The 55,216-nt window shown below is 67.2% G+C and carries 57 protein-coding genes and 1 tRNA gene (2 of these 58 running past the window's edge); 35 read left to right on the plus strand and 23 right to left on the minus strand.

The window, feature by feature from the left end:
* Positions 1-690, plus strand: partial view of a pyruvate kinase gene (gene pyk, locus FHS96_RS22260; RefSeq protein WP_429597072.1) — the 3' portion only. It extends 768 nt beyond the left edge of the window; only the last 690 of its 1,458 coding nucleotides appear in the window; its start codon lies beyond the left edge, outside the window; the stop codon is at positions 688-690.
* A 92-nt stretch (positions 691-782) separates the two neighbouring features.
* Positions 783-1,706 carry a bifunctional helix-turn-helix transcriptional regulator/GNAT family N-acetyltransferase gene (locus FHS96_RS22265; RefSeq protein ID WP_429597075.1) on the plus strand — a complete coding sequence of 308 codons (924 nt, stop codon included), beginning with the start codon at positions 783-785 and terminating at the stop codon, positions 1,704-1,706.
* A 222-nt stretch (positions 1,707-1,928) separates the two neighbouring features.
* Here the strand turns inward: FHS96_RS22265 and FHS96_RS22270 are convergent, their stop codons facing one another.
* Complete coding sequence (locus FHS96_RS22270; RefSeq protein ID WP_429597078.1) at positions 1,929-4,088, minus strand: TonB-dependent siderophore receptor; 2,160 nt, start codon at positions 4,086-4,088, stop codon at positions 1,929-1,931.
* 162 nt (positions 4,089-4,250) lie between these two features.
* On the opposite strand from FHS96_RS22270, the gene tgt reads away from it, so the two are divergent.
* The 3 genes from tgt (at position 4,251) to FHS96_RS22285 (ending at position 6,620) form a co-directional block, all read left to right on the plus strand.
* Positions 4,251-5,372, plus strand: coding sequence for a tRNA guanosine(34) transglycosylase Tgt (gene tgt / locus FHS96_RS22275; RefSeq protein ID WP_429597081.1), 1,122 nt, complete (start codon positions 4,251-4,253; stop codon positions 5,370-5,372).
* Between the two features lie 73 nt (positions 5,373-5,445).
* A complete protein-coding gene (locus FHS96_RS22280; protein WP_429597084.1) occupies positions 5,446-5,874 on the plus strand; it encodes a hypothetical protein in 429 nt (142 codons plus the stop codon).
* Between the two features lie 41 nt (positions 5,875-5,915).
* Positions 5,916-6,620 carry an esterase/lipase family protein gene (locus FHS96_RS22285; protein WP_429597086.1) on the plus strand — a complete coding sequence of 235 codons (705 nt, stop codon included), beginning with the start codon at positions 5,916-5,918 and terminating at the stop codon, positions 6,618-6,620.
* A 61-nt stretch (positions 6,621-6,681) separates the two neighbouring features.
* Here the strand turns inward: FHS96_RS22285 and FHS96_RS22290 are convergent, their stop codons facing one another.
* Both FHS96_RS22290 and FHS96_RS22295 read right to left on the minus strand, forming a co-directional pair.
* Positions 6,682-8,094 carry a DEAD/DEAH box helicase gene (locus FHS96_RS22290; protein WP_429597089.1) on the minus strand — a complete coding sequence of 471 codons (1,413 nt, stop codon included), beginning with the start codon at positions 8,092-8,094 and terminating at the stop codon, positions 6,682-6,684.
* A 92-nt stretch (positions 8,095-8,186) separates the two neighbouring features.
* Positions 8,187-8,621, minus strand: coding sequence for a hypothetical protein (locus FHS96_RS22295; RefSeq protein ID WP_429597092.1), 435 nt, complete (start codon positions 8,619-8,621; stop codon positions 8,187-8,189).
* A gap of 79 nt (positions 8,622-8,700) precedes the next feature.
* On the opposite strand from FHS96_RS22295, the gene FHS96_RS22300 reads away from it, so the two are divergent.
* From FHS96_RS22300 to FHS96_RS22310, 3 genes are all read left to right on the plus strand, one after another.
* Positions 8,701-10,122: an FAD-binding oxidoreductase gene (locus FHS96_RS22300; protein WP_429597095.1), complete on the plus strand. Its 1,422-nt coding sequence runs from the start codon at positions 8,701-8,703 to the stop codon at positions 10,120-10,122.
* An 87-nt stretch (positions 10,123-10,209) separates the two neighbouring features.
* Positions 10,210-10,998 (plus strand): SapC family protein, encoded by a 789-nt coding sequence (locus FHS96_RS22305; RefSeq protein ID WP_429597097.1) that lies wholly within the window; start codon positions 10,210-10,212, stop codon positions 10,996-10,998.
* A gap of 4 nt (positions 10,999-11,002) precedes the next feature.
* Positions 11,003-11,539, plus strand: a complete 537-nt coding sequence (locus FHS96_RS22310; protein WP_429597100.1) for a cytochrome b — start codon at positions 11,003-11,005, stop codon at positions 11,537-11,539.
* A 240-nt stretch (positions 11,540-11,779) separates the two neighbouring features.
* Here the strand turns inward: FHS96_RS22310 and FHS96_RS22315 are convergent, their stop codons facing one another.
* Positions 11,780-12,646 (minus strand): N-formylglutamate amidohydrolase, encoded by an 867-nt coding sequence (locus FHS96_RS22315; RefSeq protein ID WP_429597103.1) that lies wholly within the window; start codon positions 12,644-12,646, stop codon positions 11,780-11,782.
* 151 nt (positions 12,647-12,797) lie between these two features.
* Here FHS96_RS22315 and cpdR point away from each other — a divergent pair, with 151 nt between their 5' ends.
* From cpdR to FHS96_RS22330, 3 genes are all read left to right on the plus strand, one after another.
* Positions 12,798-13,175, plus strand: coding sequence for a cell cycle two-component system response regulator CpdR (cpdR, locus tag FHS96_RS22320; protein WP_429597105.1), 378 nt, complete (start codon positions 12,798-12,800; stop codon positions 13,173-13,175).
* 53 nt (positions 13,176-13,228) lie between these two features.
* Positions 13,229-13,303, plus strand: a tRNA-Val gene (locus FHS96_RS22325).
* A 350-nt stretch (positions 13,304-13,653) separates the two neighbouring features.
* Positions 13,654-14,877: a serine hydrolase domain-containing protein gene (locus FHS96_RS22330; RefSeq protein WP_429597108.1), complete on the plus strand. Its 1,224-nt coding sequence runs from the start codon at positions 13,654-13,656 to the stop codon at positions 14,875-14,877.
* A 217-nt stretch (positions 14,878-15,094) separates the two neighbouring features.
* On the opposite strand, the gene bfr is transcribed toward FHS96_RS22330, so the two are convergent.
* The 4 genes from bfr to FHS96_RS22350 form a co-directional block, all read right to left on the minus strand.
* Positions 15,095-15,574, minus strand: a complete 480-nt coding sequence (bfr, locus tag FHS96_RS22335; protein WP_429597111.1) for a bacterioferritin — start codon at positions 15,572-15,574, stop codon at positions 15,095-15,097.
* 104 nt (positions 15,575-15,678) lie between these two features.
* Positions 15,679-15,849 (minus strand): (2Fe-2S)-binding protein, encoded by a 171-nt coding sequence (locus FHS96_RS22340; protein WP_429597114.1) that lies wholly within the window; start codon positions 15,847-15,849, stop codon positions 15,679-15,681.
* Positions 15,850-15,892: 43 nt separating this feature from the next.
* The gene (locus FHS96_RS22345) at positions 15,893-17,197 is read right to left on the minus strand and encodes a DUF418 domain-containing protein (RefSeq protein WP_429597117.1); all 1,305 of its coding nucleotides are present in this window, start codon (positions 17,195-17,197) and stop codon (positions 15,893-15,895) included.
* Entirely contained in the window at positions 17,194-17,610 is a 417-nt protein-coding gene (locus FHS96_RS22350) for a hypothetical protein (RefSeq protein WP_429597119.1), read from the minus strand. The genes FHS96_RS22345 and FHS96_RS22350 overlap by 4 nt, the downstream gene beginning before the upstream one ends.
* An 89-nt stretch (positions 17,611-17,699) precedes the next feature.
* Between FHS96_RS22350 and FHS96_RS22355 the strand changes: the two genes are divergently transcribed.
* Positions 17,700-18,026: an Mpo1-like protein gene (locus FHS96_RS22355; RefSeq protein ID WP_429597122.1), complete on the plus strand. Its 327-nt coding sequence runs from the start codon at positions 17,700-17,702 to the stop codon at positions 18,024-18,026.
* A gap of 48 nt (positions 18,027-18,074) precedes the next feature.
* On the opposite strand, the gene FHS96_RS22360 is transcribed toward FHS96_RS22355, so the two are convergent.
* A complete protein-coding gene (locus FHS96_RS22360) occupies positions 18,075-19,637 on the minus strand; it encodes a hypothetical protein (RefSeq protein WP_429597124.1) in 1,563 nt (520 codons plus the stop codon).
* Positions 19,638-19,844: 207 nt separating this feature from the next.
* Between FHS96_RS22360 and FHS96_RS22365 the strand changes: the two genes are divergently transcribed.
* The 7 genes from FHS96_RS22365 (at position 19,845) to FHS96_RS22395 (ending at position 25,075) form a co-directional block, all read left to right on the plus strand.
* Positions 19,845-20,501, plus strand: a complete 657-nt coding sequence (locus FHS96_RS22365) for a uracil-DNA glycosylase (RefSeq protein ID WP_429597127.1) — start codon at positions 19,845-19,847, stop codon at positions 20,499-20,501.
* 81 nt (positions 20,502-20,582) lie between these two features.
* Positions 20,583-21,782, plus strand: coding sequence for a GGDEF domain-containing protein (locus FHS96_RS22370; RefSeq protein WP_429597130.1), 1,200 nt, complete (start codon positions 20,583-20,585; stop codon positions 21,780-21,782).
* A 70-nt stretch (positions 21,783-21,852) separates the two neighbouring features.
* Entirely contained in the window at positions 21,853-23,058 is a 1,206-nt protein-coding gene (locus FHS96_RS22375; protein ID WP_429597133.1) for a helix-turn-helix domain-containing protein, read from the plus strand.
* Positions 23,059-23,136: 78 nt separating this feature from the next.
* A complete protein-coding gene (locus FHS96_RS22380; protein WP_429597135.1) occupies positions 23,137-23,763 on the plus strand; it encodes a Vgb family protein in 627 nt (208 codons plus the stop codon).
* 320 nt (positions 23,764-24,083) lie between these two features.
* Entirely contained in the window at positions 24,084-24,767 is a 684-nt protein-coding gene (locus tag FHS96_RS22385; RefSeq protein WP_429597138.1) for a pentapeptide repeat-containing protein, read from the plus strand.
* A 52-nt stretch (positions 24,768-24,819) separates the two neighbouring features.
* Entirely contained in the window at positions 24,820-24,945 is a 126-nt protein-coding gene (locus FHS96_RS22390; protein ID WP_429597141.1) for a hypothetical protein, read from the plus strand.
* A complete protein-coding gene (locus FHS96_RS22395; protein WP_429597144.1) occupies positions 24,905-25,075 on the plus strand; it encodes a hypothetical protein in 171 nt (56 codons plus the stop codon). The genes FHS96_RS22390 and FHS96_RS22395 overlap by 41 nt, the downstream gene beginning before the upstream one ends.
* A gap of 4 nt (positions 25,076-25,079) precedes the next feature.
* Here FHS96_RS22395 and FHS96_RS22400 read toward each other — a convergent pair whose 3' ends face one another.
* Complete coding sequence (locus tag FHS96_RS22400) at positions 25,080-25,787, minus strand: SDR family NAD(P)-dependent oxidoreductase (protein WP_429597147.1); 708 nt, start codon at positions 25,785-25,787, stop codon at positions 25,080-25,082.
* A 154-nt stretch (positions 25,788-25,941) separates the two neighbouring features.
* Between FHS96_RS22400 and FHS96_RS22405 the strand changes: the two genes are divergently transcribed.
* The 3 genes from FHS96_RS22405 to FHS96_RS22415 all read left to right on the plus strand — a co-directional run bounded on the left by FHS96_RS22405 (position 25,942) and on the right by FHS96_RS22415 (position 27,508).
* Positions 25,942-26,262 (plus strand): EAL domain-containing protein, encoded by a 321-nt coding sequence (locus tag FHS96_RS22405; protein WP_429597150.1) that lies wholly within the window; start codon positions 25,942-25,944, stop codon positions 26,260-26,262.
* A 175-nt stretch (positions 26,263-26,437) separates the two neighbouring features.
* Positions 26,438-26,809 carry a hypothetical protein gene (locus FHS96_RS22410; RefSeq protein ID WP_429597152.1) on the plus strand — a complete coding sequence of 124 codons (372 nt, stop codon included), beginning with the start codon at positions 26,438-26,440 and terminating at the stop codon, positions 26,807-26,809.
* Positions 26,810-26,863: 54 nt separating this feature from the next.
* Positions 26,864-27,508 carry a glutathione S-transferase family protein gene (locus FHS96_RS22415; RefSeq protein ID WP_429597155.1) on the plus strand — a complete coding sequence of 215 codons (645 nt, stop codon included), beginning with the start codon at positions 26,864-26,866 and terminating at the stop codon, positions 27,506-27,508.
* Between the two features lie 7 nt (positions 27,509-27,515).
* Here FHS96_RS22415 and FHS96_RS22420 read toward each other — a convergent pair whose 3' ends face one another.
* Both FHS96_RS22420 and FHS96_RS22425 read right to left on the minus strand, forming a co-directional pair.
* Complete coding sequence (locus FHS96_RS22420) at positions 27,516-27,971, minus strand: hypothetical protein (protein WP_429597158.1); 456 nt, start codon at positions 27,969-27,971, stop codon at positions 27,516-27,518.
* Between the two features lie 274 nt (positions 27,972-28,245).
* Positions 28,246-28,944 carry a hypothetical protein gene (locus FHS96_RS22425; RefSeq protein ID WP_429597160.1) on the minus strand — a complete coding sequence of 233 codons (699 nt, stop codon included), beginning with the start codon at positions 28,942-28,944 and terminating at the stop codon, positions 28,246-28,248.
* Between the two features lie 188 nt (positions 28,945-29,132).
* Between FHS96_RS22425 and FHS96_RS22430 the strand changes: the two genes are divergently transcribed.
* A complete protein-coding gene (locus FHS96_RS22430; RefSeq protein WP_429597163.1) occupies positions 29,133-29,960 on the plus strand; it encodes a winged helix-turn-helix domain-containing protein in 828 nt (275 codons plus the stop codon).
* A 50-nt stretch (positions 29,961-30,010) separates the two neighbouring features.
* Here the strand turns inward: FHS96_RS22430 and FHS96_RS22435 are convergent, their stop codons facing one another.
* Both FHS96_RS22435 and FHS96_RS22440 read right to left on the minus strand, forming a co-directional pair.
* The gene (locus FHS96_RS22435) at positions 30,011-31,345 is read right to left on the minus strand and encodes a sensor histidine kinase (RefSeq protein ID WP_429597166.1); all 1,335 of its coding nucleotides are present in this window, start codon (positions 31,343-31,345) and stop codon (positions 30,011-30,013) included.
* On the minus strand, positions 31,342-31,995 hold the full coding sequence (locus FHS96_RS22440; protein WP_429597168.1) for a response regulator transcription factor: 654 nt from the start codon (positions 31,993-31,995) through the stop codon (positions 31,342-31,344). The genes FHS96_RS22435 and FHS96_RS22440 overlap by 4 nt, the downstream gene beginning before the upstream one ends.
* 80 nt (positions 31,996-32,075) lie before the next feature.
* Between FHS96_RS22440 and FHS96_RS22445 the strand changes: the two genes are divergently transcribed.
* From FHS96_RS22445 to FHS96_RS22470, 6 genes are all read left to right on the plus strand, one after another.
* Entirely contained in the window at positions 32,076-33,185 is a 1,110-nt protein-coding gene (locus FHS96_RS22445; RefSeq protein ID WP_429597171.1) for an efflux RND transporter periplasmic adaptor subunit, read from the plus strand.
* Complete coding sequence (locus tag FHS96_RS22450; RefSeq protein ID WP_429597174.1) at positions 33,185-36,256, plus strand: efflux RND transporter permease subunit; 3,072 nt, start codon at positions 33,185-33,187, stop codon at positions 36,254-36,256. Before FHS96_RS22445 ends, FHS96_RS22450 begins: the two co-directional genes overlap by 1 nt.
* Positions 36,253-36,549 carry a DUF3240 family protein gene (locus FHS96_RS22455; protein ID WP_429597177.1) on the plus strand — a complete coding sequence of 99 codons (297 nt, stop codon included), beginning with the start codon at positions 36,253-36,255 and terminating at the stop codon, positions 36,547-36,549. Before FHS96_RS22450 ends, FHS96_RS22455 begins: the two co-directional genes overlap by 4 nt.
* Complete coding sequence (locus tag FHS96_RS22460) at positions 36,546-37,772, plus strand: TolC family protein (protein WP_429597180.1); 1,227 nt, start codon at positions 36,546-36,548, stop codon at positions 37,770-37,772. Before FHS96_RS22455 ends, FHS96_RS22460 begins: the two co-directional genes overlap by 4 nt.
* Positions 37,773-38,020: 248 nt before the next feature.
* Complete coding sequence (locus tag FHS96_RS22465; RefSeq protein WP_429597183.1) at positions 38,021-38,446, plus strand: hypothetical protein; 426 nt, start codon at positions 38,021-38,023, stop codon at positions 38,444-38,446.
* 63 nt (positions 38,447-38,509) lie between these two features.
* Positions 38,510-38,989: a hypothetical protein gene (locus FHS96_RS22470; protein WP_429597186.1), complete on the plus strand. Its 480-nt coding sequence runs from the start codon at positions 38,510-38,512 to the stop codon at positions 38,987-38,989.
* On the opposite strand, the gene FHS96_RS22475 is transcribed toward FHS96_RS22470, so the two are convergent.
* The 4 genes from FHS96_RS22475 to FHS96_RS22490 form a co-directional block, all read right to left on the minus strand.
* Positions 38,986-42,147, minus strand: a complete 3,162-nt coding sequence (locus FHS96_RS22475; protein ID WP_429597189.1) for an autotransporter outer membrane beta-barrel domain-containing protein — start codon at positions 42,145-42,147, stop codon at positions 38,986-38,988. The genes FHS96_RS22470 and FHS96_RS22475 overlap by 4 nt on opposite strands.
* A gap of 159 nt (positions 42,148-42,306) precedes the next feature.
* Entirely contained in the window at positions 42,307-43,155 is an 849-nt protein-coding gene (gene aguB / locus FHS96_RS22480; RefSeq protein WP_429597192.1) for an N-carbamoylputrescine amidase, read from the minus strand.
* 62 nt (positions 43,156-43,217) lie between these two features.
* Positions 43,218-44,204 (minus strand): agmatine deiminase family protein, encoded by a 987-nt coding sequence (locus tag FHS96_RS22485; protein ID WP_429597195.1) that lies wholly within the window; start codon positions 44,202-44,204, stop codon positions 43,218-43,220.
* Between the two features lie 36 nt (positions 44,205-44,240).
* Positions 44,241-45,890, minus strand: coding sequence for a M28 family peptidase (locus FHS96_RS22490; protein ID WP_429597198.1), 1,650 nt, complete (start codon positions 45,888-45,890; stop codon positions 44,241-44,243).
* A 140-nt stretch (positions 45,891-46,030) separates the two neighbouring features.
* Here FHS96_RS22490 and FHS96_RS22495 point away from each other — a divergent pair, with 140 nt between their 5' ends.
* Positions 46,031-48,019, plus strand: coding sequence for an alpha/beta hydrolase family protein (locus tag FHS96_RS22495; protein WP_429597201.1), 1,989 nt, complete (start codon positions 46,031-46,033; stop codon positions 48,017-48,019).
* Between the two features lie 81 nt (positions 48,020-48,100).
* Here FHS96_RS22495 and rpsD read toward each other — a convergent pair whose 3' ends face one another.
* Complete coding sequence (rpsD, locus tag FHS96_RS22500; RefSeq protein WP_429597204.1) at positions 48,101-48,715, minus strand: 30S ribosomal protein S4; 615 nt, start codon at positions 48,713-48,715, stop codon at positions 48,101-48,103.
* On the opposite strand from rpsD, the gene FHS96_RS22505 reads away from it, so the two are divergent.
* The gene (locus tag FHS96_RS22505; RefSeq protein WP_429597207.1) at positions 48,693-49,349 is read left to right on the plus strand and encodes a chorismate mutase; all 657 of its coding nucleotides are present in this window, start codon (positions 48,693-48,695) and stop codon (positions 49,347-49,349) included. The two genes, rpsD and FHS96_RS22505, sit on opposite strands and share 23 nt — an antisense overlap.
* A 10-nt stretch (positions 49,350-49,359) precedes the next feature.
* Here FHS96_RS22505 and FHS96_RS22510 read toward each other — a convergent pair whose 3' ends face one another.
* Genes FHS96_RS22510 through rpiB form a run of 4 tightly spaced genes read right to left on the minus strand, consistent with a single transcriptional unit; the run spans position 49,360 to position 52,327 of the window.
* Complete coding sequence (locus FHS96_RS22510) at positions 49,360-50,082, minus strand: RNA methyltransferase (RefSeq protein ID WP_429597210.1); 723 nt, start codon at positions 50,080-50,082, stop codon at positions 49,360-49,362.
* 5 nt (positions 50,083-50,087) lie between these two features.
* Complete coding sequence (gene nrdR, locus FHS96_RS22515) at positions 50,088-50,549, minus strand: transcriptional regulator NrdR (RefSeq protein WP_429597213.1); 462 nt, start codon at positions 50,547-50,549, stop codon at positions 50,088-50,090.
* A 3-nt stretch (positions 50,550-50,552) separates the two neighbouring features.
* Positions 50,553-51,866, minus strand: a complete 1,314-nt coding sequence (gene glyA, locus FHS96_RS22520) for a serine hydroxymethyltransferase (protein WP_429597216.1) — start codon at positions 51,864-51,866, stop codon at positions 50,553-50,555.
* Positions 51,863-52,327, minus strand: coding sequence for a ribose 5-phosphate isomerase B (rpiB, locus tag FHS96_RS22525; protein ID WP_429597219.1), 465 nt, complete (start codon positions 52,325-52,327; stop codon positions 51,863-51,865). The genes glyA and rpiB overlap by 4 nt, the downstream gene beginning before the upstream one ends.
* Before the next feature lie 162 nt (positions 52,328-52,489).
* Here rpiB and FHS96_RS22530 point away from each other — a divergent pair, with 162 nt between their 5' ends.
* The 4 genes from FHS96_RS22530 to FHS96_RS22545 all read left to right on the plus strand — a co-directional run.
* Entirely contained in the window at positions 52,490-53,068 is a 579-nt protein-coding gene (locus tag FHS96_RS22530) for a sigma-70 family RNA polymerase sigma factor (RefSeq protein ID WP_429597222.1), read from the plus strand.
* Positions 53,061-53,870: an anti-sigma factor gene (locus tag FHS96_RS22535; RefSeq protein WP_429597225.1), complete on the plus strand. Its 810-nt coding sequence runs from the start codon at positions 53,061-53,063 to the stop codon at positions 53,868-53,870. The genes FHS96_RS22530 and FHS96_RS22535 overlap by 8 nt, the downstream gene beginning before the upstream one ends.
* Before the next feature lie 118 nt (positions 53,871-53,988).
* Positions 53,989-54,465, plus strand: coding sequence for a hypothetical protein (locus tag FHS96_RS22540; protein ID WP_429597228.1), 477 nt, complete (start codon positions 53,989-53,991; stop codon positions 54,463-54,465).
* A gap of 128 nt (positions 54,466-54,593) precedes the next feature.
* Positions 54,594-55,216 carry the 5' portion of a BtaA family protein gene (locus FHS96_RS22545; protein WP_429597231.1) on the plus strand. It continues 592 nt past the right edge of the window, so only the first 623 of its 1,215 coding nucleotides appear in the window; it begins with the start codon at positions 54,594-54,596; its stop codon lies off the right edge, out of view.

Raw genomic sequence — 55,216 nt, forward strand, 5'->3', positions numbered from 1 at the left:
ACCGTGCCGCCGCTGCAGAAGCGCATCGTCGAAACCGCGCGCCGGCTGGGGAAGCCGGTGGTGGTTGCGACGCAGATGCTCGAATCGATGATCAAATCGCCCAGTCCGACGCGCGCGGAGGTGAGCGACGTGGCGACCGCGGTTTACGACGGCGCCGACGCGATCATGCTCTCGGCGGAAAGCGCCGCAGGTGATTGGCCCGAACAGTCGGTGTCGATGATGAACGCCATCGCCGACGCGGTGGAGCGCGATCCGGGCTATCACGCCCGCGTCCACTTTACCGAGACGCGACCCGATTCGACCACCGCCGATGCGCTTTCCGAAGCCGCGGCGGGGATCGCGCAGACCGTGTCGGCCGCGGCTATCGTGTGCTTCACGATCTCAGGATCGACCGCACGGCGCGTGGCGCGGGAACGCCCTACGGTGCCGCTGATGGTGCTGACGCCGAGCCGCGAGACGGCGCGGCGCCTGGGCCTGCTGTGGGGCGTCCACGCAGTGCGCACCCGCGATGTCGGCTCGTTCGAAGAGATGGTCGCCAAGGCAAAGCGGATGGCGCTGCGCCACGGCATCGCCAAGGCGGGCGACGCGATCATCGTGATGGCGGGCGTGCCGTTCGGGGTCGCCGGCTCCACCAACGTGCTGCACGTCGTGAAGCTCGTCGGAGACGAACTGACCGGCTTCAACGACTGAGTTCGATCACCCCGCCGGTCGCGTGCCGGCGGGGTGATTTTTGGGCATATAGTTGACATCGTCAAGTAAAGTGCCGCATCCCTCAGCGCATGATGACCGAGACCGACGACACGATCCGCGCAGTGCGCGCATTCAATCGCTTCCACACCCGTTTCGCCGGCGCGCTCGCGCCGCGCTACATGGGCAGCGACATGAGCCTAATCGAGGCGCGGCTCTTCTACGAGATCATCCATCGCGAAGGCTTGCTGGCCGCCGAACTGCAGGCCCGGCTCGATCTTGACGCCGGCTATGCCAGCCGCCTGCTGCGCCGGTTCGAGGCGGAGGGCTGGATCGAACGGCGGCGAGGGGCGGAGGATGCCCGGCAGCGGCCGATCCATGTGACGGCGGCCGGGCGCGCGGCCTATGAGGCGCTTGATGCGGTGACGCGGGCGGACGTGGCGGCCCGGTTGGCGCCGATCGGCGTCGCGGGCCGCAAGGCGCTGGTGGAGGCGCTGGGCACCGCGCGGATGCTGCTTGCCGACAGTGACCTGCCACCGTGGACGATGCGCAGCTTCGAAACCGGCGATATGGGCCGCATCGCGACGCGCCAGGCCGAACTTTACGCTGCGTTGCATGGCTGGGGGCGGCCGATGGAGGCGCTGCTGCTCGACATCACCGGCCGCTTCCTGCGCGATTTCCAGCCGGGGCGTGAGCAATGCTGGGTCGCCGAGCGCGGCGGCCGGATGGTCGGTTCGGTGTTCGTCTGCGATTCGGGGGAGCGGGGTGCGCAGTTGCGGCTGCTCTATGTCGAGCCCGAGGCGCGCGGCCTCGGCATTGGCGAGGCGCTGGTCAACACCGCGATCGGGTTCGCGCGCGAGGCCGGCTATGACCAGATCTGGCTATGGACGCACAGCGTGCTCGAAAGCGCACGGCGTATCTATGCCGGTTGCGGCTTCGTGCGGACCGCGATGACGGTCCACCACGCGTTTGGCGCGCCCCAGGAGGGCGAGGACTGGGAGTTGCGCTTTCGGGATTGAGGGCGCATCGGAAGCCGCTCGCCTTCAGGGCAGGGAACGGGGGTGGGGAGCGGCGACGGGGGCTCGATGCTCCCGTTGACGCTGTTGCTTCCGCTTGCGCGAAAGCTCGCTGCGCTCGCCTCACCCCAACCCGGCATCGGGTTGGACTGCCCCCGGCAGTCCAAGTCCAGTCCGGGGGACTGGACGACCCGATGCCTCTAAAGAGGAGGGGCTCAGTCCATCTCAGAACCGATAGCCGGCGCTGATCGTGTAGTTACGCGGCGCGCCGTAGCGATACTGCTCGAAGAAGCCCATCTGGCTGTAATATTTCTTGTCGAACAGATTCTCGAGATTGGCCTGCAGCTGCAAATTCTCGGTCACCGCATAGCGCGCCATCAGGCTGACCAACGTAAAGCCATCCTGCTGGAAGCGGAACGGCACCGGGTCGGACGGCGTCGAGAGGATCGGGTGGAGCCCGCCGACATAGGCCTTGCTGCGATAATTGACGCCGCCGCCCACCGTCAGCCCTTCGAGCGGGCCTGGCATGTCATAGGTGGTGAACAGCTTCAGCAGCTTGCGCGGCTGATCGGTGTTCGCCGCGACATCGTCGCCATCCTCGGCCTTGAACTGGCTGTAGCTGGCATTGACGTTCCAGCCCGGTTGCGGCTGGCCGGTGACTTCCAGTTCGAAGCCCTGGCTGGTGACGCCCTGGGCGGCGATGTAGGTCTGCTGCGGCAGTCCGCCTTCGGGGGGAATGATCATCTCGCCGAGCTGGCCGACATTGTCCTGCTCGATGCGAAACAGCGCGACCGAGGTCTGCAGCTTGTCGTCGAAGAAGCTGCTCTTCAGGCCGATTTCATATGCCTTGCCGTTGAGCGGATCGAGCAGGTCGAGATTGCGGTCGCGCAGGTTCTGCGGCTGGAAGATCTTGGTGAAGCTCGCATAAATGCGGTGGTTGGGCGTCACGTCGAACAGCGCGCCGACATAGGGGATGAACACGTCGTCATCGCCATAATCGCTGGGGCCGCTCCAGGCGAAGCCCTTCTGCTTCCAGCTCGCGAGCCGGCCGCCGACGATCAGCTTGAGCGGATCGGCGACGTCGAAGCGCACCGCGCCATAATAGCCGGTCTGTTCGATGCGCTCTTCCTCGTTGCGGATCGGGGTGGTGCCCCAGGTCGGCTCGGGAAAATCGGCGCCGCCCGGGCCGATCACGGGAACGTTCGGCGCCCAGGGCAGGGGTGCCTCATAATTGTCGGTGTGGCGCTTGAGCACGCTGTGCAGCGCGCCCAGCACGACCTCATGGTCGCGGCCGAACAGGCTGACGGCGCCCTTGATCTGCCCGTCGAAGCTGTTCTGTATGCTGATGCCGTCAGCCTTGTAAGGGTTGCTGTACTGGATCGCGCCCGTTGCCTTGTCGACCGCGCCATAGAGATAGAGCAGCTGGCTCTTTCCGGTGTTGCGCAGGCGGTTGTAGTTGAGCGTGACGCTCCACTTCTCGCCGATCTCCTGGCGGAGCGTGGTGAAAATGTTCTGGTTGGTGGTGTTCCAATAGGTCCAGTCGGCAGCGGTGGTCTGCGACCGCGCGAGATCGGTGGTGGTGCCGTCGGTATAAAAGGTCGGTAGCGCGCCCCATGACGCGCCCTTGGGCTTGCTGTCCTGATGGCTGATGCCGGCGCGGACCATGGTGGTGTCGGTCACGTCCGCATCGATCACGCCGTAGAGCACGAACTTCTTGTTGTCGTAGAGGTCGATATAGCTTTCGCCCTCTTCATAGCGGCCGACCGCGCGGACGCGCACGCGGCCATCCGAGGTGAGCGCGCCGCCGACATCGCCCGAAACGCGCCAGGTGTTCCAGCTTCCGAAGCTGGCGTTGACATAGCCGGTCAGCTCGGTGGCATCGGCATGCTTGCGCACGAGGTTGACCGAGGCGGACGGATCGCCCGCACCCGAGAGCAGGCCAGTCGCGCCACGCACGATCTCGACGCGCTCGTAGATCGAGACGTCGATATTGGTCTCGCCGTTGGAACCGGCCAGGGTCCACGCCGCCGGCACGCCGTCAATCTGCGTATTGCGGATTTCGAAGCCGCGCGCGTAAAAATTGTTGCGGACGTCGTCGACCTCGTTGACCGACACGCCAACGCTGTTCACCAGAACGTCGGCGACGCTGATCAGGTTCTGATCGAGGATGCGTTGCGCGGTCATGATGCTGACCGATTGCGGGGTTTCCCGAATGGTGAGGCCTAGACCGGTCGCCGTGTCGATCTTGTCCGGGATCGTATAGGTGCCGGTGACGACGATGTCCTCGGAAGCGGGTGCCGCCGCCTCGTCCGCGGTCTGTGCCGCGGTGGGACAGGCCATTGCGCACAGCGCTGCGCCCACGAACCAATTGAATTTCGACCCCATGTAACGACCCTGCCTGCGGTTTTTCGTGAAGTGGGGGCGCCACTAGGGCAAGCGCGAGGCATTCGCAATATTAATGCGATTCGCTCTCAACAAGTTTGCTGCGATGCAACCGCGTCGATGGGCCTGACTCCGTGGCCGTGTCCCGCTATAGGCCCGCGCTTCATGACCGAACGCTTTTCCTTCTCGATCACCGCCACGGACGGCGCGGCGCGCACGGGCAGCATCCGGATGCTGCGCGGCGAGATCCGCACGCCCGCCTTCATGCCAGTGGGCACCGCCGCCACCGTCAAGGCGATGAAGCCCGATGCGGTTCGCGCGATCGGCGCGGACATCATCCTCGGCAACACCTATCATCTGATGCTGCGTCCCGGCGCGGAGCGGATGGATCGCCTCGGCGGGCTGCACGATTTCATGCAGTGGGACCGGCCGATCCTGACGGACAGCGGCGGCTATCAGGTGATGAGCCTGTCCGCGCTCACCAAGAAAAGCGAGGAGGGCGTCGCCTTCCGCAGCCATCTCGATGGTTCGCGCCACATGCTCACGCCCGAGCGCTCAATGGAGATCCAGCGATTGCTGGGGTCGGACATCGTCATGGCGTTCGATGAATGCACCAGCTTTCCGGCGACCTGGGAGCAGGCCAAGGCCTCGATGGAGCGCTCGATGCGCTGGGCGCAGCGCTCGCGCGACGGGTTCGACAGCGGCGAGGCGCATGCCGCGCGCTCGGCCTTGTTCGGCATCCAGCAGGGATCGATGTTCCGCGATCTGCGGCAGGTTTCGTCCGACGCGCTGATGGAGGTCGGGTTCGATGGCTATGCCGTCGGCGGCCTTGCGGTGGGCGAGGGTCAGGAGACCATGTTCGGCGTGCTCGACTATGCGCCGGCGATGCTGCCTGCGGATCGGCCGCGCTACCTGATGGGCGTCGGCAAGCCGGACGACATCGTCGGCGCAGTGGAACGCGGCATCGACATGTTCGATTGCGTGCTGCCCACGCGCAGCGGCCGCAACGGCCAGGCCTTCACCTGGGATGGGCCGGTCAACATCCGCAACGCCAGATATGCCGAGGATCTGACGCCTATCGATCCGGATTCGCCGATCGCGGGATGGTCGCGCGCCTATCTGCACCACCTCGTGAAGTCGGGCGAGATGCTCGGCGCGATGCTGATGACCGAACATAATCTGTGGTTCTACCAGCAGGTAATGGCCGGGCTGCGCGGGGCGATCGCCGAAGGGCGGCTGACGGCATGGGCAGATGCGTTTCGCCTGCGCTATCGCGGGGGGAAATAGGTTTTACAAAGCGCGTGCCGGCCTGTGCTTTCCCGCACTGCGCGGCGGGCGCCGACTCGGTATTCTGCGCGGCATGACGAAAACCAGCACCTGTTTCTCGCTGACCTGCGGCCATGTCGTCCCGGGCAGCGTCGCGACCTGCCCGAAGTGCGGATCGAAGATGCGCACCTCGAAGACCATCCGCATCCTCGGCGGCCTGATGCTGGCCTGCGGGCTCTTCCTGATCGGGCTGATGGGCACGATCACGCTGAACATCGCGCCGCAAATGCTGCATCCGGGGCAGGAGATCGGCGGCAGCATCTGGAACGGCACCGCCGAACAGGGGCGCATGGCGCTAACCCTGTTCAGCATGGTGATCGCGTTCGGATTGGTCGCCACGCTCACCGGGCTGTGGCAGATCGCCACCGGACGACGCAGCCGCGTCGTACTGGTCGTGGTGATCCTGCTTGCCTTGGCGCTGTTCGCCTACGCTCGGTATCTGACAGGCGCGCTCGACGCCTGACGGGCTTGCCGCCACCCGCGTCCGATGCGACAGGTGCGTGCATGACGGCAACGCCTCCGCGCGGCAGCGTGATCCTGCTCCATGGTATCTGGGCGTTGCCGGTGATGATGGCGCCGATGGAATGGGCGCTGCGGCGGCGTGGCTATCGCACGTTCAACCCGATGTACCGTTCACGCGCGCACAGCGTCGATCGTATCGTCGCGGCGCTTCACCCGCGCTTCGAGCGGTTCGCCGCCGCCAATCCCGGACCGATCCATTTCGTTACCCATTCGATGGGGTCGCTCGTGCTGCGCGCCTATGTCACCCGCCATCGTCCGGCGTGGATCGGCCGGGCGGTGATGCTGGGGCCGCCGCATGCCGGCAGCCCGTGGGTCGATCTTGCGCGCGGGCTGCGCGTCTCCGGCCTTTGCCTCGGCCCTTCTGCCGACCTGCTCGATCGCCGCCGCAACGCGCTGCTGGAAAGCGCGTTGGGGGCGATCGACTTTCCGGTTGGTATCATCGCTGGCACGCGATCGATCCTGCCTTTCGTCACCAGCCGGCTGATGGGCGAGCCCAATGATGGCAAGGTCGCGGTGAGCGCAACGCACTTGCCCGGCCAGAGCGATCATATCGTCCTGCCCGTCGGCCACAGCGCGATGCCGCATGACCGCGAGACGATTCGTCAGACGCTCGCATTTCTGGAACGGGAACGGTTTGACCGCGCCGATGCGGACGATGAACAGCACGCGATCGCGAGGCGGGCCTAGGCCACATCGATCGGCAAAAGCATGTCGGCCGCGGCGATGGATGATCGCCGCCGCCGCGGCTTCAGCTGCAGAGCTTGACGTCGAGGAAGCTCGGGATCGGGCCGTTCCAGCCGCCATCGTCCGGGCCGTCGTCACGCGACGTACCGCGGCCACGGCGCTGGTCGCGCGGTGCTGGGCGTGCGCCTTCCGGCTGCGGTGCGCGGGGCTGCGGCGTCTCGGGCTGCCGAGCCTCGACCGGCGCAGGGGCGGCCTCGCGGGGCTCCTTGCTCTTGCGCGCGCGGGTTCGGGGCTTTTCCGACCGCGCCTTTTCAGGCTTGGCAGGAGCATCGGCCGCGCCCGTTTCCACTTCGGCCTCGACCGCTTCGGCGGCGAGGCGCGGAATCTTCTGCCCGGTCAGCTTCTCGATATTGGCGACCGACTCGGCGTCGTCGGGCGTCGCCAGCGTATAGGCGGTGCCGGTCGCACCCGCGCGGCCGGTGCGGCCGATGCGGTGGACATAGTCGTCGGGATGCCAGGGCACGTCATAATTGACGACGTGGCTTACGCCCTTGATGTCGAGCCCGCGCGCCGCGACGTCGGAGGCGACGAGGATGTTGATCTCGCCAGTCTTGAAGCGCTCAAGCTCGCGCAGCCGCTCGGGCTGTTCCATGTCGCCATGGATCTCCCCAGCGCGGAAACCGTCGCGCTTAAGGTTGCGCGCCAGCTCGCGAACCGTCGTCTTGCGGTTGGAGAAGATGATTGCGGTGTTGACGCCTTCGCCACGCAGCAGCGTATCGAGCGCACGCCGCTTGCCGCGCGACGACACCTCGACCAGCTTCTGGTCGATATTGGTGTTGGTGCTGGCGGGCCGCGCGACCTCGATCTGCTTCGGGTTCGAGAGGAACTTGTCGGCCAGCTTCTTGATCGGCGGCGGCATCGTCGCGCTGAACAGCAATGTCTGGCGGGTCTTGGGCAGCTTGGTACAGATCTGCTCGATATCGGGGATGAACCCCATGTCGAGCATACGATCCGCCTCGTCGATCACCAGCATCGAGCAGCCGGTGAGCAGGATCTTGCCGCGCTCGAATAGGTCCATCAGCCGGCCGGGCGTGGCGATCAGCACGTCAACACCCTTTTCCAGCGCCTTCACCTGATCGCCCATCTGCACGCCACCGATAAGCAGCGCCATCGAGAGCTTGTGATACTTGCCGTATTTCTCGAAATTCTCGGCGACCTGCGCGGCGAGTTCGCGCGTCGGCTCAAGGATCAGCGAGCGCGGCATGCGCGCGCGCGCGCGGCCATGCGCTAAAATGTCGATCATCGGCAGCACGAAGCTGGCCGTCTTGCCGGTGCCGGTCTGCGCGATCCCGATCAGGTCGCGCATCATCAGCACGGGCGGGATCGCCGCCGCCTGAATGGGCGTCGGTGAGCTGTAGCCCGAATCATCGAGCGAGCGGAGCAATTCGTCAGAAAGGCCGAGGTCGGCGAACGTCATTGGCGATCCGGTTAAGAGTGCGAACTCATGCCGCGTCGCACGATTGCTCGCGCTTGGTCGCTGTGGACGACAATGTCAAGCGAATCGGGTGTTTATCGCTTTACGCTCAGCTTGCGGAAGCGCTCGATCTCGCATGATCCGCCCGATCGGGCGTGGATCGCATCGCGATCCGCGCAGATCATGCGGTCCTCGTCGAGATGGACGTAGATGCCCGAACGGAAATCCGGCCCGCCGCAGTCGCCGTCGAAGCGCGCGCGCAACCTGTTGCCATCCATCAGCACCATGTCGAGGCTGCGTTCCGCCGAAATCGCGAAACCGCGGATCGCGCGGGACGGCACGCAGCGCGGCCCCTTGCTTTCCTTCCACTGTACCGGCGGGGCAGGGCGCGCGGTGCGCGGCAAGGGCGCGATCGCCGGCACCCGGATCACCACGCGCGAACGAAACTGGATAACGGGCGCACCGCGGCCGGGCGGCGGCGGCGGATCGCCGCCCTGCATGAAGAACAGCAGGAACGTCGTGAAAATCACAGGCGGTTATCCATGTCGGGCGCAGGCGATGCCCTTAAGCGGTTGAACGGCGGATTAATCCCGTACTAGTTGCCCGGCCATGGCAAATCCGCAACCCGCCCGTCTCATCGACCAGCTGCGTGAACGGCTGGGGCCCAAGGGCGTCATCACCGATGCCGATGCGCTTGCACCCTGGCTCAGCGACTGGCGCGGGCGTTACCACGGCGCCAGCCCGGCGATCGTCGCACCAGCGGATACCGAGGAAACCGCGGCCGCAATGGCGATGGCCGCCGCTGCCAGCGTGCCGCTGGTGCCGCAGGGTGGCAACACCTCAATGGTCGGCGGCGCAACCCCGCCCGCGGACGGATCTGCGCTGATCCTCTCGACCCGCCGGATGAACCGGCTGCGTGGACTGGACGCTGCCGCGGGCACGGCGATTGCCGAGGCCGGGGTAATCCTGTCAGACCTGCACGATGCCGCCGCAGCGGCGGGCTGGCGCTTCCCGCTGTCGCTGGCAGCCAAGGGTTCGGCGACGATCGGCGGGCTCGTCTCCACCAATGCCGGCGGCACGCAGGTGTTGCGCTTCGGGACAATGCGCGCGCTGGTCGCAGGGCTGGAGGCAGTGTTGCCGGATGGCTCGATCTATCATGGCCTGTCAGCGCTCAAGAAGGACAATCGCGGCTATGATCTGCGCCATCTGCTGATCGGCGCCGAAGGTACGCTGGGCATCGTCACCGCGGCTACGCTCACGTTGGTGCCCGCCGCTGCCGACCGCGCGGTGGCATGGGCGGGCGTGGCCGATCCGCAGACCGGGCTCGATCTGCTGCGGCGGCTGGAGGCGGAAACGGGCGACGCGATCGAGAGCTTCGAGATCCTGCCCGCCGAATCGCTGGCGGCGGTGCTGCGCCACATCCCAGGCACGCGCGCGCCGCTCGCCGGGAACCATGGCTGGCACGTGCTGATCGAGGTCGTCGGCAAGACGGCGGGCAGCGCGCGGCCGTTGATCGAGCCGCTGCTGGTCCGCGCGATCGAGGCGGGGCTGATCGAGGATGCGGTGATCGCCGCCAGCGAGGCGCAGGCCGAGGCCTTCTGGAAGCTGCGCGAATCGATCTCGGAGGCGGAACGCGCCTCCGGCCCGGCCGTGCAGCACGACATTTCAGTACCGGTGGCGGCGATGCCGCGCTTCATGGTCGAGGCCGCCGCGGCGGCGGAGCGCGCCTTTCCCGGCACCCATGCCAGCGCGTTCGGCCATCTGGGCGACGGCAATGTCCATTTCCACGTTCGGGCGGGTGATGGGGCAGGGACGGACTGGGTTGCCAGCAATGGGCCTGCGATCAGCGATTTCGTCTATGATCTCGTCGATGCCGCAGGCGGATCACTTTCCGCCGAGCATGGCATCGGCCAGATGAAGCGCAAATCCTTCGGCCGATTGACCGAACCGAGTCGCATCGCCGCGCTGCGCGCCATCAAGTCGGCGCTCGATCCGCACGGGCTCCTGAATCCGGGCAAGCTGCTGCCCTGACGGGCTTGCGTCCATTCGCTGCGGGAAATACAGCCTGCCCACGCGCGCGGGGGGCCCGGGCGCAGCTTATTCCACTGGAGTCTTTTCATGGCGACCGCGCCGGCGAACAATCTTCCGCTTTTCTACAACGGCCTGCAGCCGCTTTCGAGCAGCGAGCATGCAACCTGGAAGGCGCGCAACATCGATACCGCACCCTGGCTGGTCTCGCAGCACGCCATTCCGGTCACGATCGACGAGTTCGCTGCCGCGCAGCGCTTCTTTCCGATCGTCTTTACGCAGGGCAAGGATGCCGTGCCGATCGCGCTGATGGGCATGAACGAAGGCATCAACACGTTCGTCGACGACACCGGCAAGCTGATCGACAATGTGTATGTCCCAGCATGGGTGCGCCGCTATCCGTTCATGCTCGCCCGGCTGCGTCCGGATAGCGATGAGCTGTCGCTGTGCTTCGATCCGACCGCCGAGGCGATCGGCCCGTTCGAGGATGGCCAGCCGCTGTTCGAGGATGGCAAGCCCAGCGCCGCGACCAACGCGATCCTGGAGTTCTGCCGTCAGTTCGAGGAAGCGGGCCAGCGCACCTCCGCGTTCATGAAGGAACTGATCGAGCTCAACATCCTGATCGACGGCGAAGTCTCGATCCAACCCGAAGGCAGCGAGCAGCCCTTCGTGTATCGCGGTTTCCAGATGGTCTCGGAGGAAAAGCTGCGCGACCTGCGCGGTGACCAGCTCCGCAAGATGGCGCGCTCGGGCATGTTGCCGCTGCTCTACGCGCATCTCTTCTCGCTGCAGGTGATGCGCGAAATCTTCGGCCGCCAGGTCCAGCAGGGCAAGGGGCCGCGTGTCGGCCAGCCCGCGCCGGCCGTGATCGAGGCCTGATCCGATGATCCGGGCAGGCCGCTCAACCTACTCCAGCGTGGCGATCACGCTGCATTGGTTGATCGGCCTGCTCATCATCGCCAACATCGCGCTCGTCCTCGCCGGTGGGCCGATGCCTTGGCACAAGTCGATCGGCATCACCGTGCTGGTGCTCAGCCTGCTGCGCTGGGCGTGGCGGCTGGGCCACCGGCCGCCGCCGTTGCCCGCAAGCGTCAGGCCCTGGGAAAAGGGACTTGCGCACGCGCTGCACTGGGCCTTCTATCTGCTGATCGTGCTCATTCCGCTTTCGGGATGGGCGATGAGTTCGGGCTCGCCGAAGCCCCGTCCGCTCGAATGGTTCGGGCTGTTCGATATTCCCTATCTGCCGATCACGCGCGGTGGTGCGCTTTATGAGGCGTCGCACGAATTCCATGAGATCATGGGGTTGGCGATGATCGGGCTGATCGCGCTGCACATTGCCGGTGCGCTCAAGCATCAGTTCTTCGACGGCGATGCGACGATGCAGCGGATTCTGCCGATCGTTACGCCGCGCAGGGGTTAATTCGTTCCCAAATCGGATGAATTGACGGCCATGGCCTTGAAAGGCTGTGACCGGGGGCCTATCTGTTTCTTTGACACCGGATGTGTTTCCCCCTTTCGCATCCGTGTCCACGCCTTCGGGCGTGTTTCCTCCCTGAACCTTGGCCGCCTCGTGCTTGCACGGGGCGGTTTTTTCTTGGGCCTTTATTCGGCGTGTATGTGCCGTGTCTTGCCCGTGGCCCGACTCGCGGTTGGTTACGATTCACTCCGCGGCTGCGGAATCCCGCCAGCCGGTGACTTCCTCCGCCAGCCCCGCCGCCAGTGCTGCGACGAAGCCGGCAATGTGCGGCAGTGCCTCGCCCGGCTCCCGTAATCCCGAGGCGAGATAGAGGCTGCGGTCGATCTCGAGCTGGATCGCATGGATGCCGCCGCGCGGGTTGCCGTGGCGATCGAGCATATGCGCCCCAGCATAGGGCGCGTTGATCGCCGCCGGCAGCCCGGCCACACGCGCCTCTGCCACCGCGCGCGCCGTAATGCGTGCCGCCGCCGACCGACCGAAGCGGTCGCCGATCACAATCCGCGCCGGTGCGTGGCTGCCGATGGGGCGGATCGGCGGCATCGAATGAAGGTCGATCAGCACCGCCACGCCGAAGCGCATGCGTGCCTGTGCCAGCAATTGCGCCAGCGCCTCATGATAGGGACGGTGGACGGTGCGGATGCGCGTGGCGAGCGCGTCGACGGACAGCGTCTGGCGCCAGATGTCGCCATAGGGATGCAGCCGTCGCGGAACGAGGCCGAGCCCGCCGCGCACCTTGGCGGACGGGATGAGGGCGGTGCCGCGCAGCGGCGGATCCGTCATCTCGGGATCGATTTCCTGCTCGGCGCGGTTGAGGTCGATCAGCAGCCGCGGCACGCGCGCCACCAACCCGGCGACGCCGCCCGATTCGGCCGCCTGCCGCGCCAGCAGGTCGGCGTGCCGGTCTTCCAGCGATTCGGCTGCCTGCACCGGAATGCGCAGCATCGCCGCGAGATCGGCGGGATAGTCGCGGCCGGCATGCGGCACCGAAAGCACGACCGGGGAGGTCAGCAATGCGGGGCCGATGCGGCGGAATGGCTGGGGATCGGCCATCACGTCATGCTAGGCCGGGCGCGGCGACGGGGCAACGCGGGTGTGGAAAATCGTGGAGACGTCCCCATAATCATTCCTGCGTCCGTCGGGCGTTGCCGCAAGCGGCGCATCACCCGGTGTATGTTTGGGCCCGCTGCGCGTTGGGGGTTGGATGATTCGGATTCTGCTCGCCGAAGATGATCCGGCGATGCGACACTATCTTACCCGCGCGCTCGAAACGTCCGGCTATCAGGTCAATGCGGTGGGCTCCGGCACCGAGGCGCTGCCGCTGCTCGACGCGCAGGAGCATGATTTGCTGCTGACGGATATCGTCATGCCAGAGATCGACGGCATCGAACTCGCCCGCCGCGCGACCGAGCGGATGCCGGCGCTGCAGGTGATGTTCATCACCGGCTTCGCCGCGGTCACGCTGGAAGCGGGGCAAGCGATGCCGCAGGCGCGGCTGCTCTCCAAGCCCTTCCACCTGCGCGATCTGGTGATGCAGATCGACCGACTTTTCGGGATCAGCACGACGCGCGATCCGCAATGACGATTCATGCTTGCACAGTCCGATAGGCGAGGCTAATAGCGCGCCTCCCCCGTGGGCGTGTAGCTCAGTGGTAGAGCACTGTGTTGACATCGCAGGGGTCGCAAGTTCAATCCTTGCCACGCCCACCATCGAAAACCCCGCCGGCCAAAACCGGCGGGGTTTTTGCGTTTCGGGGTAGCAGGGCGCGAGCGGATCGCGCGCATCGCTGGGCCATCGAAACTCGATCCAGATCGGGTCTATAAACATATGTTGGTGCGGCAGGCCGCGGGCGATCGGAATGATGGCCGGGTGCCGACGGAAATCTTCGTCGGCCCCCCACATAGCCTTGGCGGCGGAGTTTCGGCTCCGCTGCTTTTTGTGCTCAAGCGCCGCCGACATGCGGATACGCTCCATTCGTCGCCGCAGCCGATCGCCGGTTGATTCCGCTCCGCCGCGCAGCAATAGCAACGCCCTCAGCCGCTTGACCGGAGGATCGCGCATGGAGTTCGACACGCCCGAAGCGCTGGGATTCGATCCCGGCCGGCTGCAGCGGATCGATGCGTTGCTGGCGGATCGCTACGTCGGTGCCGGCCGCCTGCCGCACGCGCAGATCCTGATCGGTCGTGAAAACAAGATCGCGCATTTCGCCAGCGTCGGGCCGGCGCGCAGCGGCAGCGATGCGGTGGTCGACGAACATGCGCTGTTCCGTATCGCCTCGATGACCAAGCCGATCACCTCGGTGGCGTTCATGATGCTGGTCGAAGAGGGCAAGGTCGCGCTCGACGACCCGGTGGAACGCGTCATTCCCGAATTCGCCAGGCTGGGCGTCTATGCCGGGGGCGGTGGCGGCGCCCCCTTCGCGAGCCGCCCGGTCAATGCGCCGATGCGCATGGTCGATCTGCTCCGCCACACCTCGGGCCTCACCTACGGCTTCCAGTATCGCACCAATGTCGATGCCTATATTCGCAAGGCGAAGGTGGAGAACTGGCGCACTGTGCATGACGATGACAGCTTCATCGCCGCGCTTGCCGATGCGCCGCTGGAATTCTCGCCGGGCGCCGCCTGGAACTACTCGTTGGCCACCGACGTGCTGGGCGTGATCGTCGCGCGCCTGTCGGGCGAGCCGTTCGATGCCTTCCTCGAAAGCCGCATCTTCGCTCCGCTGGGCATGATCGATACCGGCTTTGTCGTGCCTGCGGACAAGCGCGACCGGCTGGTCGATGCCTGGGCATGGACGCCGGGGCAGGGGATGACGGTCTTCGATCGCGGCGGCGACAGCCTGTGGTCACAGCCGACCCGCTTCTGCTCGGGGGGCGGCGGGCTGGTCTCGTCGAGCGCGGACTATCATCGCTTCTGCCAGATGATGCTCAACCGCGGCACGCTCGACGGCGTCCGCATCCTTGGCCGCAAGACGGTGGAGTTGATGACACTCAACCACCTGCCCGGTCGAGGCGACCTCGCCTCACTGTCAACCTCGCTGTTCAGCGAGACGCAGAATGCCGGCGTCGGTTTCGGCCTGGGCTTCGCGGTGACGCAGGATCCGGTGCGGCTGATGATGCCGGGATCGCCGGGCGAATATTATTGGGGCGGGATGTTCTCGACCGCCTTCTTCGTCGATCCGGTCGAGCGGCTGACGATGGTGTTCATGACGCAGCTCAGCCCGTCGAGCCTGTGGCCGATCCGGCGCGAGCTGAAGACGCTGATCTATTCGGCACTGGTGTGATGGCGTTACGCCCCTCCTCTTCAGGGCACCGGGTCGTCCAGTCCCCCGGACTGGACTTGGACTGCCGGGGCAGCCCATCCCAATGCCGGGTTGGGGTGGAGGCGAGCGAAGCGAGCTTCCTGCGAAGCTGGAAAGAGCGTCAACCGGGGGCATCGACCCCGCGCCGCCGCTGCCCACCCCCCATGCCCTCCCCTGAAGGGGAGGGGAGAGCAAAGGTTCAGCTCTCGGCCGGCTCCGACTGGAGCTGGATGTAGTTCTGGATGCCCATCTGCTTGATCATGTCGAGCTGGCGCTCAAGCGCATCGACATGCTCTTCCTCGCTGTCGAGGATATCGGTCAGCAGATCGCGGCTCACGAAGTCGCGCACGGATTCGCAATGCGCGATGCCGTCCTTCAGCAGCGGCAGCGCTTCATATTCCAGCGCGAGGTCGGCCTTGATCACCTCTTCGACGGTCTCGCCGATCTTAAGGCGGCCGAGCATCTGGAAATTGGGCAGGCCGTCGAGGAACAGGATGCGTTCCGCCAGCTTGTCGGCATGCTTCATCTCGTCGATCGACTCATGGCGCTCGAAAGCGGCCAGCTTGCGCACACCCCAATGGTCGAGCAGGCGATAGTGCAGCCAATACTGGTTGATCGCGGTCAGCTCGTTCTTGAGAGCCCCGTTGAGATAATCGATGACCTTGGGGTCGCCCTTCATGGGTGCTTCTCCGTCAATAAAAATGCCGACGGAGTATAGCTGCGCAGGCGCAGCAAATCATTCAAAAAATGGCAGTTTTCTGCGGGTTTGCGGCGCTGCGAGCGCTAAGCAATAGCCCGCTCTTCGGCGATGATCTCACGTGCGAATGGCACGCATTGCCCGCATTTCGGACGCAGCCCCATCGAGGCATAAGCCGCCTTCGGGCATGATGCGCCCTGCCGTGCAGCCGTTCGCACGTCCCGTTCACGAATAGCGTTGCAAATGCAAACGACCATCAGGCGATTCCTCCGCTCCGATGATCAGATAGCGTGTGTGAGACTAAGTCGCAATAGCCTGCTTGCGGATCAGCGGCTGTATCCGTCCACGTGCCAGGCTGCGCCACAGCCATTCGAACGGCCCGAAAACGAATCGGTCGAGCCATGGGCGCGACCACAACAGCATCATGCCCCAGATTGCGGCGACGACAAAATAGAGCGTGATGCGGCCCAATGATCCGTAGAGCCCGAAACCGTAGAACAGCGTCGCGCAGATCAGGCTGGTGCCGAGATAGTTGGAAAGTGCCATCCGCCCCGCCGCCGCGATCCGATCAACCAGCGCGCCGCCGTGGCGGGTGAGGCGGATGATCAGCGCCGCCCAGGCGACAGTCATTATCGGATGCAGCGCCACCGCTGCCACCGCCGCGGCCATGATCACCATGCGCGTGTTGAAATCGCTGGCGACGATCAGCATGGCGAGCGCCAGCGACGGCGGCAGGCTGATCGCGAAGCCGATCGCCGCCCAGCGGGCGTAGCGGCGCGGCGGCCATGCGCCGGTCAGCAGCCCGCTGCGCAGCCCTGCCATGCCCAAGAGCATGTAGCCGAGCGTCTCGGGGCCGAACACGCCGAGCAGGGCCAGCGGCGGGGTGACCTCGTTCAACCGGCGATAGGTCAGCAGGTCGGCAAAGGAGCCGCGATGCGCCGCCAGATCGCGCGCAATGAAGGTGGGATCGGGAACGCCGTAAATCTCTTCATAGGCCTGCCAGCTCCGTTGGGCGGCCTCCGATCCGTCGGGGCCGAACGCCGCGGCATGAAGCTCCAGCGCGCCGGTGCCGAGCATGGCCGCCATCGCGATCCCCAGCAGCAGGCTGAGCAGGCCGATCACCACCAGCCCGCGCGTCGGCTGGTGGCGGAACAAGAAGGCGATCAGCCCGACCAGCGCATAATGCACCAATATGTCGCCGGGCCAGACGAGGTAGAGATGCGCAAGGCCCAGCAGCAACAGCCAGGCCATGCGCATCAGGTGGATCCGCGTGCCATTCTCGCCGCGCGCGTCCGCACGCTCGATCACCAGCAGCATCGACGCGCCGAACAACATCGCGAACAGCCCGCGCATCTTGCCGTCGATCGCCACGAACATCACGCCCCACGCCGCAAGGTCCAGCCCCTGCGCGCCGCCATAGGCGGCCGGGTTGAAATAGGCGGCCTGCGGCATCGCGAAGGCGACGATGTTCATCAGCAGGATGCCCATCACCGCTACGCCGCGGACGATATCCAGCGTGGCGATGCGGCCGGGGAGGGCAGCGGCCGAATGAGCGGGGGCAGGCGCGGCGGCGCCTGCACCGGGCTGGCCTTGGCTGTCGGTCATTGCGCCGCGCGCAATTCCTTGCGGATCACCAGCTTGAGGCCGGACCAGACCGCATCGACGGCGCAGACCTTCACGTCGACGAAGCCCATCGGCAGCGCCACCGCGCGCACGACATCCTCGGTGATGTCCGTCGCTACCTTCGCCGCCTGCTTGGGCCAGGAAACCCAAATCATCGCGCCCGGTTCGATCAGCAGCCGCAGCGCGATCAATTCGCGCTGCATCTCGGCGCGTTCGGTGACGAAGATATGGGCCGCCTGCAGCCCCGCGGTCGCAACGTCATACTCCTCCACGCCGATGCCGGCCGGGTCGATCTCGGCGCGCACGCTGTCGGGCATGCCGCAGAACCACAGCCGCATGCCGCGCTTGTAGCCCAGCTTCGTAGCGAGCGGGGTGCCAGAATAACCCGCGGTCATGCGCCCTCCTGTGATCGTGGCGGAGCATGCCGTGCGGGCGGGCATCAGACAAGCTTGCCGATGCCGCAGGCGCGGATTAGCCTTGCATCATGGCGCGCACGATCACCCGCTATGCGGAATTCTGGCCGTATTATCTGCGCGAACATGCGCTGCCGCAGACGCGTGCGCTGCATTATGCCGGGACCACGCTGACGCTGTTGTTCCTCGGTTTTGCAATCATCCAGGGCGGATGGTGGTGGTTGGCGGTGCCGCTGGCAGGCTATGGCTTCGCCTGGATCGGCCATTTCGCGGTCGAGCATAACCGCCCGGCCACCTTCACCTATCCGATTTGGTCGTTGGTCAGCGATTTCCGGATGTTCTTCCTGTGGGCATCGGGCCGGCTCGCGCCACACCTCGCCCGCGCGGGCGTGCGCTGATCCCGGCTCAACCCTCGCCCGATCGATCGCAGACCGAACGGAAGGCTATTACTCGGACGGGTTCGTGCGATGCGTCGTCACCGTCGTCTCATAATCCGCGACGATGCCGGGGCCGTTCACGCCGGTGTCGTCGGCGGTCTCAGGCGGATAGGTGTCGCGCAGTGCCTGCGTCATCGCCTGGTCGATCGCCTCACCCAGCCGGTTCAGCTCGCCCAGCGCGGCGTCGACATCATTCTCCGCGCCGGAGCGGGCGTTCTCCGGATAGAGTTCCCACAGCCGGTCGACCAACTCGCCGCCGAACGCTTCGCCCAGCGGACCGGTCTTGCTCAGCACCTGATCGGTCAGCAGGTCGGTGACCGTGCGGATCGTCTCTACCTTCTCCTCGGCGCTGGCGTGGCTGCTATTCTCATAATCGGCCGCGGCGCCCTGCAGCGATCCGATCAAGGTGCCGAACTGCATTGCCGCCTCGGTGCGCTGGGCCTCGTTGGGAGCGCCGGCGCCATCCTGCGCGCCAACGACGTTGCCGAGGCGGGTCAACTCGTCGGCGATCGCGGCCTGCGTCGCCGGATTGTCGAAATCCTCGTTCAGCATCACGTTGCGCACGAACCGCTCGGTCAGCGAATGATAGACGGTCGGCGGCTCGGCATCCTCGCGGCTGTTGTCCCAGCCGCCGGCATAGGTGGTTTCCTCGTTCAGCCGCTGGATGTTGTCGGAATAATAATCGCCCAGGCTGTTGAGCCCGGCGGAGCGGTCCAGCGCGGTGCTCTCCCCGGCCATGTCGACGAGCTTGCCGAAGAGCTGGTCATATTTCGCCTGGTCGGCGCTGTTGCTGGTGCCGGCCAACGCTGAGGCCACCGCATCGAACCCGCCGCGCCCTGGCGGGGCGACGCCATAGGCGTTCTGCGGCAGATTATCGATCGTCTCCAGCACCTCAGGATGGTCGGCGATATAGGAACTGACTTCGTTCGCGGCACCGACGAAGCCCTGCTTTGCGGCCATGCCGGCGAGATCGGCGGCTGCGATCAGCGAGAACTGGCCTTGCGCGCCCTGATCCGAATTCAGGTCGATCCCGGCGCGGACCGCCTCGTCATGCAGGTCATAGGCAAGGTTCTGCAGCACCGCGCCATCGGTGACCGTGCTGAGCAACTCGCGTACCCCGTCGGACGCGGGGTTTTTCGCCGGATCGAGCAATTCGCCAAGCTGGTCGCGGGTGACGCGGCCCGAATCGACGAGGCGGCCCATCGATGCCGTCGCCTGCTCGCGCAACTGCGGCGTGGCGGGGCCGGTATAGGCGACGCCGATCTGCTCCACCGCGTCGATCAGCTCCTGCCGCGCGCGATCGTCGAGCGTGCCCATGTCGGTGCGATAATTGCCGTCGCTGCCGCTGGCGAGGTCGATCACGCGGGCGAGATATTCATCCTTCTGCGCCTGGGTAAGGCTGGGGTCAGCCATCGTCTGTTCGATGACATAGGCGGGATCGCCATGATAATGCTGGGCGAACAGCGCGGTCTCCTCGACCTTCGCCTCGACGACGGGATCGGGCGCGGTCTGCGCAGGCGCCTGCTGCTGCTGGACCTGGCTGACGCTGCCGCCATCGATCTGATGCACCATCTCTCCGGCCTTCCTTCAGTTCCTTGCGGGTGGCGGGAGTTTCGCATCGCGGTGTGGACGGGGACATAATCGATTCGTGTAGATGCGGGGCGGTTGGGCGCCCGGCGGGCACGCTCTGGCCCGGTCCGTCTTCAACCCCTCCTTTGAAGAAGAGGGGCTAAGCGCTCAACCTTGCCCCCACCCATCGCGCGGCCTATCGCGCCCCTTATGCAGCCCGCCAGCCCCCTGCCATCCAGCGAGCCGCCGCATGATTGCCCGCGCTGCCCGCGGCTCGTGGCGCTGCGCGAGGATTGCCGCGCCGAGCATCCGGACTGGTGGAACGCGCCGGTGCCCGCCTTCGGCGACCCCGATGGCTGGCTCGGCATCATCGGCCTCGCGCCGGGCAAGCATGGCGCCAACCGCACCGGGCGGCCCTTCACCGGGGACCATGCCGGCCACCTGATGTTCGGAACACTGGCCAAGTTCGGCCTCGCCACCGGCACCTATGATGCGCGCATCGACGATGGCTTTGCACTCAACGGTGCGATCATCATCAACTCGGTGAAATGCCTGCCGCCTGAGAACAAGCCGGTGCCGGCCGAGATCCACGCGTGCCGCCCCTTTCTCGACGATGCGGTGGCGCAGCTGCCCAACGCCCGGGTGTTCGTGGCGCTCGGCCAGATCGCGCACCAGAGCGCGGTGAAGGTGCTCGGCGGCCGGCTGCCCAAGGCGCGCTTCGCGCATCTGGCGGAACATCGCATGCCCGATGGGCGCATGTTGATCGATAGCTATCACTGCTCGCGCTACAACCAGAACACCGGCCGACTGACACCGGAGATGTTCGAGGCGGTGTTCGCGCGCGCTGTGGCGCTGCGCGACGCCTGAACGCCACGCGCCGCAAGACTTTGTTCAGATTCGGCGCCTAGACGGCCTTTTTCGTTCGCAAGACCAGGGCGCAGGGGCGGAATGCTGATCGATTCACGGACGATGCTGATGCTGACGCTCGGCATCGCGGCCGTCGTTGCGGGATATCTTGCGCTCGAATGGCGCGCCGTTCGCGATCGCGCGCTGCTGTTGTGGAGCGCGGGGTTCGCCGCGATCGTCATCGGCTGCTCGCTGTCGCCCGTGCGGCTCGGCGGCTCCTTCCTCGTCGGCGTCTGGGGCGCCAACGGCATATTGGTGATCGCGCACCTGCTGTTCCTCGAAGGTGCCGCGCATTTTTCGGGGCACCGCCCGCAGCGTATGTGGTGGGCGATCCTGCTGCTCTGGCTGCCCCTGCTCGCGCTGCCCGAAGGCGGCAGCCGCGCCGAGATCTTCGGTGTCGTCAACGCGGCGCTGGTGGCGGTGCCAGCGTTGCGGGCGTCAGCGCTGCTGATCTTCCCTGCGAAGCGTGCAGATGAATCGGATACGAGCCGCCTCGGCTATGTCTTCCTCTATCACGGCCTTTTCTACGCGCTGAAGACCATGCTGGTGTGCGCGCCCGGCGCGCAGACCAGCCTCGTCGCCTTCCAGGGTGTGCTCATCCAGGTCTCGTTGTTCCATGGCATATTGATCGAGGTGCTGATTGCCCTGTCGATGACCGGATCGGTCCGCCGCCGGCGCGAGGCTCAGGTCGCCTGGCTTGCCGATCGCGACCATCTGACCGGTGTCTACAATCGCCGCGCCTTCGATGCGCGCGCAGGCGCGCTGGTCGCGGCCGCGGCGCGGAGCGGGCGGCCCGGGGCGCTGCTGCTGCTCGACGTCGACCATTTCAAGGCGGTCAATGATGGCTGGGGGCATGAGGCGGGAGACCGGTTGCTGATCGGCCTTGCTCGACTGTTGCACACGGTGCTGCCCGCCGAGGCGCTGGCGGCGCGGCTGGGGGGTGACGAATTCGCCATCCTGCTGCCGGGCTGCAGTCGCGCCCAGCTCTACATTCTGGGCGACGCGATACGCACGCATTTCGGCGCACTGGCCGCCGGAATGCCCGATCTGCCCGCGCAGACCTCCATCAGCCTGGGCGCGGTGCCGTTCGATCGCATCATCGATCTGGCCGCGCTGCTCGCCGCCGCGGATGCGGCGCTTTACGAGGCCAAGCGCGGTGGCCGGAACCAGATGTGCATCCGCCCCATCTCAGGGCGCCGCGCCTTGCCCGCGCGGCCTGTAGCGGCGGTTGGGCCCGCCTGAACCCTCGATCCTCGCCCGGGATGGGTGCAGGTTGGGCATGGGAAGGAAAATGCCCTAGCACTGCCCCGCCGTGGATTCATTGATCACCGCCGCCGCCCGCGCGCTCGCCGCCGGAGCGCCGCTTACCGCGCTCAACCGGGTCGCGCTACGGGATGATGCGCCCGCGCTGGCGCTGCGTGGCATTGCGATGGCGCAGCTTGGGGATCTCGATCGTGCCCGCGCGCTGCTGCGGGAGGCGGGCCGCGCCTTCGGGCCACGCGAGGCGGTCGCCCGTGCGCGCTGCATCGTCGCCGAGGCAGAGATTGCCCTGGTGTCGCGCGATCTCGGCTGGCCGGCCGAGCAACTCGCCCGCGCGCGCGACCTGCTCGATCGCCAAGGCGACACCGCCAACGCGGCGCAGGCGCGGTTGATCGAGGTGCGCCGGCTGCTGCTGATCGGCCGGCTCGACGCTGCCGCGCATGCGCTCGACGGTATAGACGGCGCGGCGCTGCGTCCGGCTGCGCGCGCGGTTCATGCGCTTGCCGCCGCCGGCATCGCGCTCAGTCGACTCAAGGTGGTGGCGGCTCGTGCCGCGCTTACCGATGCCACGTCCGCCGCCGCCGAAGCAGGCATTCCCGCGCTCGCCGTTGAGGTCGCGCGGGCTGCGGCGGTACTCACTTTGCCCGCGGCGCGGACCATTAGCCCGGCGGGCGAGCGCGTGCTGCGGCTGGAAGAGGTTGCGGCACTGCTCTCCTCCGATGCGCTGGTGATCGACGCCTGCCGCTATGCGATCCGGGGCGCCGATCACCATGTCGCGCTCGCCGGTCGGCCGGTTCTGTTCGCGCTCGCCCGCGCGCTGGGTGAGGCTTGGCCGGGCGATGTTCCGCGCGAGCTATTGATCGCGCGCGGCTTTGGCGGGCGGGAGGCGGATGAATCGCATCGTATGCGGCTGCGTGTCGAGATCGGCCGGCTGCGTGCGGCGCTGAAGCCAGTTGCCGCCATCGTCGCGACCCGCGCCGGCTTCGCGCTCAAGGTGCATTGCGGTGATATGGTCGTGCTGGCGCCGCCGGTCGACGAACCGCACGGCGCGGTGCTGGCGCTGCTCGCGGACGGAGAATCCTGGTCCAGCTCCGCGCTCGCGCTGGCGCTCGGCACCAGCCAGCGCAGCGTGCAGCGCGCGCTCGATGCGTTGGCGCGGCTGGGCCGGGTAGAGCCTGTGGGCGACGGCCGCGCGCGGCGCTGGCTGATTCCGGTGCCACCGGCCTTCGCGACGAGCTTGCTCCTGCCGGGGTCCTGACGCCCTTCTTCATGTGCTGGTGTATCGCGACAGAGATGTCACTCACCCTGCATTCCTGTCCGCGCTACGATGCACCTCATGAAGCAGAGCAAGGCCGAAATCCTCCGCGAATATGGCCCGTTCACGGATGTCGATGCCATTCACGGGGTCAGTTTCGATGGCAGCCATGTCTGGTTCGCCGGAGGTGACGCCCTCAAGGCGCTCGATCCGGAAACCGGCGAGATCGTCTGCACGCTGCCGGTCGCGGCGCATGCCGGCACCGCGTTCGACGGCACGCACCTCTTCCAGATCGCCGAGGATCGCATCGACCGGATCGATCCGGTCGAGGGCCGGGTCGTCGGCAGCATCCCGGCGCCGGAAGGCGGCGCGGCCGGCATGGCGTGGGCGGAGGGATCCTTGTGGGTCGGCCAGCACCGCGCCCGCCGCATCCTTGAGATCGACCCGGAGACGGGCAATATCCTGCGCAGCATCGACGCGCAGCGGATGGTGACGGGGGTCACCTGGCTCGACGGCGAGCTATGGCACGCCACCTGGGAAGGGGATCAGAGCGACATCCGCCGCATCGACCGCGCAACGGGAGCGGTGCTCGAACGCATCGAGATGCCGGCGGGCGCCTTCATCACCGGGCTGGAGTCGGACGGCGTAGAGCGCTTCTTCTGCGGCGGCGGGCCCACGCGGAAGGTCCGGGCGGTGCGGCGGGGCTGACCCTCTTCACCGCAGTCGCACCCTGACGATCAATCTTGCGATGAGCGTCGGTACCGCGGCCCCGGCTGCGGTCGCGATCATGATCGGCAATATCAACGCTGTGATCGGCATCCTCGGCCTTTGGCCGATCGTCGCCGGGCTGATGCCGCTCGCCACCGGCGGGCGGCCACTTCATCGTCCGCGCGCTTGGCACCGAGGTGTCCGGCCTCGTCGATGTCGTGCTTGTGCCGCGTTCGGCAGTTCTCCTTCCTCGTTTCGACGCTCCGGCTGGCGTTCCGGTGGCGCTAGGCGCATCCGCGGGCGCGCGCTACCAGCCGTCCATGGATGATCTTTTCGCCGACATGCCGATCCGCGACCGCCGCCTCACGCGCGAGGCGCTGCAGATTTTGCGCGGCCCACAGACCTTGATCGGTTGCGATCTGGAAGAGGCGGATCTGTCTCGCCTCGACCTGTCGGGCTGGACGTTAGAGCAATGCAACCTGCGCCGCGCCGAACTGACCGGCGCGGCGCTGACGCGGACGGTATGGCGATCCTGCCGGGGTGCGTTCGCGGGCTTTGCCGGCGTCGATTTGTCAGAGGCGATGTTCAGCGCTTGCGACCTGAACAATGCGGTGCTGAAGCGCGCCACGCTGGAAGGCGCGCGCTTCTCCGGCTGCAAGCTGACCGGCGCGGATCTTTCAGAGGTGAAGGCGATCGATCTCCAGTTCGAAGAAGTGCTGCTGATCAACGCCAGGCTGGCCGGGCACTCGTTCCGCAAGGCCAATCTGGTGCGCGTCGATTTCTCGCAGGCGGACCTGCGCAAATGCGATTTCCGGATGTCGTCGTTCGATGGTTGCAGCCTGCGCGAAGCGATCGTCGACGGCGCTCGCTTCGAAGGCGCAGACCTGCGCGGCGCCGATCTCGGCGGCGTTCGCCTGGGCGACGCATCGCGGTTCCGCGGTGCGACGATCTCGCGCGAGCAGGCGGCGATATTGCTGGGCGAAGTCGGGCTGAACGTCCGCTAGGCGCGGGTGATCGCCTCCATCGCCGATTCTCCCTGGGGGCTATGATGGCATCATGCTCGACGTCGACAATTGTCCGGATGACGTCATCCAGCTTGCCGATGCGCGCCTGTGCTGCAGCTGGGGCCTGCGCGCGGCGCATGCGGCGCTGGGGCCTGCTCGCCGTCTGGCCGGCCTATGATGACGACGCCTTCGTCGAACGTCTCGACGCGGCAGGTTCCGCGGCGGATGACATGAAGATGCGGCCGAATGGCGGCCGCGCGGGGCCGCGCCACACGATCTGGTTCGCTTCCCGGCTGGAGGTCCAGTGACACCTCAGAAGGGCACTTCCTTGCCCTCAAAATCGAACAGCTTGCCGCTGTCGATCACCTTCAATTCCTCGATGACGTCGAGCAGTTGCAACGCTGCGCGTTCCGGCGTGAACAGCCGCCCGGCCTGGACATTGCCCTGAAACGGGCGCGAGAGCGCGGTGTCGACCGTGCCGGGGTGAAGCGCGACGACGATCGCGCGGTCATTGCGGCGGCGCTCCTCGATCGAGAGGTTGCGCACCAGCATGTTGAGGGCGGCCTTCGACGCGCGATAACCGTGCCAGCCGCCGAGCCGGTTGTCACCGATCGACCCGACCCGCGCGGAAAGCGTGGCAAACACCGTGCGGCCGCTGGCGGGCATCAGCGGAAGGAAATGTTTCGCGACCAGCGCGGGGCCGATCGCGTTGACCGCATGAACATGCGCCAGCCACGCCGGATCGAGCTGGGCGAGCGCCTTTTCGGGGCCGTGGTCGCCATCATGAAGGATGCCGGTGGCGACGATCACCAGCGTCGGCGGCGGCCCCTTGGCGACGGTCGCGGCGGCAGCGGCGATGGTCGGTTCGTCGAGCAGGTCGAGATGCTGCGCGCCGCCGCGTGAGCGTGCAAAGCCATGGACGATATCGAACGTTCCTTCATCGATCAGGGCGGTCTCGAACGCGGCGCCGATACCGCCCGATGCGCCGATCACGATGGCGGAGGATTTGGCTGTGGTCATGGCGGTGCGGGGTAGCGATGGGACCGGAAGGGGTCAAACCGGGGGAGGGCGGGGTACGGGACCGACCTGCCCCCCAACACGCTAGCACCATATAGCGGTGGCACGCTGGCCAGCGCCCTGGCGTGTCGCGGTCAACCTTTCGCCGGTCCAACTCATGCGCGCCGACCTTGCAGGCATCATCGCCGCGGCATTGCAAGACAGTGGCCTGCCCGCCGAACGGCTGGAGCTTGAAATCACCGAGACTGCCTTCGTCGCCGACAAAGTGCGCGCGCTCGACATGCTGCGGCAGATCAAGGCGTTGGGCCTGTCGATCGCGATCGACGATTTCGGCACCGGCTATTCGTCGCTCGACACGCTGAACTCCTTCCCGTTCGACAAGATCAAGATCGACGGCTCCTTTCTGATAAACGCGGATGAGAACCATAAGCTCGCGCCATTCTGGCGCGCGGCCACAGCCTCGACATGCCGGTGCTGACGGCCTGGAAACCGAGAGCCAGCTCCAGTTGCTGCGCGATGAGCAATGCGGCGAGGCGCAGCGCTTTCTGTGGGGGCGCCCGGGGGAGGGACCGGCCCGCGATCCTGCCTGCGTGCCGGCGGACCGATTGACGGCCTTCTGAATGTCGTCGAGATCAGGGGCGGAAGGATCCAGCGTGGCGGGAAAGAACGTGTCGAACGAATGGAAGGGCGCAACCGTCCGCGCATGGCTGGAAAGCCGGATCGCCGCCGCGCGCGCGGATCAGGTGGCAGCCCAGCGGGGCGGCCGTGACGAGCAAGATGATTGCGACAAGGCCTCCGCCGAGGAACTGGTCTGCTCCCATTTCCGAACGAAGGACAAGGACGCGCCCGACGACCAGAAGGCGTTCATGGAGGCGCTGCGCGGCTTGCTCGATCGCGAGACCTATATCTGGCGTGGCGTTTATGACGACGGCCGCTTCGACCGGCATGTGCGGTCCTACATCCGCAAGCTGATCAAGATGGCCAAGGCGAACGAGGGGTTCGAAAAGACGCTGCGCTATCAGTGATCATCGGACGGGATGGCACAGGGGCGCGCGCGCGAGGCGAGAGGATGAAGATCGATGAGCGGGACGCTGACCATCTGGAGCTTCGACTGGGTGCCGCCGGGTCCGCGCGGGTTCGTCCGCGATCTGCGCCTGCGCTGGGCCGCCGAAGAGGCCGGGCTTGATTATGCGGTCGGCACCGTGCCGTTCGAGACCAGGCAGGCCAGTCATTTCGAACGCCAGCCCTTCGGCCAGGTGCCGTTCCTGACCGATGGCGACATCACCCTCTTCGAAAGTGGCGCCTGCCTGCTCCATCTCGCGGCCAAGAGCGAGGCGCTGATGCCGCCGGGCGCGCGCGGCGCGGCCGAAACGCTGCAATGGGTGATCGCCGCGCTCAATTCGATCGAGATGGTCAGCGTGCCCTGGTGGTTCCTCCAGCTTTCGGGCGATCGTGAGAATGGCATGGCGGGCTGGCTGGACAGCCGCCTGGCGCATATCGAGGGCATATTCAGCGATCGCGAATGGCTGGTGGAAGACCGGTTCACCGCCGCCGACCTGATGATGGCGGATGTGCTGCGCGTGCCGGACGTGCGGGGCCGCGGCGATCGCCCTGCGACCGAAGCCTATCTCCAGCGCGTCCTCGCCCGGCCGGCGTTCAAAAAGGCGCATGACGATCAGCTTGCGCATTTCGCGGCGGCGGACGCGCGCCGCGCGGCGGGTTGAGGCGCGTCTAGCGGAAATCCTCGCGCAGCCGGGGATCGACGACCCTGCCGCCACGACCGCCGTAGCCGAAGCGGCTGCTCTCGAACGAGACCGTCGCCCCGGCGTTTTCGCCCAGCGGGATGTCGGCCGTGCCATAGACGCTGCGCGTGCCATGCGAACCGACCATGAACCCCATTTCGCCATGGATGCGCCGGTCCGGCCGATCCGACGCGGTCCGTTCCCCGCGCGCGGCGGCGGCGCTTTCCTCGGTGCTCGCGTTCAGGATCGCCTCCCGCTGCGCCTCGGTCAGCTGCACCGTACGGGGGGCAGCGGTAGCGGTAGCGGATGGAGTGGGCTCGGCCGCCGTTACCGGTTCCGGCGATTGTGCCAACGCCGCCGTCGACAAGCAGGCCGCCCCGGCAACGTTCCAGGCAGCAAGGGCAAGCGCGATCGGGCGGGCGCGGCGGCGCATGGGCAACGGCATGGTCATGTCGCCTTATGGAGCCAAACGGCCTGACCGCCAAATGAACGGACGGTGGGCCATCGATGCGATCCGGGCGCGAGCCTATGCTGCCGGCGCTGCGATTGGGAAGCGATGATGAGAGCGGTCACATCGGCAGGCGTGATTTAATGGGCGCGCGAAGTTCTCTTCGACGCAGCGAAGAATGCCGCGAACTTCGCTGGGCACGGCGTGTCGCTGAAGGCTCTGATCCGGTGAGACCGCGACGCGGGGTGCGAGCCGAAGATGCTCGTTTCAGTCACGGCGAGTTCCCGTTTGTCGCGTCGTGCTCATCGTCGATCGTTACATTCGCGAAATAGGCGTCCGTGCTCGGCCCGATCCATAGCGCCACGCCCCCGCTCGCACCGCTGCCGCGTTTGAGATCGTCGACGATCAGGGCCGGCTGCTCCTCGCCATTCACGAAGAGGCGCGCCGTCTGCCCGTGAACGACGATCCGCACCCTGATCCACTCTCCCGGCGCGACATCGGCATAGCTCTCATATTTTCCAGGATATAACGCACGCAGCCGCTCCCAATCGAAATCCGGCATACTGATATATTGAATGGTGTGATTGCGACGAAGCTGGTCTTCCGCCCGTCCATTGGTCGGCCTTATGTAGATGGCCTCGTAATGCTTATCGTCCGCCAAGCGAAAAGCGATGCCGACAAAGCCGCGCGCACTATCAGCCGCCCCCTCGCGAGGCTGGCCCAGGATATCGGCCATGATCGTGCCATTGCTGAAAGTGCCGACGTTCAGCGGGATGATTGCCGCTGTGCCGTCTGGCGTCACGTCGCTCACGTGCAAGGCAACCTGTCCCTTGAACATCGCCTTGCCCAGGGAAACGGAACTTGGTTTGCCGATCTCCTTGTCGGCTTCGAGACCGGCATTGGCTGCAGCCGAAAATGGCACAATGCACGCTATCGGCAGGCACCAGCACAGTCTTGCGATTCTGCTCATCGGGAACAACTCCTCGGTGTGGATGATCGTGTGGATCGGTCAACGGTGAATCGTGGCGCGACAGGGCGGAAATTCGGCACGGAAGTCGAATAAGGAAAAGTTGAAGATGTTCTGAACCGCTCATAGCATCGGCGTGCGGCACGGTCCGGACCCGCGCCATCGCTCCACGAACCGGGGAAAGAGATCGATTGCAGACAGGCGGAAACCGGCGCGCTTGCGAAGAGCACAGGATCGGAAAGTGGATCTTCTTTCCGGGAAGCCATGAACTGTGCTGTGGCGTCCATGTGCGGCGGCTCGAACATCGCGCCGCCCGGGCGCTCGAACTGCTCTGCCGGCGTCGCGGCGAGATTGTGTCGCACGGAGACATTGTTGCGGAGGTTTGGAACGGTCGCAGCGTCAGCGCGAACAGCGTACCGGTCGTCATCAGGGATATTCGCAAAGCGCTCGGCGACGATGCGCGGAACCCATCGCATATCGAGACCATCTCGAAGCGCGGCTACCGGCTTCGAGGAGATGCCGCCCGGCTCGGGTCCGACGATGGCCTTTCGGTAGGCACGGTCAGGCGCTCATCACGTCGATCGCTGGTCATCTATCTGACCGCGGCCGCCCTCGCGCTCCTCGTAGTGGCAACGGGCTTTGCGAACAAAAACGGCCTGGGTGAAGGAAAAACCGTCCGATTGATCGTCGCCGATGTCGAGAACGCCACCGGAAGCGCTCACTACCAACCCCTCGCGGCCGCCACGAGCGAAGTGATCGCACTCGACACACAAAGGCTCGAAGGCGTTCATATGCTTCGCTCCCGCAAAGCGCGACCGGCCGAAAACGACGTCATGCTCCGCACGCGCCTGATCTTGTGGGAAGGCCGTCCGACAGCGATGCTGTCCGCTGAGAACGCGGCCGGGGTCACGCTTTGGTCGTCGATGACCTCGGGAAAGGAGGCGCTGATCCCCGGCGAAATCTCCGCCGCCATTCAGGATCTCGGCAAGACCGTAAAACAGCCGGCGCGCGAACCTTAAGGCAGCAGCATCCTCGGCACGCCACTCCGGCATTGCGCGCGGCCACTCCCTTAATCCTCTCCCAGAAATCGCGCCCGCGCCAGCAACCCGCCTTCCGGCGCGGTGCCCAGTTCCAGCCGCGCGTCGTAGAAGCGCAAGATGTCCCCCGTCGCGGCCAGCCCCAGGCCGGTGCCAGGGATGGACGGGTCGAGCCGTGTGCCGATCGTCAGCACGGCCTCGCGCATCGCTTCTTGCACGCCGGGGCCGTCGTCGCGAACTTCGACATGGTTGGGGCCGCCCGCCACGATCACCCGGTGCGCGGCCCATTTGCAGGCGTTGTCGATGAGGTTGGACAGGATCTCGGCGAGGTCGCCGCGATCGCAGGGCAGTTTCAGGCCAGGTGGCAGCGCGATCTCGATGCTGAGGCCGCGTGCCACGTGCAGGCGGCGCATCGCCTCGGCAATCGCCTCCACCAGCGGCGCGACCTCGGTCAATGTGCCGGCGCCGCGGGTGCCGGCGGCGGCGGCGCGGGCGAGGTGGTGGTCGATCTGGTGCTGCATCACCGCGCAGCGCGCCAGCAGGAAATCGGCGCTGTCGATGTGGCCGGCGAGGCGGAGCTGTTCGGCCTCGTCGATGATCAGCGCCAGCGGCGTGCGCAGATTGTGCGCGAGGTTGCCGGATTCGGTGCGCGCGCGCGCGATCAGGCTCGCCTGCCCCTCCAGCAGCGCATTGAAGCGGTTGACCACGGGGGAGAATTCGGCCGGCACCGCCGGGTCCAGCCGGTCGACCTCGCCATGGCGCAGCCGGTCCACCTCCTCGCCCAGCCGGCGCACCGGCGCCAGCCCGAAGCGGACGAGCGCGGCCGCACCGCCCAGCAGCAGCAGCCCCACCGCGATCATCGACAGGGTCAGGTCGCTGCGGAACTGCGCGATCTGCTCGTCGATCAGCGCGCGCGCCGAAGCGATGGTGAAGATGGCGGTGCGGCCGTCGCCCAGCCCAACGCGGGCGCTGCGCTGGAGCAAAGGCTCGCGCGCATCTCCGCCCTCCCGCCAGGTGCCGTCGGCGGCACCCGCGTCACCCGCCGCGAGCGCGCGGCCGTGCAGCGAGCGTGATCGCGTCACCCGGCCGTCGCCGGCATCGACCTGCCAGTAAAGCCCCGATCCGCCGACGTTGAACAACGGGTCCGACAGCGGCTGCGCCACAAGCAGCGCCCCGTCCGGCGCGACGCTGGTCATCGCGATCAGCTCGTCGAGATGATGGTCCAGCTCGCTCTTGAAGCGATCGGTGGTGTGCACGCGATAGAGATTGGCGATGAACAGCCCGGCAAGCAGCATCGCCACCACCACCGCCGCGGCGGAGCCGACCAGCAGGCGGAGCCACAGGCTGTGTCGCGCCGGGCCGGTCATGGCACCAGCCGGTAACCCAGGCCGCGCACCGTGATGACCCGCTCACGCCCGATCTTGCGGCGCAGCCGGCCGACCAGCACCTCGATCGCATTGGCATCGCGGTCGCTGTCCAGCCGATAGAGATTGTCGAGGATGGTCTGGCGGGTCAGCGTGCGGCCGGCATTGTAGAGCAGCAATTGCAGCAGCCGGAACTCGCTGGCGGTCAGCGCCAGCGCCGCGCCGTCCAGCCATGCCTCGCTGCTCGCCGGGTCGAGCGCCAGCGGCCCGGCGGTGATCCGCGTCGCGCTGTAGCCGGCGGCGCGGCGGGCCAGAGCGTGGAGGCGGGCGATCAGTTCCTCGGTGCGCACCGGCTTGACGATGAAGTCGTCCGCGCCGGCGTTCAGCCCTTCCACTTTCTCCTGCCAGCTTCCGCGCGCGGTGAGGATCAGGATCGGCGTGGCGATCGCGCGGGCGCGCAGCGCGCGGACGAGATCGATGCCGCTCATCCCCGGCAGCCCGATATCCACCACCAGCACGGTGAAGCCGTCGGTCACGAAGCCAAGCGCATCCTCGCCATTGGCCAGCCATTCGCAGGTCAACCCGTGCCGCGCCAGATTGGCGGCGACGCGTTGCGCCAGCTCGGCTTCGTCCTCGACCAGCAGGATCCGCATCGCCGCCCCCTGACAGGATTTTGACAGGTTGCAAAGCTAGATGCTGCGTTTGCGAACACCAATCCGGGGGAAGTGCGAACATGGATGCGATCGGCCGGCTGGCATTGCCGCTGCTGTTGCTGTGCGGCGTTGCCGCCTGTTCGGGGGGCGACGGCGATGAGGGCAACGCGGCGGCGGACGCCGCGCCGGCCAGGCCCGCCGCACCCAAGGGCAGGCTCACCCTGGATGGTGGTGAACTCGAACGGCTGGGCATTCGCTTCGCCGTGGTCGAGGCCGCGACCGAGTTGCCGCTGGCGACCGTGCCCGGCACATTGGCGCCGCCGCCCAACGCCCGCGTCGCCGTCGCCGCAGTGATCCCCGGCGTCGTGACAAAGACCTTGGTCGTGGAGGGCGACAGCGTGGCGCGGGGCCAGCCGCTCGCGGTGGTCGCCGCGCGGGAGATGTTCACGCTCGCCGCCGGCGTCGAGCAGGCGTCCGCCCGCGCGGCGATGGCGCGCGCCAATGATCGTCGCCTCGGCCAGCTCGCGCGCGAAGGCGTGATCGCTGGCGCGCGGGCGGACGAGGCACGCGCCGCGCTGCGCGAGGCGGAGGCCGAACTCAATGAGCAGCAGCGCGTCGTCAGGCTGGTCAATGGCGCGCCGCACCAGGGCACCTATACCCTGACCGCGCCGATCGCCGGCAAGGTCACCAGCGCCGCGATCCAGACCGGCAGCCCGGTCGACGGCACCACCGCCGCCTATGTGATCGACGCGACCAGCCGCTATGAGGTGACCGCGCAGCTTCCAGAACGGCTCGTCGGCCGTGTCCAGACCGGGATGGCGGTGCGGCTGGCGGGCGACGTGCGCGGCGAGGTGACCAGCGTCGGCAGCGCGATCGATCCGGCGACGCGATCGGCCACGCTGCGCGCGCGCATCCCCGCGGCCCCCGGCGTGGTTTCCGGGCGCGCGGTGCCCGTCACCATCTTCATGCCGGCTCCTGCCGGTGCGATCGCTGTGCCGGCACAGGCGGTGACCGAGGTCGACGGCAAGCCCAGCGTCTTCGTGCGCGTGGCCAGCGGCGTCGCGGTGCGCGCGGTGGAGCCGGGTGATCGCGCCGATGGCCGCATCGTCATCCGATCGGGGCTGAAGGCGGGGGATCGCATCGCGGTTGCCGGCGTCAGCGATCTCAAGGCGGTTGCGGGGCAGAACTGATGCTGCGCTCGCTGGTCGCCTTCTCGCTGTCCTACCGGCTGTTCGTGCTCGCGCTGACATTGGTCGTCGGCGGGCTCGGTGCCTGGGCCTATTCGACCTTGCCGGTCGATGCCTATCCGAACATTGCGCAGACGCAGGTCAAGATCATCCTCAAGGCCCCGGGCATGACCCCTGAAGAGGTCGAGACGCGGGTGATCGCGCCGATCGAGTTGGAGATGCTCGGCCTGCCCAACCAGGCGATGCTGCGCTCCACCGCCAAATATGCGATCGCCGACATCACCATCGATTTCACCGACGGGACGGACATCTACTGGGCGCGCCAGCAGGTCGGCGAACGGCTCGCCGGCGTCACCGGCGATCTGCCGGAGGGCGTGGAAGGCGGCATGGCGCCGATCTCCACCCCCTTGTCCGACCTGTTCATGTTCACCATCGACGGGCCCCTGTCGCTCACCGAAAAGCGCGACCTGCTCGACTGGACGATCCGCCCCGCGCTGCGCACCGTGCCCGGCGTGGCGGATGTCAACGCGCTCGGCGGCCATGTCCGCACCTTCGAGGTGCGGCCCGATCCCGTCGCGCTCGCCGCCGCGCGGCTGTCGATCGACGATCTCCAGCAGGCGATCGAGCGCGGCAATCGCAATGACGGCGCCGGCCGGCTGGCGGCGGGGGAGGAGGCGCTGATCGTGCGCGCGGTGGGCGCGGTGCGCGATGCGGACGATATCGCGCAGATGGCGATCGTCGCGCGCGACGGCCGGGTCGTGCGGGTGGGCGATGTCGCCAGCGTCGGCACCGGATCGCTGACCCGCTATGGCGGCGTCACCGCGCATGGCAGGGGAGAGGCGGTGCAGGGCCTCGTCATCGCGCTGCGCGGCGCCGATGCGCGCCAGGTGGTCGATGGCGTCCGCGAACGGCTCGATGAGATCCAGAAGACGCTGCCCGAAGGCACAAGGCTGACGGTGTTCTACAACCGCTCCGACCTGATCGAACGCGCGCTGCACACCGTGCAGAAGGCGCTGATCGAGGCGACGGTGCTGGTGGTCGTGCTGCTGGTGCTGTTCCTGGGGGATTGGCGCGCGGCGGCGATCGTCGCGGCGACCTTGCCGATGGCGGCGCTCACCACCTTCCTGCTGATGCGCGGCATGGGGCTCACCGCCAACCTGATGAGCCTCGGCGGGCTCGCCATCGCGATCGGCATGCTGGTGGATGGCGCGGTGGTGGTCGTCGAGAATATCGTCGATCGGCTCGGCCATGCGAAGGAAGGCGGGCCACCGCGGCTCAACATCATGTTCCGCGCCACGGCCGAGGTGATCGTGCCGGTCTCCGCCGGCCTCGTCATCATCGCTTTGGTGTTCCTGCCTTTGCTCTCGCTGGAAGGGCTGGAGGGCAAGCTGTTCGCCCCCGTCGCGCTCACCATCATGTTCGCGCTCGCCGGCGCGCTGCTGCTCGCGCTCACATTGGTGCCGGTGCTGTCTTCCTATGGGCTCAGGAGCGGGCAGCATGGCGATCCGTGGATCATGCGCAAGCTGGCACCGCGCTATGCGGCGCTGCTCGGCGGCGCCTTCGCGCGGCGCAAGCTGGTCTATGCGCTCGCCGGGATCGGGCTGGTGCTCGCGGGGCTGGCCTATGGCGCGGTCGGCAAGACCTTCATGCCGACCATGGACGAGGGTTCGGTGGTGATCCAGGTCACCAAGCTGCCCACCGTGGGCCTCGATCGCTCGCTGGCGATGGCTGGTCGCATCGAGCAACAATTGATGCGCCAGGTACCGGAGGTGACCGGCGTGATCTCCCGCACCGGCACCGATGAGATCGGCCTCGACCCGATGGGGCTCAACGAAACCGACCTGTTCGTCACGCTCAGGCCCTCCGGCGAATGGCGCGGCGACCGCGATTTCGTGGTGCAGGAGATGCGCAAGGCGATCGCCGGCATGCCCGGCATCGAACCCACCTTCACCCAGCCGATCGAGATGCGCGTGGCGGAAATGCTCACCGGCGCGCGTGGCGACCTGGCGGTGAAGATCTTCGGGCCGGATCTCGCCACCCTGTCCGACCTTGCGGGCAAGGTGCAGCAGGTGCTGCAGACGACGCGCGGCGCCGCCGAGGTGACCACCGTCGCCAACGACACGATCGACTATGTCCAGCTCGAAATCGATCGCGCCGCCGCCGGCCGCGCCGGCATTCCGGTCGATACCTTCCAGGATGCGTTGCGCGCGCAGCTTGAGGGGCTGCCCGCCGGCATCGTCGCGGAAGGGCAGAAGCGCGTGCCGGTGGTGATCCGCGGCAATGATGGCGTGCGCGACGATGCCACCCGCTTCGCCGACCTGCAGGTGACGACGCCCACCGGCGAACTCGCGCGGGTCAGCGATCTCGCCCGCGTCGAACATACCCAGGGGCCGATCCGCCTCGATCATGAAAGCGGATCGCGCTACGCGCTGGTGCAGGCGTTCGTTTCGGGCCGCGATCTCGTCGGCTATGTCGATGAGGCGCGGGCGAAGGTGGCGGCGGAAATCCCGCTGCCCGCCGGCTACCGCCTCGTCTGGGGCGGCCAGTTCGAAAACCAGCAGCGCGCCTCGGCGCGGCTGATGCTGGTGATCCCGGTGGCGCTGCTGCTGATCCTGATGGTGCTCTATGCCACCTTGCGCTCGCTGCGCGGATCGCTGCTGATCCTCGCCAACATCCCTTTCGCGGCAGTGGGCGGCATCATTGCCTTGTGGTTCACCGGCGAATATCTCTCGGTACCCGCTTCAGTCGGCTTCATCGCCCTGCTCGGCATCGCGGTGCTCAACGGCCTCGTCCTCGTGGCCTATTTCCGCCAGTTGCGCGAGGAAGGTCGGCCGATGGCGGAGGTGGTGCGCGTGGGTGCCGAGCGCCGGCTGCGCCCGGTGCTGATGACCGCGAGCATCACCGCCTTCGGCCTCGTTCCCCTGCTGTTCGCCACCGGCCCGGGGTCGGAGATCCAGCGGCCGCTCGCGATCGTGGTGATCGGCGGGCTCGTCACCTCGACCTTGCTGACCTTGGTGCTGCTGCCGATCCTCTACGAACGCTTTGGCGAAAGCCGGGGGGAGGCGCGGTCATGAGGGTGGTGCTGCGGCTGAGCTGCGCGGCGGGGGACGCCGATATGATCGCCGAGGTGCTGCGCGATCATCTCCACGCGCCGGTGCATCTGCGCCGTGAGGAGGTGCTGGGCCGCGATTTCGACGATGCCGCGACCGGGGAGCGCGTGGCCGGCAGCCTCGCGCGGGCCGCGATCGAGGTTGAACTGGCGGCGGCGCAGGTCGCGTCGGCGGTGGAGGCCGCGCGCACCGCGCGGCGGCGCCTGTCGTTCCGCTGGCGGACGACCGCGGTGCTGGATGGAGGACGGGTGGAATGAAATGGGCCTGGCTCCTGCTGGCGGGCATCGCCGCCCCGGCGCTCGCCCAGGCGGATGGCGGCAGCGATCTGCCGCCACCCGAACTGGTCATCCGCGCGCTCGATGGCGCGCCGGGGGTGGAGGCCGCGGTCGCCCGCGTCGGCGCCGCGCGTGCCGAGGAGGATGCGCTGCGCCGCGGCCCGCATGAGATCACCGCGCAGGGCACGCTCTCGCGCCGCTCGGTCGATCATGACCGCGACTATGTGGAATATGACACCACCGTCAGCCGTGCCTTCCGCCTGCCCGGCAAGGCCGCGCTCGATCGGCGCGCCGGCACATTGGGCGTCGATATCGCGCAGAACCGCATGGAGGATGCCCGCCACCAGGCCGCGCTGACATTGGCGACGCTCTGGTATGACTGGCTGGGCGCCGGCGAACAGCACCGCAACGCGCTGGCGCTGGTCGAAACCCAGCGCGCGCTGGTCGGGGCGACCGGCCGGCGGGTGGAACTGCGCGATGCCGCGCAACTCGATCTCGAACAGGCCAATGCCGCGCTCGCGCTCGCCGAGGCGCAGGCCGGCGACGCCGCGGCGGAGCGGGACCGCGCACGCACCTTGCTCGCCGCGCGCTTCCCCGAACTCAGCCTGCCCGTCGAACCGCCGCGCCTGCGTGAGCCCGCCATCCCGGCGGAGGGGTTCGATCGGCTGCAGGCGCTGATCGTCGAGCGCAGCCATGAGATCGGCGCCGCGGTGGGCACTGCCGATCGCCAGGCCATCCTCGCCCGCCGCGCCCGCGCCGATCGCATCGCCGATCCGTCGCTGGGCTTCCGCCTGTTCAGCGAACGCGGCGGCGAGGAACAGGGCGCCGGCCTCTACGCCTCGCTGCCGCTGGGCGGCGGCCACCGCCGCGCGCTCTCCAGCCAGGCCGAGGCCGAAGCCCGCGCCGCTTATGCCGAACGCATCGGCGTGGAACGCGAAATCGCCGGCAACGCTGCCGCCGACGTCGCCGAAACCCGCGGCCGCCTCGCCGCCTGGCGCGCCAGCGCGCAGGCGGTGCAAAGCGCGGAGGCCAGCGCAGCGCTCTCCGGCCGCGGCCAGCAACTGGGCGCGATCGACCTGACCGACCGGCTCTACGCCGAACGCCAGGCGAACGAATCCCGCGCGCAGGAAATCGCGGCGAGGGTGACGGCGGCGCGGCTGCTGGCGAAGCTGCGGATCGACGCGCATACGCTGTGGATCGAGTGAAAGAATAGCCCCCTCTCCCCTCCGGGGAGAGGGCTGGGGGGGGGGGGAGTCGCGCGACGCGTAAAGGTTCGGAGGCTCCTGCGTGGTCGGCCTGGTTCAGAGCGAACCCGTGAGACCTTTACGCGTCGCGCGACTGCCCCTCTCCCTGGTCCGCTACGGACCTTTCCCTCCCCCCATAGGGGCGAGGGGCTGTTCGGCGCATGTCCCCTGCACTGGCGCGCCCTCGGCGCAAGCGGCATAAAACGCCGGTGACCGACGCGATCCCTACCCGCACCATCCAGCTTGAGCCCTGGTTGAAGACAGGCGATGTGGAAGCCTGCTTTCCCACGGGAAAGGATCGTGCCCTGATCCTGAAGGATCGCGGTCGCATCCTGCTCGACGAAACGCTTGCCGCCATAACGCTGCATGATCGGCCCGACATCGACTGGAGGTGGACCCACGCGCAACGTTTGCCGGGCGGAGGCTATGCGCTCGCCTCATCACGGTCCGCGGCAGGCAAGAAGAACCTCCAGCTTTTCGACGATCGCGGCAAGCTCGCAACGCGTTTCCCGGCGGGCGACGCGATCGAGCATATGGCAGTCGATGATCAGGGCCGCATCTGGGTCGGCTATTTTGACGAGGGCACCTGCGGCGATGATCCGCTCTCTCTCGCCGGGCTCTCTCGCTTCAGCTAGAGCGGGCGGCTCGAATATCAATGGGATTACAGGCCCCACAGTCCCATCATCGATTGCTACGCCTTGACCCTCGACGAGAGCGGTCGGGCGTGGATCTGCCCCTATACCGAGTTCTTCGTCGCAGCGATCACCGACGACGACGTGCGCATGGTGATGCCTAAGGCGCCAGTGTCGCTTGCCTGGGGGCTGCTGGTCAGTGCCAAGCATCTCGGGTTCGTGGGCGGAATGGAATTCCCGCATGATGGCGGCGCCGTGATCGGTTGGAATGTTGACGGCACGGCTTCCCATCTGCCGCTCGTGCCTGAAGATTTCGTGGAATCGGCGAAGGAAAGCATCGTCACGATCGTCGATCTTCGAACCGGCGCACGGACGCAGGTGCAATTGCTGGACCAGCATGCGGTGCCGCTGGTACTTCAGCATCGCGTCAATTGCCGGGCAGGCACCGCTGTCTGCTGGACGAAGGACGCAGTCTACCGGGTCACGCTGGAAAGCCTGCTGGCGGCCGCTGCGATGCCTTCTGACCTCGGGGCAGAGGGCGACTAAAACGCCGACCGCAGCACCGCCCTTACCCCCACACCAACGCTCCCCTGCCGCTCCTCGGCACTCGCCTCACCGCTGATCCCGAAGCTGGAATCGCCCCCGCTCAGCCGCAGCCGCGCCAGCCAGCCGTCGGCGCGCTGTTCGGGGTCGAGCGTGAAGCTGGCGCCCGAGGAAAAGCTCGCCACGGTGCTGTCGATCGTGCCGCCGAGGATGGTGCGCAGGCCGCCTTCCGCCTCGATCCGGAAATAGCCGCCATCGGCATCCGGCTTCTTCAGGTCGAAGCCGATCGCGAGGCTCGTCGTCGCGGCGAGCTCGTCGCTCTTGCGTGCCGCCACGCTGAGGTCGAACGCGGTGCCGCCGCCGGTTTCGGTGCGGGCGTCCTCGCTCAGCCGGTAATAGTCGATCGCGGCGATCGGGCGCAGGCTGAGGCGGCCGGTCTGCAAGATGTAGGAGGCGCCGACCGCGCCGGAGAGCAGGGTGCCTCCCCAATTGGCCTTGGCGGTGCGCTCCACCGCGCTGCCGTCGATATCGCCCACGAAGAAGCGGCGGCTGTCGAAGCTGATCCAGCCCGCCGATGCGCGCGCATAGGAGGCGAAGCCGCCGCGTCGCAGTCGCCAGAACAGGCTGGTCTCGAACTGGTTCGCCAGCACCTCGTTGGCGGTGCCGCCATCGCTGTTGCGGCCGATCAGGTAGGCCAGGGTGCCGCCGACCGTGCCGATGCCGGTGTCGATCTCCGCACCGCCGACCATGCCCCAGCCGAGGATGTCATAGGCCGCGGTCTGCCCCGCGCCCTTCGATCCGCTCCAACCGACCTGCTGGATGAGCAGGCGGAAGCCGCGATCGTCCTTCGGGCCGCCCTGGTCCTCCAGGAAGCGCATCGCCGCGCGTGAGCCTGCGGTCACCGTCTCGAAGGTGCCGCCGGCATGGTCGGGCAGCATCTGGCGGAACACCGATCGCACCCCGGCCTGGTCGGTCTTGTCGAGCAGCACCGAAGCGACGTCCGCGTCGCTGTCGATCACCGAGAGGATCGCGTCATAGGCGGCGCCCTCCCAGCGGTTGAGGCCCAGCGCGGACGCGGTCTTGCGTTCGATCGTCAAGGTCAGGCTGTTGGCGTCGGCGCTGAGGCTGCTGTCGAACAGATAGGGCAATGTCGCGGTCGGCGTGCCGGTCAGCGAACCGGCGGTGACGACGGTGAAGCTGCCCTCCGACCCCAGCACGCTCGACAGGCTGACGTCCAGCGTCGATCCGGTCGCGAAGCTAGCGGCGCCCGCCACGGCATAGCCGGTGCTGCTGCCGTCGGCGCCAATGGTCACGCCGATGGTGCCGCCACTGCCGACGGTCAGCGAGGAAAGCGCGAGCGTGCCGGTGTTGGTCGGCAGGAAGCTGCCGCCATCGACGTTCAGCGTCAGCCCGGAGCTGTTGGCGACCGCGCCCGCGAAGCTGGCGCTGCCCGACAAGATCATCACATCCGCGCCACCACCGAAATCGACGTCGCCCTTCAGGCTGGCGCTGTCCGCCAATGTCAGCCGGTCATCGCCGGCGCCGAACGCGATGTCGCCGGCGGTCTGGCTGGTGCCGCTCAGCGCCGCGACATTGTCGCCCGCGCCGAAGCCGATATCGCCGCTCACCGTGCCGGCGGAGACGGTCAGCACGTCGCTGCCGCTGCCGAAGCGGATGTCGCCGACGATCCCCGGCGCCGCCGAATCCTCGACGTCCGACTGGAACTGGGTCAGCGTGACGCCGCTGGTGTTGGCACTGACGTCGATCGCGATCGAATTGCCGGCGCTGCCCGAACTGGCGGTGATCGTGCCGCTGTTGCTGATCGTCGAGAGCGTGCCGGACAGGTCCTGGATCGTGTAGGCGGTGCCATCGGTATAGGTCGTGGCGCCGATCGCGCCGCTGTTGACCAGGGTCGGCAGGCTGCCGCCCGCGGTGATCAGCAGCGCACGCGAAAGCTCGCCCTCATCATAGCCGCCCGCCGCCGCGATCGTGCCGCTGTTGGTGAGCAGCGGCACGGTGGCGCCATCGGCGATGGCGAGGCCGGTGGCGTCGCTCAGCGAATACGCGGCGACCGAACCGCCGATCCGAATGCCGCCCTCGATCGAGACGGTACCGCCCTCGCCGCCGATCCGCACGCCGGTGCCGTCGATGCCCTCATAGATGCCATAGCCGATGACGGTGCCGTCGATCGCGAGCCCGGCGCCCGCGGCATCGCCCGCGATCGCGCCGATATCGATCGCTTGGGTCGAGCCGACGAGCAGCGCCGGCTGGCCGCCATAGGCGGTGACGACCGCGGTGCCCTCCTCGCTGTCGGTGACGCCGTCGCCATCCTCGTCATCCTCATCCTCGTCATCGTCGCTGGGGGGCGCCGCGAGCAGGATGCCGCCGCCGACATTGCCCTGCACCCACACCGCCGGGCCGCCCTGCAGCAGATCGTCCGCCTCCAGCACCGATGTGTCGGCGGGCGAACTCGTATAGCGATAGCCGGTGGCGTAGACCGATCCCTGGATCACCAGCGCGCCGCCGATATCGCCTTCGGACGCATAGCCGATGCTGCCTTCGCCGGTGACCGAGATCGATCCTTCCAGCGTGACCGATCCGGTGACGTCGGCGGTGCGCACGCCATAGCCATGGTCGCCGACGACGCTGATCGTGCCGCTGCTGGTCAGCGATCCGTCGAGCGTGCCGCCGAGATAGATGCCGGCGGAGTCATTGCCCTGCACCGTGATCGTGCCGCTATTGTCGATCGCGCCGGTGAACGTGCCCAATGTGCGAATGCCGTAACGGCTGCTGCCCTCGGCGAAGGGGCCGTCGAGATCGTCATCATCGTCCGAATCCTCGGCCTCATAGCTCTCGTCGAGCGTGATCGTGCCGCTGCTGGTGATGTTGCTGCTGATGCCGGCATTGGCGAGGATGCCGGTGGCGCCGTCCGCGTCGGTGATCGTGATGTCGCCCGCGCCGGAGATGCTGTTGTTGCTGTCCACCGTCACCGCGGTGCCGCTGTCCAGTTCGATCGCGCCATCCTCGCTGATGGTGACGTCGCCCGCGGTGGAGGTCAGGACCGGCGTCGTCCGGGTGGTGCTGATCGTCGTCTGGGCGAAGGCCACGCCGGGCAGCGTGGTGAGGGGCAGCAGGCAGGTGCCTGCCAGCAGCTTGCGCATTGAAACTCCCTGGGTCGCGTGGTGGACGCGCACCCGCGGGGCCGCTCCAACCGGATCTCGGAGCGGGGGGTCAACGGATGCGCGCCCGCTGCCCTAGGGCGCCCGGGAGGTGTCTGTGGTGTGTCTATGGATTGCGGGATGTTTCGGGCGGAAGAAAGCTCAGATATCCTGCGCCAGCCGCCCGTACAGCTCCGGCCGCCGATCGCGGAAGAAGCCGAACGCCGCGCGGTGCTTCTTCGCCAGGGCGATGTCGACTTCGGCCACCAGCACGCCGGTCTCGTCGCGCTTATAGTCGGCGATGAAGTCGCCGCGCTGGTCGGTGATGAAGCTGTGGCCATAGAAGGTCTGGCCGCATTCGGTGCCGACGCGGTTGGACGCGACCACCGGCACGACGTTGGAAACGGCGTGGCCGATCATCGCGCGCTGCCACAGCCGGCTGGTGTCGAGATCCGGGTCGTGCGGTTCGTTGCCGATCGCCGTCGGGTAGAACAGGATCTGCGCGCCCATCAGCATCATCGCGCGCGCCGTTTCGGGATACCATTGATCCCAGCAGATGCCGACGCCGATCGTGCCGTAGCGCGTGTTCCACACCTTGAAGCCGGTGTTGCCGGGGCGGAAGTAGAATTTCTCCTCATAGCCCGGGCCATCGGGGATGTGGCTCTTGCGATAGACGCCCATCACCTCGCCGGCATCGTCGATCATCGCCAGGCTGTTGTAGTGGTGCGGGCCATCCGCCTCGAAGAAGCTGGTCGGGATATAGACCTGCAATTCCTTCGCGAGCGCCTGCATCGCCCGCACCGCCTTGTGCTCGCCCACCGGCTTGGCGTTGGCGAACAGGCTCTCATCCTCGACGCGGCAGAAATAGGGGCCTTCGAACAGTTCGGGCGGCAGAATGATCTTCGCACCCTGCGCCGCCGCCTCGCGCACCAGCGCGCTCACCGCCGCGATGTTCGCGTCGATATCGTCACCGAATGCAAGCTGCAGCGCAGCCACCTTCACCTTCGTCATGCCTGTTCCTCAAAAATGAAGCCGCCCCCCGCACGGGCGGGAGGGGGCTTCACCAAATCTGCTTAAACCGACGGCGCCTGCTGGCTGATGCAGTGGAAGCTGCCGCCGCCCGTCAGGATATGGTCGGCGCGCTGGCCGACGACAACCCGTCCGGGAAACAGCGCCGCGATCGCCTGCACCGCCGCCTCATCATTGGCAGCGCCATATTGCGGAACGACGACGCTGGCATTGCCGATATAGAAATTCATGTAGCTCGCCGGGATCGCCTCACCCTCCACCTCGACCAGGCCGGGGGAGGGGATGGGGGCGGGTTCGAGACCGAAGGCGCGGGCGCGCGCCCAGGCGTCGGCATAGACGTCCGCATTGGGATCGTCCTCGCCCGTCGCCACCGGCAGGGCCAGCACGCCCGGCGCCACGAAGCGCGCGAGATTGTCGACATGGCCGTCGGTATGATCGTTGGCCAGGCCCTCGCCCAGCCACAGCACTCGGTCGAGCCCCAGATCGCTCGCCAGCCGCGCCTCGATCTCCTCGCGGCTCAGCTCCGGGTTGCGGTTGGGGTTGAGCAGGCATTGCTCGGTGGTCACCGCCAGGCCGGTGCCGTCGGTGTCGATCGCGCCACCTTCCAGCACCCAGCCATGGCGGGTGGCGGGCAGCTTCGCCGCATCGGCCAGCCGTGCGCCGATATCCTCGTCGCCGGGCAGTTCATATTTATTGCCCCACCAGTTGAAGTCGAAGTCCCGCGCCATCCGCTCGGTGGCATGGGTGACGAGGATCGGCCCAGTATCGCGCAGCCAGATGTCGCCAAACGGCGCGATCTCCACGATCACGCCATCGTCGACCAGCGCCAGCGCAGCCTCGGAGGATTCGAGATCGCCGACGACGAGGCGCACCTGCTCGCCGCGCCCATCGGCATGGACGGCGTTGGCGAAGGCGGCAACCTCGGCGCGCGCGGGCGCGAGATCCTCTTCCCACAGGTCGGGATGGCTCGGGAAGCCGATCCACACCCAGTCATGCGGCGCCCACTCGGCGGGCTGGCGAAGCAGCGTCATGCGTCTCTCTTGATCGATAATGAAGGGAAGGGGGCGTCAGCGCCCGGCGCGGGACCGGTCGCGGATGCCGCGAAACTCGTCGCCCGCCACCCAGTTCGGCCAGGCCGCCGTGGTCGCGAGCTCACGGCCGATCATGTAGTAAAGGCCGAGGTCGGAGAGAACACCCGTCCAGTCCCAGTTCGGATCATATTCGTCCTTGGGCCCGTGATAGCGATGCTCTTCATAATCCTTGGCCGCCGCCGCGCCCGCCGCCTTGCCGCCGGTCACCAAATCGTCGCCGCCCTCGAAATAGAGCATCGGCACGCCCTGCTTGGCGAGGCTGAAATGGTCGGAACGGTAATAGAAGCCCTTCTCCGGCGTCGGTTCGGGCGTCGCCACCCGGCCCTCGACGGCGAGCGCGCGGTCGAGATAGGCGTCCAGCTCGGACTTGCCCTTGCCGATCACGATCACATTCTTCGCGGGGCCGGCCATCGAGAGCGCATCCATATTCACGCCCGCCACGGTCTGCTTCAGCGGCAGCACCGGATGCTCGCCATAATATTTGGAGCCGAGCAGCCCCGATTCCTCGGCGGTCACCGCCACGAAGGCGAGGCTGCGATCGGGGATGCCGGCCTTCACATTGGCCTCGGCCAGCGCGACCAAAGCCGCGGTGCCGGTGGCATTGTCGACCGCGCCGTTGCAGATCTTGTCGCCGTCCGGCGCCGCCTCGCAGGTGCCGAGATGGTCCCAGTGCGCGGTGTAGAGCACATATTCGTCCGGCCTTTTCTTGCCCGGCAGCACCGCGACGACATTCTTCGAGGCGTGTTTGCGCAGCTCATTGTCGAACGAGACCGACGCCTTCACGCCGAGGTCGACCGCCTTGAAGCCCTTCCGCTTCGCCGCCGCCTTCAGCGCGACCAGATCCTGCCCTGCGCTTGCCATCAGCCGCGTCGCGACGTCGCCATTGATCCAGCCGACCGCGGGCGCCTGATCCATATTGCCGTTGGGCGAATCCGCCACCTGCTGCGTGCCCGTCCAGCTCGACTGGACGACGTTCCAGCCATAGGCGGCCGGCACCGTATCATGCACGATGATCGCAGCCGCGGCACCCTGGCGCGCGGCCTCCTCGAACTTGTAGGTCCAGCGGCCATAATAGGTCATCGCGCGGCCGCCGAACGGCCCGTCCAGCCCCTCATTCTCATAATCGGGGTCGTTGACGAGGATGATGACGGTTTTCCCCTTCACATCGACGCCGGCATAGTCGTTCCAGCCCTTCTCGGGCGCGTTGATGCCATAGCCGACGAACACCACCGGGCTGTCCTTCACCTCGATGTGCGGGGCGACGCGATAGGTGCCGACCACCAGTTCCGGGCCGAACGCGGCGCTGATCGCCTGCTTGCCGCCGGTGAAGGTCATCGGGGAGACGTTCTTCGCGGTGATTTCCACCAGCGGCACGTCCTGGAACCAGCTGCCCTTGTTGCCGGGCTTCAGCCCCAGCTTGCTGAATTCGGCCACGAGCAGGTCGAGCGTCTTCTTCTCACCCTCGGAGCCTGGCGCCCGGCCGCCGAACGCGTCGGAGGAAAGCTCGGCGACGAGCCGCTTCATCGTTTCCACCGAAATGGCAGGCTTGGCCGGAGCCTGCGCGCCGCCCGCGGCGCACAGGGCAAGGGCAAGCGGCAGCGAAAACAGGGTTTTTGAGATACGCATGAGGCGGTGTCCGAACAGGAGAAAAGTCCGATTGGCATCGGAAATGGCGCCTTTTTGCACTGGACTATGACAAGCGCAACCGGTTCACCTCCCCGCGGGGTCAAGAGGAAGATGGGGGATTCATGCGAGGCGGTTTGTGGATGGCGCGGCGGTTGGTCGTTGTCACCTCGGGAGCATTTGCGTTGTGCGTCGGCAGCACCGCCGACGCGCAGAGCGCGGATCAGGCGGCGGTCTTCGGCGCGCGCGAGTCGGTGGAGCAGGTGGCCTTGTCGCCGGACGGCACTCGCGTCGTCTTCGTCCAGCCGATGGCGGGGCAGGCATCGGCCGTGCTCGTTTCCGACCTCGCGGCGCCGGGCGGGAAGACCTCCAAGGGCATTCTCCATGCCCCAGGCAAACCCGAACGGATCAACTGGTGCCGCTGGGCGAGCAACACGCGCCTGCTCTGCGGCGTCTACGGCATCACCACCGTGGCGGACGGCGGCTTCGGCTATTTCACGCGCATGGTCGCGCTCGACGCCGATGGCAGCAAATTGAAGCTCGTCCGCCAGCGCACCGGTTCCGGCACCGCACTCGGCTACACATTGTTCGGCGGCAGCGTCGTCGACTGGAATCCGGGTAGCGACGGCCATGTGCTGATGGCCCAGGATTATGTGCCCGAAAGCGACACCGGCACGCGACTGGCGCAGACGCAGGACGGGCTGGGCGTCGACGATATCAACACGGTCACGCTCACCCGCACGCAGGTCGAACGCGCGCGGCCGGACGCGTTCGCCTATGTCAGCGACGGCAAGGGCAATATCCGCCTGATGGGGACGCGCGGCACGACGACCGGCGGCTATTCCCGCGCCGACGAGGTCTGGTATTTCCGCAAACCCGGCAGCCGGACATGGGAACGGCTGGGGGCGGTCGATGGCGGTGAATTCGAGCCGGCCGCGGTCGATGGCGCGTCGAACGTCGCCTATGGCACCGTGCGCAAGAACGGCCTGCTCGCGGCGTATAAGGTGGCGCTCGATGGCAGCGGCACCGCAACCTTGCTGTTCAAGCATGACGCCGTCGATGTCGACGATTTTATCCGGATCGGCCGCAATCGCCGCGTGATCGGGGTGAGCTTCGCCACCGACCGGCGCGAGGCGCGCTATTTCGATCCCGAACTGGAAAAGCTCGCCAAGTCGCTGTCGAAGGCACTGCCCAAGCTGCCGCTCGTCCGCTTCGTCGATTCGAGCCAGGACGAGACCAAATTGTTGCTGTGGGCGGGCAGCGACACCGATCCGGGGCGCTATTATCTGTTCGATCGCACCGCCCGGTCACTCAATGAGTTGCTGTTGGTGCGGCCCGCGCTTGAGAATGCCGCGCTCTCCGAGATGGTGCCGGTGACCTATCCGGCCGCCGATGGCACGATGATCCCTGGCTATCTGTCGCTGCCGCCGGGTGGCGCCAGGAAGGGGCTGCCCGCGATCGTGATGCCGCATGGCGGCCCGGGCGCGCGCGACGAATGGGGTTTCGATTGGTTGGCCCAGTTCCTCGCCAATCAGGGCTATGCGGTGCTCCAGCCCAATTTCCGTGGCTCTGCCGGCTATGGTGACCAGTGGTTCAAGGACAATGGCTTCAAGAGCTGGCGTACCGCGATCGGAGACGTCAACGATGGTGCGCGCTGGCTGGAAAAGCAGGGCATCGCCGCACCGGGCAAGCTCGCTGTCTTCGGCTGGTCCTATGGCGGCTATGCCGCCCTGCAGTCCGCCGCGACCGAGCCGGGATTGTTCAAGGCGGTCGTGGCGGTGGCGCCGGTCACCGATCTCCAGAAGCTCAAGGAGGATCGGCGCAACTGGGTCGATTTTCTGATCGTCAGCGAGTTCGTCGGTTCCGGCCCTCACATCGAGGAGGGATCACCCGTCCGGCAGGCAGCGCGGATCGCGGCACCGGTGATGCTTGTCCACGGCACGCTCGATCGCAACGTCTCGGTCGGCCATGCGCGGGCGATGGAGGCGCGGCTCAAGGCGGCGGGAAAGCCGGTGACCTACATCGAATATGAGGGGCTCGACCATTATCTCGACGATAGCGTGGCGCGCACCGAGCTGCTGAGGAAGAGCGCGGCGTTCATCGGTGCGGCACTCGGTGTGGAGAAGCGCTGACCGCGACCGGCGCCGTCGTTGACCAAACAAAAAGGGCGGCCCCGGCGGGGCCGCCCTTCCTGAAATCCGTAACGGATCCGATCAGCGCGAGTAGAACTCGACGACCAGGTTCGGTTCCATCTTCACCGGGTAGGGAACCTCGTCCAGCGTGGGGACGCGGACGAAGGTGACCTTCGCGGCACCGTCCGGCGCCACATATTCCGGAATGTCACGCTCGGAGAGGCTCTGCGCCTCCAGGACCAGCGCCATTTCCTGCGCCTTGGTGCCCAGCGTGATCTCGTCGCCCGGCTTCACCTGGCGCGACGCGATATTGCACTTCACGCCGTTGACGCGGATGTGGCCGTGGCTGACGAGCTGGCGGGCGGCGAAGATCGTCGGCGCGAACTTGGCGCGATAGACAATGGCGTCCAGGCGGCGCTCGAGCAGGCCGATCAGGTTCTGCGAGGTATCGCCCTTCAGACGGCTGGCCTCGACATAGGCCTTCTTGAACTGCTTCTCGGTGACGTCGCCGTAATAGCCCTTGAGCTTCTGCTTCGCCTTGAGCTGCAGGCCATAGTCGGAGACCTTGCCCTTGCGGCGCTGGCCGTGCTGGCCGGGGCCATATTCGCGCTTGTTGACCGGGCTCTTCGGACGACCCCAGATGTTCTCGCCCATCCGGCGATCGAGCTTGTGCTTGGCGCTGTTGCGCTTCGACATATGTCTTTCCTTCAATTGCGTTGCGACGATGTCGCGGAAATTCCCGGATCCGCTCCGCCACGATGGGCATGGCAGGGCCACCGCTGCACCGGGGTGCGGGGCCAATTGCGAAGGCGGCGCTAATAAAGGCGACAGGCGGAGAGTCAAGCGCGAAGCGTCATTGAACCGCCATATGCCATCTTTGCGCACGCACCGCATCCTGGGCGATCCGGACGCAAGCCGACCGACAGCTTGGGGGGCGCCGCCGCGGCTGTCGCGCATGTCGGGCGGGCCGACTGCTGGTGTGGCTGCGGCCTTGACCGCGGGCGCGATCATCGGCACCCGGCGCGCCATGGCTGTTATTATCCCCGCCCCGGACTGCACGACGATGCAGGAGGTCCGCGCCGGCGTCGACGCGCTCGATGCGCGGATCGTGACGCTGCTCGGCGAACGCATGCGCTACATGGAAGCCGCCGCGCGCATCAAACCCACCCGCAATGCGGTGCGTGACGAACCCCGCAAGGCGGCGGTGATCGACCATGCCGCGGCGGTGGCGGCGCAAGTGGATTTCCCCGAAGCGCTGGTACGCGAGATCTATGAAGTGCTGGTCGAGGGCTCGATCGCGTATGAACTGACGCGGTTCGACGCACGCTAGGCTGACGCCCTCAGCGCGGCCTCGGCCGCGCCAGTTGCGAAAGCACGCCGCGGAAGGTCCGCACTTCCTGGCTCGACCAGCCCGGCTTGGTCAGCATCGTGCGCAACGTCCGCTTGGTCGTCGGCGTGCGGTCCGGGGGAAAGAAGAAGCCGGCCTCGTCTAGCATCGACTCAAGCTGGCCGATCATGCCGTCCAACTCTTTCTGCGGCGCCGGCGGATCGATCTCGACAGCGGTGGGCTGCGCCAGAACTTGGCCCTTCGACCATTCATAGGCGGTGAGGATCACCGCCTGCGCGAGGTTGAGGCTGCCGAAATCCGGGTTGATCGGCACCGTCAGGATCGTCCGCGCGACGGCGACGTCGTCGGTCTCCAGCCCCGAGCGCTCGGGGCCGAACAGCAAGGCGGAGCGGCCGGGCTCGGCATGGATCGCGCGCGCGGCTTCTTCCGGCGTCACCACCGGCTTGGTCACGCCTCGCTTCCGCACGGTTGTCGCATAGACATGCGTGCAATCCGCCGTCGCCTCGGCAACGCTGTCGAACACCGCCGTCTTCTCCAGCACGACGTCTGCCCCCGAAGCGGCGGGGCCGGCCTGCGGGTTGGGCCAGCCATCGCGCGGGGCGACGAGACGCAACTCGGTGAGGCCGAAGTTCAGCATGGCACGCGCGGCCTTGCCGATATTCTCGCCGAGCTGGGGGCGGACGAGGATGATGACGGGGGGTGGAGTGGTGATCATTGCGCTCACCCTTTCGCCGCCTCGTTCATCGCGCCGGCAATTTCCTCGAAGTCGCGCGCCTCGGTGAAGTCCTTATAGACGCTGGCGAAGCGGATATAGGCGACCGTATCCAGCCCCTTCAGCCCCTCCATCACCATCTCGCCGATGCGCTTGGAAGGCACTTCGCCCTCACCCGCGGTTTCGAGCTGGCGCTGGATGCCCGAGACTAGCTTCTCGATCCGTGCCGGCTCGATCGAGCGCTTGCGGCACGCGATGCGCACCGATCGGTCGAGCTTCTCGCGCTCGAACGGTTCGCGGCGGCCCTCGGCCTTGAGCACAGTCAGTTCGCGCAGCTGGATGCGTTCGAACGTGGTGAAACGCGCGGCGCAGCCCTCGCACTGGCGGCGCCGCCGGATCGCGGCGCCATCCTCGGTCGGGCGGCTATCCTTTACCTGGCTGTCCTCATGGCCGCAAAACGGGCAGCGCAAGGATCAGTATCCCGGATAGATCGGGAAGCGCGCGCACAGGGCCGCTACTCGCTCGCGAACATTGGCCTCGATCTGGCCGTCGCCCGCCTCGCCATTCTTCGCAAGCCCGTCGAGTACGTCCGCCACCATGTTGCCGATCTCGCGGAACTCGGCGGGGCCGAAACCGCGGGTCGTGCCGGCGGGGGAGCCGACGCGAATGCCGCTGGTCTTCACCGGGGGCAACGGATCGAACGGCACGCCATTCTTGTTGCAGGTGATCGCCGACCGCTCCAGCGCCTCGTCCGCGTCGCGGCCGGTGACGCCCAGCGGCGTCAGGTCGATGAGCGCGAGGTGGGTGTCGGTGCCCCCCGAAACCACGTCCGCGCCGCGTTCCTTCAACGTCGCCGCGAGCACCTTGGCATTCTCGACCACCGCGGCGGCGTAGGTCTTGAACTCGGGGCGCAGCGCCTCGCCGAAGGCGACCGCCTTGGCGGCGATTACGTGCATCAGCGGGCCGCCCTGAAGACCCGGGAACACCGCCGAGTTGATCTTCTTTGCGATGGCCTCGTCATCGGTGAGGATCATGCCGCCGCGCGGGCCGCGCAGCGTCTTGTGCGTGGTGGTGGTCACGACATGTGCATGGCCGAACGGAGTGGGGTGGACGCCGCCGGCAACGAGGCCGGCGAAATGCGCCATGTCGACCATGAAGATCGCGCCCACCTCATCCGCGATCGCGCGGAAGCGGGCGAAATCGATGTGGCGCGGATAGGCGGAGCCGCCGGTGATGATGACGCGAGGCTTGTGCTCCTTCGCCATCGCTTCGACCTGGTCGAAGTCGATCAGATGATCCTCGCGGCGCACGCCGTATTGCACGGCGTTGAACCATTTGCCCGAAAGCGCCGCGCGCGCGCCGTGCGTCAGGTGGCCGCCGGCATCGAGGCTGAGGCCCATGATCGTGTCGCCGGGCTTGGCCAGCGCCAGCATCACCGCGCCGTTCGCCTGCGCGCCCGAATGCGGCTGCACGTTGACGAAGTTGCAGCCGAACAATTCCTTGGCGCGGTCGATCGCGAGCTGCTCGACCTCATCCGAAGGCGCGCAACCCTGATAGTAACGCTTGCCGGGATAGCCCTCGGCATATTTGTTGGTGAACACGCTGCCCTGCGCTTCCAGAACGGCGCGGCTCACGATGTTTTCGCTGGCGATCAGCTCGATCTGGCCCTGTTCGCGGCCCAGCTCATGACGAACGCCGGCGAACACCGCGGGATCGGCATCGGCGAGCGTACGGGTGAAGAAGCCGTCGGGCTGAACGTCCGACAGGGTGGCGGGGTTCGTGCTCATGCAGGCTCCTTGGCTGAGACGGGGGCAAGATCGGGTTGGCCGAGCTTCTCGACGCGGCGCGCGTGGCGGCCGCCGCCGAACTCGGTGGCGATGAAGGCGGCGAGGCAGTCCTTCGCGGTGTCCACGCCGATCAGCCGCGCGCCTAGCGCGATGACGTTGGCGTCGTTATGCTCGCGAGAGAGGCGTGCGGCGAGACCATCCGAAACCAGCGCGCAGCGGCAGCCGGGGTTGCGGTTGACCGCGATCGAGATGCCGATGCCCGAACCGCAGATCGCGACGCCGCGATCGGCCTCGCCGGCGGCAACGCGCGCAGCCAGCTTGTAGCCATAGTCGGGATAGTCGACCGAGGCGGTGTCGGCCGGGCCGAGGTCGGTCACCTCATGGCCCTGCTCGCGCGCCCAGGCGACGAGAACGGACTTGAGCTCGACCGCGGCATGATCTGAAGCGAAAGCGATGCGCATCGTCGGCGCCTGTTCCTGTCACAAATGAGTCGTATGCGCGCTCCCCTACAGCCAGAGCGCGCGGATCGCCACCCCGCAGAAACCGGCAGAGCAGCGGATCGACCGAAGCCCCAACCAAAGCACCGGCTTGCGTCGCCGGGCAAACCCGATAACCAAGGCGCCGTGACGGGACTGTCCTCCACATCCACGCGGGATGAAGCGCGCGCCCTGCTGGTCGCCGCGCTCTCACGAGTCGCGGCCGGAGACAGGCTGGCGCTGCGCGACGTCTATGACCGCACCTCCGCGAAGCTTTTCGGCATCGTGCTGCGTATCTGCCAGGAACGCGAGGCTGCGGAGGATGTGTTGCAGGAAGTCTATGTGACGGTGTGGAACCGGGCGGCGGGATATGATCCCGAGCGCGCGAGCCCCGTCACCTGGCTCGCCACCATCGCCCGCAACCGCGCGATCGACTGGCGCCGCGCGCGCCGCCCGGTGGACAATGTCGGTGTCGAGGAAGCGGAGGCGATCGCCGACGACGCCGCGCTCGCGCCCGAGCGAATCGAGGCGGAGCAGGAAGCGCGCCGGCTGCATGGCTGCCTCGACGAGATCGAGGGCCGGCAGGCGACCGCGATCCGCGCCGCCTTCATCGGCGGCGCCACTTATGCCGAGCTCGCCGAGCGCGATGGTGTGCCGCTGGGCACGATGAAGAGCTGGATCCGCCGTGGCCTCCTCAAGCTCAGGGAGTGCCTTGACCGTGGCTGATGCGCTCCCCGGCGAGGATCCCGACATGCTGGCTGCCGAGCTCGCGCTGGGCGTGCTCGACGGGCCTGAACGCGCCGCCGCGCTGCGCCGATTGCTCGCCGATCCCGCCTTCGGCCGCGAGGTGGATGACTGGCGCGAACGGCTGGCGCCGCTGATCGACACCGTGCCCGAGCAGGCGCCGCCCGCCACGCTTTGGCAGCGCATCGAGAAGCGCATCGACGGCGGCGGTGAGGCGCGCGCGCTGAAGGCCAGCGTCACGCGCTGGCGCAGCTTCACGGCCGCTGCCTCTCTGGTCGCAGCGAGCGCGATCGGCTGGATCGCGATCAATCCCGCCGGCATGCCGGATCCGGTGCTGCCGCCCGCCGCGGTCGAGCGCTCGATGGACGAGGCGGGGGATGCCGAACTGGCGCAGCGCGAACCGCCGCCGGCCGTCGCCGCGGCACCTGCGGAGGACGCCGCGGCCGCGCCGATGATGATCGCGCAACTCGCGCCGCCGGAACGCCAGCCGATGCCGATGGCGATGGCCGCGGTGATGCCCGATGGCGCGCTCAAGATCGCGCCGGGGCCGATGGCGGGCGAGGGCAAGAGCGCCGAATTGTGGGTGATCCCCGCCGGCGGCCAGCCGGTGTCGCTGGGGCTCGTGCGGCCGGGCGAGATGAACACGCTCACCATCCGCGCCGAAATTCGCCCGATGATCAACGGCGAGGCGACGTTGGCGATCTCGATCGAACCCTCCGGCGGATCGCCGACCGGCCAGCCGACAGGGCCGGTGGTGGCGGCAGGGCGCGTCACCCGCATCTGATGCCGCGTCCGGGCGCATCTCCGCTCGATCCGTCGATATCCCTCTTGCCGGACATGGGCCGCTCCGGGCATCGCATGCGTTGGGGGCTGGGACGATCAATGACCGGGAGTGTTTACCCATGAAGTCCATTTCCCCCATCGTACTGGCGCTTGCGCTCGGGCTGGCCGGCTGCGGCGGTGAACCCTCAGCCAACACCGCCGACGCGGACAATGCCGCGAATGTCGCCGACGTGCCCGACGTGACCGAGGTTCCCGTCGAAGGTGGCGCGATGAGCAATGAGGGAGATACAGGACTGAACGCCACCGGCGCGGCGCTGCCCACCGACGCCTGGGTCGGCAAATGGGTCGGCGTCGAAGGTCTGGTGCTCGACATTCAGCCCGGCGACGGCCCCGGCAAATATGCGCTGGCGGTGACGCTGATGGATGGCACCGAGAATTACGAGGGCAGCGCCAGGGGCGACACGATCGCCTTCACCCGCGATGGCAAGACCGAGACCATCCGCAAGGCCACGGGTGACGAGACCGGACTCAAATATCTTGCCGGCAAGACGAACTGCCTGATGATCAAGCAGGCCGAAGGCTTCTGTCGGGGGTAAATCGCCAGTCCCCTCCCGCGCGCGGGAGGAGGGCTTCCCCGTGTCTCAATTATGACAATCGCTCGCTGAATCGTCACCAAGCCGTCATCGCCCGCCAGTAGTGGCGCGGAGGTGACCGGAGGATTTTGATGGCGACGGATGCGGTAAAGAAAGCAGTGCTGCGCGATGGCGAGAGCGGCAAGCAGCGGCTGCTCGATCGGGCTTTTGCGTTCGCTTTCAAGGGTCTGGTCTATGCCCAGATCTGGGAAGATCCGGTCGTCGACCTCGAAGCGCTGCAGCTTCGCTCCGACTCGCGCCTGGTGACGATCGCCAGCGGCGGCTGCAACGTGCTGTCCTACCTCACGGACGGTCCCGAGCGCATCGTCGCGGTGGATCTCAACACGGCACATGTCGCGCTCAACAAGCTCAAGCTGATCGCGGCGCGCAAGCTGCCCGATCACGCGACCTTCCATCGCTTCTTCGGCCAGGCCGACAGCAAGGCGAACATCGCGACCTATCGCACCCATGTCGCGCCGCATCTCGACGAGGTATCGCGCCGCTACTGGGAAGGCCGCGACCTCACCGGCCGGCGCCGCATCGGCGGCTTCGCCAAGGGCATCTACCGCCGTGGCCTGCTCGGCGGCTTCATCGGCGCGGCGCATCTCATCGCCAAGGTCTATGGCGTCGATCCGAAGCGGATGCTGGCGGCGACCAGCCTCGAGGAACAGCGCCGGATCTTCGACGAGGATTTCGCGCCGGTGTTCGACAAGCG

Source organism: Sphingomonas zeicaulis (genome assembly GCF_050433225.1).
Classification (GTDB): domain Bacteria; phylum Pseudomonadota; class Alphaproteobacteria; order Sphingomonadales; family Sphingomonadaceae; genus Sphingomonas_D; species Sphingomonas_D zeicaulis.

Bases quoted from the DNA above. Each gene is read 5' to 3' on its own strand.
- FHS96_RS22265 (WP_429597075.1), top strand. From the start codon at position 783: ATGACCGAGACCGACGACACGATCCGCGCAGTGCGCGCATTCAATCGC.
- FHS96_RS22270 (WP_429597078.1), bottom strand. From the start codon at position 4,088: ATGGGGTCGAAATTCAATTGGTTCGTGGGCGCAGCGCTGTGCGCAATG.
- tgt (WP_429597081.1), top strand. From the start codon at position 4,251: ATGACCGAACGCTTTTCCTTCTCGATCACCGCCACGGACGGCGCGGCG.
- FHS96_RS22280 (WP_429597084.1), top strand. From the start codon at position 5,446: ATGACGAAAACCAGCACCTGTTTCTCGCTGACCTGCGGCCATGTCGTC.
- FHS96_RS22285 (WP_429597086.1), top strand. From the start codon at position 5,916: ATGACGGCAACGCCTCCGCGCGGCAGCGTGATCCTGCTCCATGGTATC.
- FHS96_RS22290 (WP_429597089.1), bottom strand. From the start codon at position 8,094: ATGACGTTCGCCGACCTCGGCCTTTCTGACGAATTGCTCCGCTCGCTC.
- FHS96_RS22300 (WP_429597095.1), top strand. From the start codon at position 8,701: ATGGCAAATCCGCAACCCGCCCGTCTCATCGACCAGCTGCGTGAACGG.
- FHS96_RS22305 (WP_429597097.1), top strand. From the start codon at position 10,210: ATGGCGACCGCGCCGGCGAACAATCTTCCGCTTTTCTACAACGGCCTG.
- FHS96_RS22310 (WP_429597100.1), top strand. From the start codon at position 11,003: ATGATCCGGGCAGGCCGCTCAACCTACTCCAGCGTGGCGATCACGCTG.
- FHS96_RS22315 (WP_429597103.1), bottom strand. From the start codon at position 12,646: ATGGCCGATCCCCAGCCATTCCGCCGCATCGGCCCCGCATTGCTGACC.
- cpdR (WP_429597105.1), top strand. From the start codon at position 12,798: ATGATTCGGATTCTGCTCGCCGAAGATGATCCGGCGATGCGACACTAT.
- FHS96_RS22330 (WP_429597108.1), top strand. From the start codon at position 13,654: ATGGAGTTCGACACGCCCGAAGCGCTGGGATTCGATCCCGGCCGGCTG.
- bfr (WP_429597111.1), bottom strand. From the start codon at position 15,574: ATGAAGGGCGACCCCAAGGTCATCGATTATCTCAACGGGGCTCTCAAG.
- FHS96_RS22340 (WP_429597114.1), bottom strand. From the start codon at position 15,849: ATGGTCGTTTGCATTTGCAACGCTATTCGTGAACGGGACGTGCGAACG.
- FHS96_RS22345 (WP_429597117.1), bottom strand. From the start codon at position 17,197: ATGACCGACAGCCAAGGCCAGCCCGGTGCAGGCGCCGCCGCGCCTGCC.
- FHS96_RS22350 (WP_429597119.1), bottom strand. From the start codon at position 17,610: ATGACCGCGGGTTATTCTGGCACCCCGCTCGCTACGAAGCTGGGCTAC.
- FHS96_RS22355 (WP_429597122.1), top strand. From the start codon at position 17,700: ATGGCGCGCACGATCACCCGCTATGCGGAATTCTGGCCGTATTATCTG.
- FHS96_RS22360 (WP_429597124.1), bottom strand. From the start codon at position 19,637: ATGGTGCATCAGATCGATGGCGGCAGCGTCAGCCAGGTCCAGCAGCAG.
- FHS96_RS22365 (WP_429597127.1), top strand. From the start codon at position 19,845: ATGCAGCCCGCCAGCCCCCTGCCATCCAGCGAGCCGCCGCATGATTGC.
- FHS96_RS22370 (WP_429597130.1), top strand. From the start codon at position 20,583: ATGCTGATCGATTCACGGACGATGCTGATGCTGACGCTCGGCATCGCG.
- FHS96_RS22380 (WP_429597135.1), top strand. From the start codon at position 23,137: ATGAAGCAGAGCAAGGCCGAAATCCTCCGCGAATATGGCCCGTTCACG.
- FHS96_RS22385 (WP_429597138.1), top strand. From the start codon at position 24,084: ATGGATGATCTTTTCGCCGACATGCCGATCCGCGACCGCCGCCTCACG.
- FHS96_RS22390 (WP_429597141.1), top strand. From the start codon at position 24,820: ATGCTCGACGTCGACAATTGTCCGGATGACGTCATCCAGCTTGCCGAT.
- FHS96_RS22395 (WP_429597144.1), top strand. From the start codon at position 24,905: ATGCGGCGCTGGGGCCTGCTCGCCGTCTGGCCGGCCTATGATGACGAC.
- FHS96_RS22400 (WP_429597147.1), bottom strand. From the start codon at position 25,787: ATGACCACAGCCAAATCCTCCGCCATCGTGATCGGCGCATCGGGCGGT.
- FHS96_RS22405 (WP_429597150.1), top strand. From the start codon at position 25,942: ATGCGCGCCGACCTTGCAGGCATCATCGCCGCGGCATTGCAAGACAGT.
- FHS96_RS22415 (WP_429597155.1), top strand. From the start codon at position 26,864: ATGAGCGGGACGCTGACCATCTGGAGCTTCGACTGGGTGCCGCCGGGT.
- FHS96_RS22420 (WP_429597158.1), bottom strand. From the start codon at position 27,971: ATGCCGTTGCCCATGCGCCGCCGCGCCCGCCCGATCGCGCTTGCCCTT.
- FHS96_RS22425 (WP_429597160.1), bottom strand. From the start codon at position 28,944: ATGAGCAGAATCGCAAGACTGTGCTGGTGCCTGCCGATAGCGTGCATT.
- FHS96_RS22435 (WP_429597166.1), bottom strand. From the start codon at position 31,345: ATGACCGGCCCGGCGCGACACAGCCTGTGGCTCCGCCTGCTGGTCGGC.
- FHS96_RS22440 (WP_429597168.1), bottom strand. From the start codon at position 31,995: ATGCGGATCCTGCTGGTCGAGGACGAAGCCGAGCTGGCGCAACGCGTC.
- FHS96_RS22445 (WP_429597171.1), top strand. From the start codon at position 32,076: ATGGATGCGATCGGCCGGCTGGCATTGCCGCTGCTGTTGCTGTGCGGC.
- FHS96_RS22450 (WP_429597174.1), top strand. From the start codon at position 33,185: ATGCTGCGCTCGCTGGTCGCCTTCTCGCTGTCCTACCGGCTGTTCGTG.
- FHS96_RS22455 (WP_429597177.1), top strand. From the start codon at position 36,253: ATGAGGGTGGTGCTGCGGCTGAGCTGCGCGGCGGGGGACGCCGATATG.
- FHS96_RS22460 (WP_429597180.1), top strand. From the start codon at position 36,546: ATGAAATGGGCCTGGCTCCTGCTGGCGGGCATCGCCGCCCCGGCGCTC.
- FHS96_RS22475 (WP_429597189.1), bottom strand. From the start codon at position 42,147: ATGCGCAAGCTGCTGGCAGGCACCTGCCTGCTGCCCCTCACCACGCTG.
- aguB (WP_429597192.1), bottom strand. From the start codon at position 43,155: ATGACGAAGGTGAAGGTGGCTGCGCTGCAGCTTGCATTCGGTGACGAT.
- FHS96_RS22485 (WP_429597195.1), bottom strand. From the start codon at position 44,204: ATGACGCTGCTTCGCCAGCCCGCCGAGTGGGCGCCGCATGACTGGGTG.
- FHS96_RS22490 (WP_429597198.1), bottom strand. From the start codon at position 45,890: ATGCGTATCTCAAAAACCCTGTTTTCGCTGCCGCTTGCCCTTGCCCTG.
- FHS96_RS22495 (WP_429597201.1), top strand. From the start codon at position 46,031: ATGGCGCGGCGGTTGGTCGTTGTCACCTCGGGAGCATTTGCGTTGTGC.
- rpsD (WP_429597204.1), bottom strand. From the start codon at position 48,715: ATGTCGAAGCGCAACAGCGCCAAGCACAAGCTCGATCGCCGGATGGGC.
- FHS96_RS22510 (WP_429597210.1), bottom strand. From the start codon at position 50,082: ATGATCACCACTCCACCCCCCGTCATCATCCTCGTCCGCCCCCAGCTC.
- glyA (WP_429597216.1), bottom strand. From the start codon at position 51,866: ATGAGCACGAACCCCGCCACCCTGTCGGACGTTCAGCCCGACGGCTTC.
- rpiB (WP_429597219.1), bottom strand. From the start codon at position 52,327: ATGCGCATCGCTTTCGCTTCAGATCATGCCGCGGTCGAGCTCAAGTCC.
- FHS96_RS22540 (WP_429597228.1), top strand. From the start codon at position 53,989: ATGAAGTCCATTTCCCCCATCGTACTGGCGCTTGCGCTCGGGCTGGCC.